Origin of the sequence: Embleya sp. NPDC008237, from assembly GCF_042956465.1 — a bacterium.
GTDB lineage: Bacteria > Actinomycetota > Actinomycetes > Streptomycetales > Streptomycetaceae > Embleya.
The window spans coordinates 126845-184515 of record NZ_JBIBGL010000006.1 but is presented as its reverse complement, the minus strand read 5'-3'; the positions used below and the strand labels follow the sequence as shown (position 1 = coordinate 184515).

At 72.6% G+C, this 57671-nt stretch carries 47 protein-coding genes (1 of these 47 cut by a window edge); 17 read left to right on the top strand and 30 right to left on the bottom strand.

Features of this window, described 5'->3' with window-relative positions; all coding sequences use genetic code 11:
• On the top strand, nucleotides 1-563 hold the 3' portion of the coding sequence (locus ACFZBU_RS17720; protein WP_391584511.1) for a uroporphyrinogen-III synthase. 565 nt of this gene lie to the left of the window's left edge; the window shows 563 of its 1128 coding nt (coding positions 566-1128); the start codon falls outside the window, past its left edge; the stop codon is at nucleotides 561-563.
• A gap of 645 nt (nucleotides 564-1208) precedes the next feature.
• Here ACFZBU_RS17720 and ACFZBU_RS17715 read toward each other — a convergent pair.
• Nucleotides 1209-1703 carry a peptidylprolyl isomerase gene (locus ACFZBU_RS17715; RefSeq protein ID WP_391584510.1) on the bottom strand — a complete coding sequence of 165 codons (495 nt, stop codon included), beginning with the start codon at nucleotides 1701-1703 and terminating at the stop codon, nucleotides 1209-1211.
• 452 nt (nucleotides 1704-2155) lie between these two features.
• Here ACFZBU_RS17715 and ACFZBU_RS17710 point away from each other — a divergent pair, with 452 nt between their 5' ends.
• The gene (locus ACFZBU_RS17710; protein WP_391584509.1) at nucleotides 2156-2941 is read left to right on the top strand and encodes a hypothetical protein; all 786 of its coding nucleotides are present in this window, start codon (nucleotides 2156-2158) and stop codon (nucleotides 2939-2941) included.
• 18 nt (nucleotides 2942-2959) lie between these two features.
• On the opposite strand, the gene ACFZBU_RS17705 is transcribed toward ACFZBU_RS17710, so the two are convergent.
• From ACFZBU_RS17705 to ACFZBU_RS17695, 3 genes are all read right to left on the bottom strand, one after another.
• On the bottom strand, nucleotides 2960-3472 hold the full coding sequence (locus ACFZBU_RS17705; protein WP_391584508.1) for a hypothetical protein: 513 nt from the start codon (nucleotides 3470-3472) through the stop codon (nucleotides 2960-2962).
• Between the two features lie 202 nt (nucleotides 3473-3674).
• A complete protein-coding gene (locus ACFZBU_RS17700; RefSeq protein ID WP_391584507.1) occupies nucleotides 3675-4316 on the bottom strand; it encodes an NAD(P)-dependent oxidoreductase in 642 nt (213 codons plus the stop codon).
• Nucleotides 4313-5128: an SDR family NAD(P)-dependent oxidoreductase gene (locus ACFZBU_RS17695; protein WP_391584506.1), complete on the bottom strand. Its 816-nt coding sequence runs from the start codon at nucleotides 5126-5128 to the stop codon at nucleotides 4313-4315. The genes ACFZBU_RS17700 and ACFZBU_RS17695 overlap by 4 nt, the downstream gene beginning before the upstream one ends.
• A 179-nt stretch (nucleotides 5129-5307) precedes the next feature.
• Between ACFZBU_RS17695 and ACFZBU_RS17690 the strand changes: the two genes are divergently transcribed.
• Nucleotides 5308-5907: a TetR/AcrR family transcriptional regulator gene (locus ACFZBU_RS17690; RefSeq protein WP_391584505.1), complete on the top strand. Its 600-nt coding sequence runs from the start codon at nucleotides 5308-5310 to the stop codon at nucleotides 5905-5907.
• Nucleotides 5908-6259: 352 nt separating this feature from the next.
• Here the strand turns inward: ACFZBU_RS17690 and ACFZBU_RS17685 are convergent, their stop codons facing one another.
• From ACFZBU_RS17685 to ACFZBU_RS17670, 4 genes are all read right to left on the bottom strand, one after another.
• A complete protein-coding gene (locus ACFZBU_RS17685) occupies nucleotides 6260-7342 on the bottom strand; it encodes an L-tyrosine/L-tryptophan isonitrile synthase family protein (RefSeq protein WP_391584504.1) in 1083 nt (360 codons plus the stop codon).
• A gap of 100 nt (nucleotides 7343-7442) precedes the next feature.
• Entirely contained in the window at nucleotides 7443-8699 is a 1257-nt protein-coding gene (locus ACFZBU_RS17680) for a cytochrome P450 (protein ID WP_391584745.1), read from the bottom strand.
• Between the two features lie 355 nt (nucleotides 8700-9054).
• Nucleotides 9055-9810 (bottom strand): SDR family NAD(P)-dependent oxidoreductase, encoded by a 756-nt coding sequence (locus ACFZBU_RS17675; RefSeq protein WP_391584503.1) that lies wholly within the window; start codon nucleotides 9808-9810, stop codon nucleotides 9055-9057.
• Nucleotides 9807-11135, bottom strand: coding sequence for an alkyl sulfatase dimerization domain-containing protein (locus tag ACFZBU_RS17670; protein WP_391584502.1), 1329 nt, complete (start codon nucleotides 11133-11135; stop codon nucleotides 9807-9809). Before ACFZBU_RS17670 ends, ACFZBU_RS17675 begins: the two co-directional genes overlap by 4 nt.
• 61 nt (nucleotides 11136-11196) lie before the next feature.
• Between ACFZBU_RS17670 and ACFZBU_RS17665 the strand changes: the two genes are divergently transcribed.
• A complete protein-coding gene (locus ACFZBU_RS17665) occupies nucleotides 11197-11886 on the top strand; it encodes a TetR/AcrR family transcriptional regulator (RefSeq protein ID WP_391584501.1) in 690 nt (229 codons plus the stop codon).
• Nucleotides 11887-12086: 200 nt separating this feature from the next.
• Here the strand turns inward: ACFZBU_RS17665 and ACFZBU_RS17660 are convergent, their stop codons facing one another.
• From ACFZBU_RS17660 to ACFZBU_RS17645, 4 genes are all read right to left on the bottom strand, one after another.
• On the bottom strand, nucleotides 12087-12725 hold the full coding sequence (locus ACFZBU_RS17660) for a tyrosine-protein phosphatase (RefSeq protein ID WP_391584500.1): 639 nt from the start codon (nucleotides 12723-12725) through the stop codon (nucleotides 12087-12089).
• A gap of 278 nt (nucleotides 12726-13003) precedes the next feature.
• Nucleotides 13004-13915: a hypothetical protein gene (locus ACFZBU_RS17655; protein ID WP_391584499.1), complete on the bottom strand. Its 912-nt coding sequence runs from the start codon at nucleotides 13913-13915 to the stop codon at nucleotides 13004-13006.
• Nucleotides 13912-16107 (bottom strand): PEP/pyruvate-binding domain-containing protein, encoded by a 2196-nt coding sequence (locus tag ACFZBU_RS17650; protein ID WP_391584498.1) that lies wholly within the window; start codon nucleotides 16105-16107, stop codon nucleotides 13912-13914. The genes ACFZBU_RS17655 and ACFZBU_RS17650 overlap by 4 nt, the downstream gene beginning before the upstream one ends.
• 268 nt (nucleotides 16108-16375) lie before the next feature.
• Entirely contained in the window at nucleotides 16376-17314 is a 939-nt protein-coding gene (locus tag ACFZBU_RS17645; protein ID WP_391584497.1) for a class I SAM-dependent methyltransferase, read from the bottom strand.
• A 48-nt stretch (nucleotides 17315-17362) separates the two neighbouring features.
• Here ACFZBU_RS17645 and ACFZBU_RS17640 point away from each other — a divergent pair, with 48 nt between their 5' ends.
• The 3 genes from ACFZBU_RS17640 to ACFZBU_RS17630 all read left to right on the top strand — a co-directional run bounded on the left by ACFZBU_RS17640 (nucleotide 17363) and on the right by ACFZBU_RS17630 (nucleotide 20383).
• Complete coding sequence (locus ACFZBU_RS17640) at nucleotides 17363-17950, top strand: helix-turn-helix domain-containing protein (RefSeq protein WP_391584496.1); 588 nt, start codon at nucleotides 17363-17365, stop codon at nucleotides 17948-17950.
• A 106-nt stretch (nucleotides 17951-18056) separates the two neighbouring features.
• The gene (locus tag ACFZBU_RS17635) at nucleotides 18057-18560 is read left to right on the top strand and encodes a hypothetical protein (RefSeq protein WP_391584495.1); all 504 of its coding nucleotides are present in this window, start codon (nucleotides 18057-18059) and stop codon (nucleotides 18558-18560) included.
• On the top strand, nucleotides 18557-20383 hold the full coding sequence (locus tag ACFZBU_RS17630) for a hypothetical protein (protein WP_391584494.1): 1827 nt from the start codon (nucleotides 18557-18559) through the stop codon (nucleotides 20381-20383). The genes ACFZBU_RS17635 and ACFZBU_RS17630 overlap by 4 nt, the downstream gene beginning before the upstream one ends.
• An 82-nt stretch (nucleotides 20384-20465) precedes the next feature.
• Here the strand turns inward: ACFZBU_RS17630 and ACFZBU_RS17625 are convergent, their stop codons facing one another.
• Genes ACFZBU_RS17625 through ACFZBU_RS17605 form a run of 5 tightly spaced genes read right to left on the bottom strand, consistent with a single transcriptional unit; the run spans nucleotide 20466 to nucleotide 27833 of the window.
• Nucleotides 20466-23282 carry a DUF5682 family protein gene (locus ACFZBU_RS17625; RefSeq protein ID WP_391584493.1) on the bottom strand — a complete coding sequence of 939 codons (2817 nt, stop codon included), beginning with the start codon at nucleotides 23280-23282 and terminating at the stop codon, nucleotides 20466-20468.
• Nucleotides 23279-24391: an AAA family ATPase gene (locus ACFZBU_RS17620; RefSeq protein WP_391584492.1), complete on the bottom strand. Its 1113-nt coding sequence runs from the start codon at nucleotides 24389-24391 to the stop codon at nucleotides 23279-23281. Before ACFZBU_RS17620 ends, ACFZBU_RS17625 begins: the two co-directional genes overlap by 4 nt.
• A 12-nt stretch (nucleotides 24392-24403) precedes the next feature.
• Nucleotides 24404-25951, bottom strand: coding sequence for a VWA domain-containing protein (locus tag ACFZBU_RS17615; RefSeq protein WP_391584491.1), 1548 nt, complete (start codon nucleotides 25949-25951; stop codon nucleotides 24404-24406).
• Nucleotides 25948-27366 carry a hypothetical protein gene (locus ACFZBU_RS17610; RefSeq protein ID WP_391584490.1) on the bottom strand — a complete coding sequence of 473 codons (1419 nt, stop codon included), beginning with the start codon at nucleotides 27364-27366 and terminating at the stop codon, nucleotides 25948-25950. The genes ACFZBU_RS17615 and ACFZBU_RS17610 overlap by 4 nt, the downstream gene beginning before the upstream one ends.
• Nucleotides 27336-27833: a hypothetical protein gene (locus ACFZBU_RS17605; protein WP_391584744.1), complete on the bottom strand. Its 498-nt coding sequence runs from the start codon at nucleotides 27831-27833 to the stop codon at nucleotides 27336-27338. The genes ACFZBU_RS17610 and ACFZBU_RS17605 overlap by 31 nt, the downstream gene beginning before the upstream one ends.
• A 322-nt stretch (nucleotides 27834-28155) precedes the next feature.
• Between ACFZBU_RS17605 and ACFZBU_RS17600 the strand changes: the two genes are divergently transcribed.
• A complete protein-coding gene (locus ACFZBU_RS17600) occupies nucleotides 28156-29052 on the top strand; it encodes a D-hexose-6-phosphate mutarotase (RefSeq protein ID WP_391584489.1) in 897 nt (298 codons plus the stop codon).
• A 322-nt stretch (nucleotides 29053-29374) separates the two neighbouring features.
• Here ACFZBU_RS17600 and ACFZBU_RS17595 read toward each other — a convergent pair whose 3' ends face one another.
• The 7 genes from ACFZBU_RS17595 to ACFZBU_RS17565 all read right to left on the bottom strand — a co-directional run bounded on the left by ACFZBU_RS17595 (nucleotide 29375) and on the right by ACFZBU_RS17565 (nucleotide 37982).
• Entirely contained in the window at nucleotides 29375-29959 is a 585-nt protein-coding gene (locus ACFZBU_RS17595; protein WP_391584488.1) for a YdeI family protein, read from the bottom strand.
• A 649-nt stretch (nucleotides 29960-30608) separates the two neighbouring features.
• Nucleotides 30609-30944: an Lsr2 family protein gene (locus tag ACFZBU_RS17590; RefSeq protein WP_391584487.1), complete on the bottom strand. Its 336-nt coding sequence runs from the start codon at nucleotides 30942-30944 to the stop codon at nucleotides 30609-30611.
• Between the two features lie 547 nt (nucleotides 30945-31491).
• Nucleotides 31492-33675: an MMPL family transporter gene (locus ACFZBU_RS17585; RefSeq protein WP_391584486.1), complete on the bottom strand. Its 2184-nt coding sequence runs from the start codon at nucleotides 33673-33675 to the stop codon at nucleotides 31492-31494.
• A gap of 297 nt (nucleotides 33676-33972) precedes the next feature.
• On the bottom strand, nucleotides 33973-34638 hold the full coding sequence (locus tag ACFZBU_RS17580; protein ID WP_391584485.1) for a response regulator: 666 nt from the start codon (nucleotides 34636-34638) through the stop codon (nucleotides 33973-33975).
• Entirely contained in the window at nucleotides 34635-35840 is a 1206-nt protein-coding gene (locus tag ACFZBU_RS17575; RefSeq protein WP_391584484.1) for a sensor histidine kinase, read from the bottom strand. Before ACFZBU_RS17575 ends, ACFZBU_RS17580 begins: the two co-directional genes overlap by 4 nt.
• Nucleotides 35841-35970: 130 nt before the next feature.
• A complete protein-coding gene (locus ACFZBU_RS17570) occupies nucleotides 35971-36660 on the bottom strand; it encodes a response regulator (protein ID WP_391584483.1) in 690 nt (229 codons plus the stop codon).
• Nucleotides 36645-37982 (bottom strand): sensor histidine kinase, encoded by a 1338-nt coding sequence (locus ACFZBU_RS17565; protein WP_391584482.1) that lies wholly within the window; start codon nucleotides 37980-37982, stop codon nucleotides 36645-36647. Before ACFZBU_RS17565 ends, ACFZBU_RS17570 begins: the two co-directional genes overlap by 16 nt.
• A gap of 184 nt (nucleotides 37983-38166) precedes the next feature.
• Here ACFZBU_RS17565 and ACFZBU_RS17560 point away from each other — a divergent pair, with 184 nt between their 5' ends.
• Nucleotides 38167-38859, top strand: a complete 693-nt coding sequence (locus ACFZBU_RS17560; protein ID WP_391584481.1) for an ABC transporter ATP-binding protein — start codon at nucleotides 38167-38169, stop codon at nucleotides 38857-38859.
• Nucleotides 38856-41240, top strand: coding sequence for an FtsX-like permease family protein (locus tag ACFZBU_RS17555; protein ID WP_391584480.1), 2385 nt, complete (start codon nucleotides 38856-38858; stop codon nucleotides 41238-41240). Before ACFZBU_RS17560 ends, ACFZBU_RS17555 begins: the two co-directional genes overlap by 4 nt.
• A 49-nt stretch (nucleotides 41241-41289) precedes the next feature.
• On the opposite strand, the gene ACFZBU_RS17550 is transcribed toward ACFZBU_RS17555, so the two are convergent.
• The gene (locus ACFZBU_RS17550) at nucleotides 41290-42126 is read right to left on the bottom strand and encodes a tryptophan 2,3-dioxygenase (protein ID WP_391584479.1); all 837 of its coding nucleotides are present in this window, start codon (nucleotides 42124-42126) and stop codon (nucleotides 41290-41292) included.
• Between the two features lie 221 nt (nucleotides 42127-42347).
• A complete protein-coding gene (locus ACFZBU_RS17545) occupies nucleotides 42348-42977 on the bottom strand; it encodes a potassium channel family protein (RefSeq protein ID WP_391584478.1) in 630 nt (209 codons plus the stop codon).
• Between the two features lie 425 nt (nucleotides 42978-43402).
• Between ACFZBU_RS17545 and ACFZBU_RS17540 the strand changes: the two genes are divergently transcribed.
• The gene (locus ACFZBU_RS17540; protein WP_391584477.1) at nucleotides 43403-43825 is read left to right on the top strand and encodes a VOC family protein; all 423 of its coding nucleotides are present in this window, start codon (nucleotides 43403-43405) and stop codon (nucleotides 43823-43825) included.
• Nucleotides 43826-44002: 177 nt separating this feature from the next.
• On the opposite strand, the gene ACFZBU_RS17535 is transcribed toward ACFZBU_RS17540, so the two are convergent.
• On the bottom strand, nucleotides 44003-45058 hold the full coding sequence (locus ACFZBU_RS17535) for an SRPBCC family protein (RefSeq protein ID WP_391584476.1): 1056 nt from the start codon (nucleotides 45056-45058) through the stop codon (nucleotides 44003-44005).
• A gap of 187 nt (nucleotides 45059-45245) precedes the next feature.
• On the opposite strand from ACFZBU_RS17535, the gene ACFZBU_RS17530 reads away from it, so the two are divergent.
• Both ACFZBU_RS17530 and ACFZBU_RS17525 read left to right on the top strand, forming a co-directional pair.
• Entirely contained in the window at nucleotides 45246-45887 is a 642-nt protein-coding gene (locus ACFZBU_RS17530) for a TetR/AcrR family transcriptional regulator (protein WP_391584475.1), read from the top strand.
• Nucleotides 45888-46066: 179 nt separating this feature from the next.
• Nucleotides 46067-46909 carry a hypothetical protein gene (locus ACFZBU_RS17525; RefSeq protein ID WP_391584474.1) on the top strand — a complete coding sequence of 281 codons (843 nt, stop codon included), beginning with the start codon at nucleotides 46067-46069 and terminating at the stop codon, nucleotides 46907-46909.
• A gap of 178 nt (nucleotides 46910-47087) precedes the next feature.
• Here the strand turns inward: ACFZBU_RS17525 and ACFZBU_RS17520 are convergent, their stop codons facing one another.
• Both ACFZBU_RS17520 and ACFZBU_RS17515 read right to left on the bottom strand, forming a co-directional pair.
• On the bottom strand, nucleotides 47088-47441 hold the full coding sequence (locus ACFZBU_RS17520) for an ArsR/SmtB family transcription factor (RefSeq protein WP_391584473.1): 354 nt from the start codon (nucleotides 47439-47441) through the stop codon (nucleotides 47088-47090).
• Nucleotides 47438-47899, bottom strand: coding sequence for an SRPBCC domain-containing protein (locus ACFZBU_RS17515; RefSeq protein WP_391584472.1), 462 nt, complete (start codon nucleotides 47897-47899; stop codon nucleotides 47438-47440). The genes ACFZBU_RS17520 and ACFZBU_RS17515 overlap by 4 nt, the downstream gene beginning before the upstream one ends.
• A gap of 210 nt (nucleotides 47900-48109) precedes the next feature.
• Between ACFZBU_RS17515 and ACFZBU_RS17510 the strand changes: the two genes are divergently transcribed.
• The 4 genes from ACFZBU_RS17510 (at nucleotide 48110) to ACFZBU_RS17495 (ending at nucleotide 55567) form a co-directional block, all read left to right on the top strand.
• The gene (locus tag ACFZBU_RS17510) at nucleotides 48110-51004 is read left to right on the top strand and encodes an AAA family ATPase (protein WP_391584471.1); all 2895 of its coding nucleotides are present in this window, start codon (nucleotides 48110-48112) and stop codon (nucleotides 51002-51004) included.
• A gap of 629 nt (nucleotides 51005-51633) precedes the next feature.
• Nucleotides 51634-52341 carry a papain-like cysteine protease family protein gene (locus tag ACFZBU_RS17505; RefSeq protein ID WP_391584470.1) on the top strand — a complete coding sequence of 236 codons (708 nt, stop codon included), beginning with the start codon at nucleotides 51634-51636 and terminating at the stop codon, nucleotides 52339-52341.
• A gap of 5 nt (nucleotides 52342-52346) precedes the next feature.
• On the top strand, nucleotides 52347-53282 hold the full coding sequence (locus ACFZBU_RS17500) for a hypothetical protein (RefSeq protein ID WP_391584743.1): 936 nt from the start codon (nucleotides 52347-52349) through the stop codon (nucleotides 53280-53282).
• Between the two features lie 563 nt (nucleotides 53283-53845).
• Complete coding sequence (locus tag ACFZBU_RS17495) at nucleotides 53846-55567, top strand: SpoIIE family protein phosphatase (RefSeq protein WP_391584469.1); 1722 nt, start codon at nucleotides 53846-53848, stop codon at nucleotides 55565-55567.
• 187 nt (nucleotides 55568-55754) lie between these two features.
• On the opposite strand, the gene ACFZBU_RS17490 is transcribed toward ACFZBU_RS17495, so the two are convergent.
• On the bottom strand, nucleotides 55755-57305 hold the full coding sequence (locus ACFZBU_RS17490; RefSeq protein ID WP_391584468.1) for a M4 family metallopeptidase: 1551 nt from the start codon (nucleotides 57303-57305) through the stop codon (nucleotides 55755-55757).
• Nucleotides 57306-57671 lie beyond the last annotated feature (366 nt).

Below are 57671 nucleotides of genomic sequence, written 5' to 3'. Positions count from 1 at the left end.
GCCTGGTCGAGCAGGTGACCCGACGCGAGCTGCACGCGCTCACCTTCACCAGCGCACCCGCGATCGGCGCATTCCTCCAGACGGCCGACGAACTCGGGCGGCGCGAGGAGGTGTTGGCCGCGCTGCGGACGAGCGTGCTGCCCGTGTGCATAGGCGGGATCTGTGCCAAGCCGCTGACCGACGAGGGCGTGGATGCGGTGTGGCCGGAGCGGGGACGGCTGGGCTCGCTTGTGCGTACGGTCACCGAGACGCTGCCCGGGCGGGTTCGGCGCGAGTTGGACACCGGTACGGATCGCCTGATCCTGCAGGGCAGCGCGGTCCTGGTCCAGGGTGGCGTGATCTCGTTGTCGCCGGTGTCGGCAGCGGTCCTGCGCGCGCTGGCCGAACGACCGGGCTGGGTGCTCAGTCGCGCCGAACTCCTGCGCCGGGTCTGGCGTGACGCCTCCGCCGACGAACATGCGGTCGAGGCCGCCGTGGCCCGACTGCGCACCTCGCTCGGCCCGCACAAGGGGCTGATCAAGACGGTCACGAAACGCGGCTACCGCCTGGCCGTGGCAATCTGACACATCCGAAGCCGTAGCCGAGGGCACCCGACGTCACGAACTCCCCTCGCCCGCACCGCCGACAGGGCCCACCCGGCGGGCATATCACCCGCCTCGCCCTGTCGCCCATCGCGCCACGCCGCACGCCGCGCCGCCCTCGGCGTTGCGCGCCGTATCGGGAGCAGGCATTGTCCCGAGAGCGGTGAAACGACCGAGGCCGGTCCGCTGTCCCCCCGTCGAGGGGAGTTCCGCGCGTGAACCTCGAATGCCCGCGGTGCAAGCGGGAGTTGGCGTCCGTGGAGGTACTGCTCGATCAGTACGGCACGGCCGGCTCGCCCGGCCTGGCAACTCGCGGCACGGCCACGGCCCGCACCAGGCACGCCACGAGCAGCAGCACCTCGGGCCCCCGCACATCGCAGACGAGAACGAGGCCCCGGCCGGGCGCGCCACGATCGTGCATCGGTATCGAACCCCGCTACACCCGAGGTCCAGTGGAGGAAGGCACCCTCCCCGAGGAGGGTACGGGCCGCCCGAGGGCGCCGGCGCACCGGCCGAAGCCCCCCGGGCGCAGCGCAACGGCAGGTCGCGCATCGCGCGGCGCCCGGGGAAGGTACGGACGAGCCCGACGTGGTCGGGGCTGCGTACCGCTGGTGTGGCGTGGGTCGGTCAGTCCTTGACGATGCCCGAGGCGGCGACCACGATCTTGCCGTTGGTGGCGCCGGAGCGCGAACCCAGCGCCTCGATCCGGTCGACCAGTTCCTTGCCCTCGACGACCTCGCCGAAGACGACGTGCTTGCCGTCGAGCCACGAGGTGACGGCGGTGGTGATGAAGAACTGCGAGCCGTTGGTGTTCGCACCGGCGTTCGCCATCGACAGCAGGTACGGGCGGTCGTGCTTGAGCTTGAAGTTCTCGTCGGCGAACTTCTCGCCGAAGATGCTCTTGCCACCGGTGCCGTCGCCGCGGGTGAAGTCGCCACCCTGGAGCATGAACTCCGGGATCACCCGGTGGAACGGCGAACCGGCGTAGCCGAAGCCGTGCTCGCCCGTCGCGAGTTCGCGGAAGTTCCGGGCGGTCTGCGGGACGACCTCGTCGAAGAGGGAGAAGACGATGCGACCCTGGGGGACGTCGTTGATGCTGATGTCGAAGTAGACGTTGCTCATGGCGCCCATCCTGCCCTATTCGCGCGGGCCCACCCGTCCCGGGCTTCCCCACCCCGCCCCACCGGCACCCTCGACGCCCCGAACGGCGCCTCCCTCACCACCACGATCCGCCGCGCCCCCACCCGCACGCACCCCGGCGTGTCGCGCGCATCGAACGGATCGGCTCCCGCCTCGAACACCGTCGCAACGGCTGCCACCGGCCCGCGCCACCCGACGACCAAGCGTGCCCAACGACACACCCCGCGCCCCGCCCTTCGCGCCCCGCCTCTGCACCCCTCCACCCCTCCGCTCCGCACCCTCCGCCCGCTTCCCACCTTCCACACGCGCCTCGTCCACCCCTCCGTCTCTTCGCCTCCTCTGCCCCTTCGCCTCCTCCACCCCACGCATCACACGCATAACGGCTTCCCCCGCAGTCCTGTCGGGATGTCACCCCGGTCCGTACGATGCGAGTCATGACGGGGGTCACGGAAGACCGGAATCGGCACGGAAACCTGGTACTGCTGCTGGCCGCGCTGCTCTTCGCGGTCCTGGTGTTGCCGCACGTATTGGAGGACGACGACGGGCGCTCCCCGGCCGGGCTGACGGCGGCCACTCGGGGTCTGCCGTCGGGAGGGTTGCCCACGGGAGAGGCGTCGGTGCGCGGACTGCCGTCGGATCCGCGCCGGACGCCGGGACGAGCCACGCCGGACTCCCGCCCGGGGATCGATACGCCGCCGGCGCCGGTACGCGATCCGCAGGCGGACGCGTTCGCCGCCGTGGCCCGGAAGGGGGTCTGCCTCAACGCGTGGCAGACCGGCACCGAGCGCGGCAGCGGATGGAACAGCGACACCCCGCGCGCGGTGGACTGCGACGCGGATTCCGCATTCGTGCGGGTGGTCGGGGTCAATGCCACGAACTGTCCGACCGCCGATCCCGGGATCGCCGGTTGGCGGTACGGGAACGTCGAACTGTGCCTGGAACGGCAGTTCCGTCAGGGCCAGTGCTTCCTCGTCTCGCGCGAGGGCGGCACCCAGGACACGCCGCGCTATTCCGCCAACCTGTTCACCTGGGTCGATTGCGGCGCGCAGCGGATCCCGTCGGGCTTCGACTCGCTCCTGGCCGTCACCGGCGTGTATCGCGCGCCGAGCAACGTGCAGGCCGGAGCGTGTGCACGGGCGGCCAACGACCGTACGTACTACTGGTATTGGGTCGCGCGCTCGAACAGCACCCTGGTCTGCGCCACCTACCCGCGCCGATGAAATGCCGTGCCTTCGGGTTCAGTTGCGTGTCGCCGTGTGCATGACACCGAATCCGATCCCGAGGGCGGCGACCACGATCGGGCCCGACGCGAAGTAGTAGGCCGCGGTGACGGAAGCCAGTGCGCAGTACGCGGCGGAAACGTAGGACAGGGCCACCTGTAGTTCCGCCGAGCCGTGCCTGTTGAGGCGCACGACCAGGGCGCAGCAGACCGCCGCCCACAGCGCCGCACGCTCCTGCCCGAACGACGCCGACTCGTACAGTTCGACCGCGTCGCGATGCCAACCGTCGTCGGCCAGCGACGCGGCGAAGTCGAGCACCGAGCGGAGACCGTCCGGTGGCCGGCGGGTCCCGGAGCTCAGGCCCTCCATCGTCGATCTCCAGTATTCGGACAGGAGCAGAATCGCCAGCCCGACGCTGTGGCACACCTTGGCGAACCCGTCACCGGAGCCCAGGCGCGACGCACTCCCGCCGTCCTCCCCGGCCTCGGATCCCGCCGTACCGCCGTCCCCCGTACCCCCGTCAACCGCCATACCGGCAGCGTAGCGAGGAGCGCGCCACCGCGCGGGCTCATGGCACACCGAACGACCATGGCACGTCGCCGAGTTCGAAAAGCAGTCCGCTCCACGCACCGGCCGTCGGGGCGGAGCGGGTGGCGGGATGCCCGCCCGGATCGTCGACCTGGTCCTTCCTCGTGGGTCGGCCGGGTGTGGCGGGACCGGGCGGGCGGCGCGATCAGTACGAGAGCGAGACGCGGCGCCGGAAGAGGGCGCGATCGTCGAGGTGGCTGAGGACGAAGTCGGCGAGGTCGGCGCGGGAGATCTGCGTCGGCCGATCGAGCGGGCGGTCCTCGTCGTGGGTGAATCGATACGTGCCGGTGCGTGGTCCGTTGGTGAGCATGGGGGCCCGCACCACGGTCCAGTCGACCCGGTCGTCGGTGGCGAGGTCGTCCTCCATGCGCCGCATGTCGGCGTAGGCGTGGCGGTGCAGCGGCCGGATGATCAGGCGGGTGACCAGGCGTTGGGCCGCCGGCGTACCGGCTCCGGAGTCCAGGGCGCCGGAGGAGAGGCAGAACAGGCGCCGGACGCCCGCGGCGGTCATCGATCGGCGCAGGTTGGCCGTGCCCTGCGAGTAGATCGTGGTGCGCGCCCGGGTGGTGGCGCCCAGCGCGCTGAGCACGACGGTGTGGCCGGGCAGTACGACGTCGAGGTCGGCTCGATCCAGTGCGTCGCCGGCCACGACGCGCAGGCGCTCGTGGCGTGTGGTGATGCGTTCGGGGTGTCGGGCGAGGGCGGTGACGTGGTGGCCGGCGACCAGGGCCTGCCCCACCAGGCGGGCTCCCGTACCGCCGGCCGCGCCTACGACGAGCAGGTTCACGTCGCGGTCGGGTTCGGTCGCAGGCCACCGGCGGGGCGGCGGAAGGGCGGCGAGCCGGCGAGCTTGCCGCCGTCGATCGGCAGTGTGGCGCCGGTGATGAAGGACGATGCGTCCGAGCAAAGCCACACCACCGCCGCCGCGACCTCCTCCGGGAGGCCGATCCGGCGCATCGGCATCGCCTGGGCGGCGGCCTGCCGGGCCTGTTCGCCGGCGGCTTCGAGTTGTTCGGTGTGAATGGGTCCGGGTGCGAGTGCGTTGACCCGGATGCCCGCGTCGGCGTAGTCGAGTGCGGCGGTCCGGGTGAGCCCGATCAGCCCGAACTTGGCCGAGACGTAGCCCGTCAGTCCGCCGACTGCCTGGAGTCCGGCGGTGGAGGACATGTTGACGATGGCGCCCGCACCCCGATCGAGCATGGCGGGGATCTCGTACTTCATGGCCAGGAAGACCCCGCGCAGGTTGACGGCCAGGGCGCTGTCGAAGTCGGCGATCTGCACGTCGGCGAGCGGAGTGGGCGGATGGCCGCCGCCGGCTGCGTTGTTGACCGCCGCGTCCAGGCGTCCGAACCGGTCCAGGGTCGCGTCGACCAGGTGTTCGACGGCGGCGGGATCGGTGACGTCGGTGGGTACGGCGAGCGCGCGACCGCCGGCCGCTTCGATCTCGGCGGCCGACGCGTGCAGCGCGTCGGCGTCCCGGGCGGCCAGCACGACCGCCGCTCCGGCGCGGTGCAGGGCACGGGCGGTGGCGGCGCCGATGCCACGGCTCGCGCCGGTCACGATCGCGACCCGGCCGTCGAGCGGTTGTTCGGTGAACATGGTGCACTCCTGTATCGAGGCTGAGCGAATGTGTCGGGGGTTCGGGTGCAGAGCGAAGGAAAGTCGGGCTCGGCCGGGCCGGAAGCGCTTCCGGGCAGGCCGGGGTAGGCGCGACCCGGTGGGTCGCGTAGGATTCAATGGACAGACAGTAAATCCAAATGATGGAAGGGGCAAGCCGCGTGAGTCCGCGCGTGTACAAGTCCGACAAGCGCCAAACCGCTGCCGAGGACACCCGGCAGCGGATTCTGGCGGCCGCCCGCGCGCTGCTGGCGGGCCCGAAACCCACCCAGATCTCGGTGGACGCGATCGCCAAGGCCGCGGACGTGTCACGGCAGACGATCTACAACGCCTTCGGCTCCAAGTCCGGCCTCCTGGAAGCCCTGTTCGACTCGCTGGCCGGCCGGGCGGACATCGACCTGCCCCGGGCCTTCGCCGCCGTCGACGCGGACGCGGCGCTGCGCCGGTTCACCGAGGGCTTCTGCCGCTTCTGGGCCTCGGATCCGGTCGTGATCCGCCGACTGCGCGGCATGGCCGTGCTGGACTCGGACCTCGACCGGTTGCTGCGCGAGCGCGACGACATGCGCCGCACCGCGCTGACCACGCTGCTGGGCGCACATGCGGAGGCGACCGCCGACGACACGATCGACCTCATCTGGCAGCTCACCGGCTTCGAGACCTACGACGGCCTGGCCCGCCGCGAACCCACTCGGGACCCGGCGGCGGTGACCGACCTGGTGGCGACCGCCGTCACGGCCGTGTACGCGGCGGCGGGCGACTGAGGCCCGGTCGGCGGCCCGGTGGGTCGGTGTCGGTGCGGACGGATACATTCGCCGGTGCCGCCGGAGACTTGCCCCCCAACCAGGTCCGGCGGCGCCGAACGGTCCGCCGCCCTCGGGGCGGCGGACCGTTCACACCGAACGCCGAACCCGGCCCGGCGGCGGCTTGACGTGCGTGTGGGATCACCGTCGGGGTGCGGTGAGCGGAGGGCGGCGGTGCGCCCGGCACGAGGGCGAGTACGGTGAGGTCTCGGCGCACCGGCTCCGCAACTCCCGCGCCGCGCCCGGCACATCGCGGGTGACTGCGGACGGGCGTGCGGAGCGGGGCCGTTGTGGCCGCGCCGCCCGCTCGGCGTCATCCGGCGGACGCGCCGGCCTCTCGGGGGTGCCCGGACGAGCCCGGCCCGGCGCCGAGGGACCCGGCGGTACGTCCCGACGGGCGCTCCCCCGGCTCCTGGCGGAAGTGACTGGGACGCCCGTCGCGATGGACCAGCACACCCAGGCGGGCAGCGTCGGCGCGGCGGAGCAGGTGCGGTCGGCCGTCCGGGCCATGCAGGACGGCGGCGTGCCAGGGAGTGGCCCACACGTCGGGCGTGTCCAGAAGTCGGATGCCGAACTTCTCGGCGCCGCGTCGTTGCGGGTGGATGGACAGGCGCAGCGCGTCCGGGTGGCGTTCGGCGATCAGGCCGCTCCACGCGCGGCTGCGCTGGATGACCCCGTACGCGCGGGTGCGGCAGTCGCGTTGCAGCGCGGAGCGGGTGCCGGGGAAGTCCACCGCGTCCTCGAAGAGGAACCGGGTGATCCCGCGATACAGGCGCAGCGCGTCCTCGTCGGCGCGCACCTGGGCCCGCAACTGTGCGACGCCGGGTGCGTGCCGCGCGTGCAGCCAGGCGCGTCTGCGCTCGTGGGTGTCCGCGCCGTGGACGTCGCGCGGTCCGTCCCGGACGTCGCGCAGGTCGAGGACACCCAGGTGGCGCAGGTCGTCCCGGGCGATGATCGCGCGCAGTTCGTCGGCGTAGGCGTCGACGTGCGGGTCCGGGACGTTGACGAGGTCGGCGAAGACGTGGCCGTCGGAGCAGATCAACATGCGCGCGCCGGGCGGGTGGACGCGGGCGATCGAGGCGCACAGTCGGTCGAGGAAGGCCAGGCTCAGGCGTTCGCCCTCGTCGGGGAGCCGGCCGAGGACCTTGTCCGGATTCGGCGACTTGCAGGGGAAGGCCGGGAGGGTGAACACGACGGGTTCGTCGCGGTCGACGAAGTGGGCGAGGCGGTCGAGTTGGCGGGGGAAGTCGGTGACCGCATCGGGCTCGGCGTAGGCGTCGCCGCCGGGCCGGCGCCCCTGCTCCGCCGCACGGCGGTGCGGCAGCAGGAGGGCCAGGATCGCGGCGCAGGTCGCGGATGTGCGCGCGGGGTCGCGGGGGCGGGTGGCGGCGTGCATGGGTCGGTGTCTCCACGGGGGCAGGCGGCAGGGGGCGCCTCGGCGCGGGCGGTGTGGGAATGCGGTGGCTCGGGTGCGGGCGTGCCGCGATGGGGGCTGCTCAGGTGCGTTCGCGATAGGTGACCGGCAGCGAGTCGACGCCGCGGGCGAGTACTGCGGGGATCCAGCCGATCTCCTCGACCGGTACCGCCGGGGCCAGGTCGGGCAGGCGCGCGAGCAGGGTGCCGAGGGCGACCTGGAGTTCGACCCGGGCCAGGGCGGCGGCGGGGCAGAAGTGCGGGCCGTGTCCGAACGCGAGATGCGGGTTGGGGCTGCGGTCGAAGTCGAGGGTGTCGGCGTCGGGGAAACGTTTCGGGTCGCGGTTGGCCGCGCACAGCGAGACGATGATTGAATCGCCGGCGGGCACGGTGGTCCCGTGCAGGTCGTCGTCCGCGCCGAGGAAGCGCCACGTGGTGAGTTCGAACGCGCTGTCGTAGCGCAGCAGTTCCTCGACCGCTGCGGGCAACAGGGCGGGCTCGGCGCGCAGTCGGGCCAGGTGCCCGGGGTGGCGCAGCAGGGTCATCAGGGCGGTGCTGATCTGGTTGGTGACCGGTTCCTGTCCGGCGACCAGGAGTTGGAAGACCATCGAGTCCAGTTCCTGGTCGGTGAGATCGCCGGCGGTGTGTGCGGCCACCAGTCGGCAGAGCAGGCCGTCGTCCGGGTGGGCACGCCGGTCGGCGACCACGTCGGCGATGTAGGTCTGGAGTGCGCGCAACCGTCCCTCGTAGTCGGCGCGTCCGGGATCCCCGGGCCCGACCGGCTGGACGACCTTGCACCATTCGCGGCGGAATCCGGCGGCCGACTCGGCCGGGAGGCCGATGACTTCGGCCAGGACCAGGAACGGGAAGCGGGCGGCGAAGCACGCGACCAGGTCGGTCCCGCCGGTGGCGGGCATGGCGTCGAGCAGGGTGTCGGCGATGTGTTGGATCCGCGGGCGCAGCGCCTCGATCCGGCGCGGTGCGAACGCGTCGGTGACCAGGCGTCGCATGGCGGTGTGCTTGGGCGGGTCCTGGTGCAGCAGATGAACCTGGAGTTGCGCGTGTTGCGGTTCGGGCATGATCGAGGCGAGGGCTCGCCAGCGGTCGTTGCCCAGGTCGTGATTCTTGCCCAGGCGCGGGTCGTTGAGCGTGGCGTGGGCGGCCTCGTAGCCGGTGACCAGCCAGGCCCCGACGCCGCTGGGAAAGCGCACCCGATGAATGGGGCCGGCGTCGCGAAGCTTGGTGTACAGCGGGTAGGGATCGCGCTTGTACTCGCGCCCGTACAGGTCGACGGGTTCGCGGGGGTTGCCGGCCGACGCGTCGGCATCCGCGGCCCGCACACCGGCGTTCCGGCCGAGCGCGTCGGTATTCGGCCCCTGCGTACGGGCGTTCGGGCCCGGTTCGGGCGTGCTTGTACCGGGTTCGGCCTGGGTCACGGGGGCGCCTTCCTGGTGCGGATTCCCAACGGTGGCGTCGCGAAGGGGTGCGGCGGGCTCGGTTCTCGGGGTGTGGACCCCGCCGGCGCGTGCGTAGGTACCCGAGTAGTCGGGCGCGAGGCGACTCCGGTTCCGGCGAAGCGGAGATGGTTTCCCGAGCCCGCCGCCTCTTCCGCTCCCGTGTCACCATGGGCGCGCGGACGCCGCCACCCTCGCCGAAGGAAACGGCGAGGGCGGCGGGTGGCGGGCGGCGGGTGGGTCAGCCGGGCATGGCGGTGCCGCCGTTGACCCGCAGGATTTGGCCGGTGACGAAACCCGAGGCCGGGGAGGCGAGGTAGCGGATGGCCCAGGCGACGTCGTCCGGTCGGCCGATGCGTCGCAGGGCCGCCGCCTCGATGTTGGCGGCATGCGGGACGCCGGCGGTCATCGGCGTATCGATGACACCCGGTGCGACGGCGTTGACCCGTACACCCCGGGAACCCACCTCGATGGCGAGGGTCTTCGTGAGTTGGGCGACCGCGGCCTTCGACATCGCGTAGCACGCGACGTTGGGGCGCAGCGTGTCGATGGCGCTGGAGGCGACGTTGACGATGCTGCCGTGGCCCTGGGCGGTCATCACCCGGGCCGCGGCGCGGCAGCCGAAGAAGACGCCCTTGAGGTTGACCGCGAGGACCCGGTCCAGATCGGCCTCGTCGGTGTCGACCACCGGCCGGGAGTACGGGATTCCGGCGACGTTCACCATGATGTCGAGCCGGCCGTGCTGCTCGGCCGTGCCGGTGACCAGGCGCTCGACCGCGTCGGCGTCCGTGACGTCGAGGGTGTGCGGGTGGGCGCAGCCACGACCGTAGGCCGCGTCGATCGCCTCGGCGGTGTCGGCCGCGCCGGGCCCGTTGTGGTCCGTACACACCACGTGGGCCCCCGATTCGGCCAGCCGGACCGCGGTCGCCCGGCCGATGCCGCTCGCCGCGCCGGTGACCACGGCGACCCACCCGGTCAGGTCGTCGGCGGCGGTCATCGAACGCCCCCGTCCGCCGCGTCGAGAGCCGCGAGCGCCACTCGGGCCGCGTCGGCCGCGGTGCGATAGATGCCCCGGCCCATGAAGGAGGGTTCCGCGTCGAGGCGCACGCCGAACGCGTCGGCGGCGGCCTGCTGGGCGCACCTGCTCCCCGGTTCGGCGAGCGCCGCCAACTCGGCCAGATGGCAGGCCAGTTGCGGGTCGTCGGCGAGCACCGCCCGGGCCCGCTCGGCCAGGACGTCGGCGCCGCCGGCGAGTTCCGCGAGGGCGGCGGCGAGTCGTTCGCGCGGTGCGGGCAGCAGGTCGGCGGCGTAGCCGTTCCACCAGCCGCCGTACAACCGGATCACGTTGGCCGCGATGAATTCGGGCCGGTCGTGCAACGGCCGCAGGTACGGCAGGTGTTCGAGGTGCGCGGGCACGCGCAGGGTGTCCAGGATGGCGTCCGGGCGCAGTCCGGCGTTCAGGCCGGCCAGCGTGTGTTCGACGATGTGGCGCAGCAACTCTGCGGCATGACCGAGGCGTTCGCGGACGACCTGCGCGCCGACGATCGGCATCGAGTGGCCGGGGATCAGGACCTGTGCGTCCAGGGCGGCGATCCACTCGAACGCGTCGGCCCATTCCTCGGCGTAGCGCTGGACCTTCTGCGGGTTGCCGGCGTTGGGACACACGCCGTTCCACAGGTCGCCGACGCAGACCAGGCGCCGGCCGGGCATCCACACCCACGTGGCGTCGTCGGTCTCCGCACGCGCGTGGTGCAGTCGGAGCTCCTCGCCGCCGATGCGCAGGGTCAGCGCGTCGTCGTAGAGCGTGTCCGGCCAGATCACGTCGGAGTCCTGGCTCGGCCACCAGGTGCGTGATCCGCCGGATTGCCGGGCGTTCAGCGTCGTGTTGAACGCGGCGGTGCGGATGTAGCGGCGGAACCGGTCCATGGTCGCGCGGTGCGCGACGATCCTGGGGCGCGGGTCACCGCGTCGGGCGGCCTCGGCCAGCAGCGGGCCGTGGCCGAACGCGTGGTCGATGTGCGCGTGGGTGTACACCACGGTGTGCAGCGGCGCCCGGGTGACCGTGCGGATCAGCCGGAGCAGTTCCGGTCCGTCGTGGCGCATCCCGGTGTCGACCAGGACCAGGCCCTCGTCGGTCTCGATCACCGCGCAATTGACCACACCCGCGGTGATCTGCCACGTACGCGGCGCCACCTCGATGGCCCGGCCCTTGGATTCCGACCACACCTCGAACAGCTGCCCCATGGTGCTCACGGGCGTGCGGTGCGGCGGCACGCCGGCGCTCTCCGGCGCGTCGGCGGCGTCGGGTATCCGATCGTTCATGTGCGTCTCCCTGGCTGGGCGGACCTGTCCATCACCTGATTGAATCAGGTGATGGACTATCATGATCCGGCAACGGCGACAAGGCCGGGCGACGGTGCTGGAAGGCGGCTACACCATGCGGGACAACGTGGAGGTGCGAACGGGGGCGAGCGGCGACACGACCGTGCGACGCCTGATCGAGGCCGCCGAACGCCGGATCGCGGAGGTGGGCGTCGATGCCGCGTCGATGCGTGCGATCAACGCGGACGCGGGGGTCAACGTGGCCGCGGCGCACTACCACTTCGGTTCCAAGCAGGCCCTGGTACGGGCTGTGCTCGCGCACCGCATGAGCGAACTGGCCGCGCGGCGCGACCGCCACCTCGCCGCCCTGGCATCGGCCGCGGAGCCCGCGCTCGACGCGGTCGCCGGGGCGTTCGTGCGTCCGCTCCAGGAGATCGCCCGCGAGAAGCCCTGGGGGCGCACGTACCTCAACTTCCTGGCCGCGCTTGCCCGGGCGGCCCCGCCGTGGCGCGAACTGCTGGCCGAACAGGCCGCCCTGCACCGCGCGGCCTTCGACGCCGAACTCGCCCGGTCCCTCCCGGGCCTCCCCCGCGACGTCCTGCGGACCCGCTTCGGCTGGGCGGCGCTCACCGTGGTCACGGCCCTCGCCGACGCGGCGGATCCGGGCGACACCCCCACGGTCGCCGACGACCTGGTCGACTACATCTGCGGCGCCCTGGGCGCACCGGTGCACCGGGAACCCCGCGGGTGAGCGACCTGCCGGGTCGAGGCCCATGTGTTGCCCGGTACGAGTGCACGGGGAACCGGGAACCCGGCGGGTGAGCCACCCGCCGTCGCACAAGCGGACGCGGCCGCGCACCGGAACGAATCGTCCGGTGCGCGGCCGCGTCGGCGGATCTCCCCGAAGACGGCCGGTACTTCGGTCGCCGTCGGGGCGGGGTCGGTCGTGGACTACACCGATGCCATGATGCGGCGCGGCGCGTCGAGGACGCGGCTGACGACCTGGATCAGGATCGGGGGTTGGTCGCTGTCGTGGCGACCGTTGGCGAGGATGTAGTAGACCTGCTCGACCGAGGGCGGCCCGACGGCCAGTGCCTGTCGCACGGCCTCGCCGGACGTGGCCTCGCCGGTCCGCACCGAGTAGGCGGCCGACATGGCGCCGGTCCGGCCGACACCGGCGCCGCAGTGCACGAACACCGGCCCGTCGGACGTCTGCACGACCCGCAGGAAGTCGTCGACCTGCGCCTGGGTGGGGGTCTGACCGTCGCGGATCGGCAGCCGGACGAGCTCGAGCCCGGCCTGCGCCGGACGATCGAGTTCGGCCGGGGTCATCTTCTCCGCGCGCAGGTCCACGACGGTGCGCACGCCCCGGTCGGCGAGGGCCCGGTATCCGGGATCACCCGGCGCGGAACCACGCCACACCTTCTCGTCCACCTGCTTGAAGTGCTTGATCCCGGCGACCGAGCCGCCCGACGACTCGCCGTGTTGGGCCACCGCGTGGGCGCCGAGCATGCCCAGGACGGAGACCAGCCAGATCACGCCGTAGCCGAGCGCCCCGACGATCACATACTTGATGACGCGCCTGCGCACACTCCGCCGACGAGCGGCGGGGGCGGGAGGGCCGGCAGCGGGAGAGGCTGCGGGAGCAACGGGCAGGGGGACCATGGGTCCGGACAACTTGAATCACCGTCGATACAGGCGGGCGGGGGGGCAACGTCCCGGGCCCTGGGGAACCGACGGGTCGTATTCACAAGTTTAACAAATCGACCTCAAGATATTTACCCTAAATCATATCTTTCTCGACAAATCCGACCCGAGGGCCCACCACCTGCGGATACCTTCGCAGAAATCCTCGGATGCCGCCCCGCTCACGGCTTCGGTGGCACCTGCCCCTCGCCCACGATCTCGGCACGTGCGTGGAAGGCGCCTGCATCCAGTAGGCACCCGCGCAGGCGCATCATGTCGTGGGCGCCGAGGGCCGGTCGCACGACACCCACCCACACGTCGGCGTCCAACCGAGCGAGCGCCGCGTACTCGGGGCGGGCTCCGGTGGAACTTCGGCAGCCCTCCCACAACTCGTGCGCGGCCACCTCCCGGGCGATGGCGCGATCCTCGCGCGAGATCACCCGGAAGACGACCGTGCTGGCGACCGATTCCGGCAGACGCTCGGATCGGCTCTCGGTGGCGTCGGCCAGACGGTCGACGACCAGGGCGATCAGGAACACCGCGAGCAGGGCGGCGACGACCATCGTGACCGCGCGTACGCGACGGACCGGCGCGACGGCCGGCCGATCCTCCAGTTGTGTCTCGACGCCGGGAGCGTCCTCGTCGGGTGCGTTCAGGGCTGCCAGCCGCCGGGCCAGCATCCCCGTCGATACCGGGTTCGAGGTCAGCCGGGCGATGCGCTGGATCACCCAGGCGACTCCGGAGAGCACGATGCCCGCCGCCAGCAGAACGGGCACGAACACGTGATGCGTGTCGTCGCGGGCCCGCGCGTCCGCCGCGTCGAGCCAACGAAACCTTGCCTTCCCGCTGTCGCCGTCCACCTGCTCCAACCGTCGCCGGGCCTCCTCGGTCCGGTTGTCCGCATCGCTCAACCGCTGCTCCAGCCGAGAGATCCGGCCCAGCAGCACCGTCGTGGCGATCAGGATCTCGACGATCAGGAAGAGCAACAGGCAGAAAACGGCGCGATTCCACTCCCAGCGATAGAGATAGACCACCGCGTAACACGCCGACGCGGCTCCGGCCACACCGCCGAGCAGGTACCCCACGTACCTCACGCGCCCGCTCCCTCCTGGAATCCCGCGCGGACCCCCGTGCCCGTCCCGGTGCCGCCGGGCACCGCGGGGCCGACCCCGGCCCCCGACTCGGTGCCGTCGGGTGCCGCCGAGCCGGCCCCCGGGGCCGGCGGCTCCGTGTCGTCGGGCAGCGTCGGCTCGGCCGGGCGCGTCACCTGTCCGGTGCCGCCGTCCACCGTGACCGTGGTCCCGGGGACGAAGCGGTCCACGGCGTCGGCCACGCCGACGGCGGTCGGCACCCCGCGTTCCCGAGCCAGCACGGCCAGGTGGGACAGCGGGCTCCCGGTCTCGGACACCAGTCCGGCCAGGCCCGGCAGCAGCGCCGCGAGCGCCGGGTCGAGTACCCGTACCACCAGCACGGCGCGAGGGGGTCGCACGCCCACGCCGTCCCACACGGTGCCGGTGCCCGTACCGCCACCCGCGCCCTGCCCACCGCCGGCGGCACCGGCGCCGGACCGGGCGGGCACCGCGACCGGTCGGCCCGCGACCAGATGGAACGCGGCGGGCAGCGGCGGGCGGTCCGGCCTGGGTGCCCGGGCGGCCAGGTCGACCGGGAGGTCGATGCCGTCGGCCGCCGCGACGAGTTCGCTCCAACGCAGTTGTGCCACGACCGCCGGGTCGTCGACGAGGCCGGCCGTCGCGAGCCGGGCGGCGAACTCGCGCACCATGCCCGCCTGCATCTCCTGCACCCACCGGATCCGCAGCCGCAGCCCCTCCCGGATCGGCAGCGTGCCCACCCCTCTCGGCGCTCCCGTCCAGCCGATCCGATCGGGCAGCCGATGTACCCGATGCAGCGACGGCGGCAGCAGTGCCAGCAGGACCGGGTGCTCGACCGTCAGATCCGCGTCGGATCTGCCCGCCGCGCGCCCTTCGGAGAGCACGGCCAGGGCCTCGCCGGCGATCGTGACCCCCGAGCCGCCGCCCGTCAGGGCCCCGGCCAAAGCCTCCTGGGCATGGAGCGCGGACAGGGCCCGGCGGCCCCACGACGCGGCGGCCACGAGTCGCCCGCCGAGCATCTCTCCGGGCGCCGGGAAACCGGCGAGCCGGCGATCGACGTCGGCCATCAGGTCCAGTGCGAGCAGGGGCAGCGCCGACCGCAACCGGCCCACCCGCCATGCGGCCCCGGCCGCCCGCGCACCGGGCGCGGGGTTCAGTACGTCCAGGATCCGGTGGGCGGACGGAACGACGCCCAACAACCGCAGGTCGGCCACCGCCCGGCCGTCGACGGTGCGCACCGTCGGGACGGTCCGCAACCTGCGTCGCGGCGCGGTGCCGGTGATGTCGAGCGCGACCGCCAGCCCGTGGGCCATCGGCAGCACCCACAGATCCTCCTCCAGCGGTTGCAGCACCTCCGGCAGGGTCTCGCCCACCGGTCCCGGGCCCAACAGGCGCGCGCCTCGGGGCGGTCGGGGGGTCATCGCGGTGATCGGCCGGGACTGGAAGAGCCACAGGCGGTCGTCGTCGTCGAAGCCGAACTCGATGTCCTGCGGGGCCCCGAAGAGCTCGCGGGTCCGCCGGGCGAGGGTCACGAGCCGACGCAGCCGGCGCCTGCCCAGGACGGGCCGGCGGAGCGGTTGGGCGGGGTGCGTGCGCAACCGTCGGCCGCGGCGGGTGAGCCGATAGTGGGTTCCGTCGACGCGGCCGTCCATGAGTGGGGCCGGGCTCCCGGGCACGGCACTGATCAGGATGCGGTCGTCGCGGCCCTCGACGGGATCCGCCCCGAACATCACCCCGCCCGCGACCGGATGCGCCATCGGCTGGACCAGGACCGCCATGCCTTCGGCGCCGCCGTCGGGGGCGTCGAGGACGCGGGCGGAGTCGAGGACCGTGCCCACGGCCGCGGTGAACGCGGCCCAGCCCCGCACGTCCGGAACGGTCGTGAAGCGGCCTGCCATCGAGGAGTTCGCGGTGTCCTCGTGGACGGAGGAGGAACGCACGATGAGCGGCCGGGCGCCGCCGGCGGCCAGGTCGCGCCAGGCTCGACGCAACGATTCCACGCCGTGCGGGGCATCGGGTGCGCGGTCGGCCGGGACCACCACGAACCCCGGCAGCACCGGCAGTCCGGCGGCGGCGGCGCGGGCCAGCGGCGCGGCCTTCCCACCGGTCAGGCGCGGATCGTCGGCCCGTTCTGCGTGCAATGGCACGATGGCCAGCCGGTTCGCATCGATCGCCATGGCGGACTCCCTTCCGCCGCCGGTGCTCGTGCCGACGAGGCCCGGGTGCCCGTGCACGGGGCGGGGGCTCTCCCGGGCCCGCGATCGCCGAGCGGTGCCGGCGTCCCGACGTTCCAGCATCTCTCCCGAGCCCGCACACAGGCAATCCGACCGAGCGGAACCGGCCGGCCCGGCACCGCTGCGGGCACACCCCCAACGCGCGCCGGCGGGCATGGGCCCTCGTCGGTCGACCACCGACGGGGCCCGCAAGCCGGCGGGGCGGTGGCGATCACGGTCGACGGGCCGCCCAGGCCGTCCGGCCGCTGCGCATCGTCAGGTCGCGGCGGTCGACCAGTGCGTCGGGTCCGTCGTTTGCCAACAGGCGGTCGAGCGTGTCCAGGTCGTCGGCGGCCAATCGCTCGCCGAACGCCGCGCGGAAACGGCTCAGCAGGGCGTACGCGTAGCGCACCGCGACCGGCGGCGCCGGACTCGCCTCGATCGTGAAGGTGTGCTGCCCGACCATCGCGAAACCGGCCCGTTCCAGATACGGCCGCCAATCGGGGTACGCGTTCCCGCCCGCCCGCGCCGCGGCCTCGTGGCAGCGCGCCTCCAGACCGGGCCGGCCGATGCCGAGGTCGTCGGGCAGGAAGCGCGGCAACGCGTCCATCTCGACCACGACCAGCAGACCGTCCGGATTCAGCGCCGCGTGGATGTCGCGGAGCACGTGGTCCGGATCGGCGAAGTGGTGCAGCGACGAGGCGGCCCACGCGACGTCCACCGCGTCGATCGACGGCCAGGCGACCTCCAGGTCGGCCTGCACGACGTGCAGCCGATCCGCGGTGAGGCCGGCCGATGCGGCGGCCGCCCGCAGTCGGTCGAGCAGCACCGTCGAGTTGTCGATCGCGACGATCTCGGCCGCCTCGAAGCGGCGGGCCAGCGCCAGGCTCCCGGTCCCGGTGCCCGCGCCCACGTCGGCGATCCGACGCGGCGCTTGGGGACCGTGCCGGCGGACCCAGTCGGTCAGCTCGTCCAGGAGCGACCCGAACACCTCGGCGTCCAGGTCCAACATGTCGGCCCACCCGGATTCGTCGTGGGGCCGGTGCACATCGCCGTGCGGTGCGCCCACGCCGCTGCCGTGCCGATCGTGCTGCTGGTGGTGGTGTGGTTGCCGGTGCTGCTCCCGGGTCTGCTCCCGGTCCGGTCCATGAGGATGAGAATGCGTGGTCATGCCTGCACGGTAGGCGCATTCATGCCTCGGACACATACACTCTTGCCTATGACGCAAGAACTGGGGCTCGATCACGTCGTCCGCCACCGTATCCGCGGGTTGCGCCTCGCCCGTGGCTGGTCCCTGGACGCCCTCGCCGCCCGTTGCCATCTGAGTCCGTCCAATCTGAGCCGGATCGAGACCGGACACCGGCGGATCGCCCTGGACCAGCTGGTCGCCATCGCCCGGGCCCTGGACACCACGCTCGACCATCTCGTCGAGTCCGTCGACGACGAGGACGTGGTGATCCGGCCGCAGGCGTGTCACACCGAAGGCATGACCAGTTGGCTCCTGTCCGGCGAGCGCGCGCTGAACGGGGTCACCGTGGCCAAGCTGCGGATCACCCCCGACCGGCCGACCGGGACCGAACACCTGAAGGTGCACCCCGGCCGCGAGTGGTTCACCGTGCTGTCCGGCACGGCCCGTCTGCAACTGGGTGAGCGGGTCCTCCTGATCCAGGCCGGCGACGCGGCCGAGTTCTCCACGATGACCCCGCACAGCGTCGGGGCCCAGGGCGGGCCCGTGGAGATCCTGATCATCCTCGACCACAACGGGGAGCGCTCCCACCTCCCGTCCGGAGCGGTTCCGCGCCCGTGAGCCCGGCCGGTCGCCGCAGCACCCACCCCATCGCCCGGGCCGCCGGCCGGCACGACAGCGACCCGCACGACAGCGACCTGTGGAGGTGGTCGCTCGTTCACCGGGCATGAGCAACCACGTCCCGCCGAAGGACGAGTCCCCCACCGTCGCCGACACCCGCATCTCGCCCGAACAGCGCGCCGCCCTGGAGCGGCTGACCTCGGCCGGCGACCGCGCCGGCGCCTGGTTGTGCGCGCACGGCCGGCCGGGTGGCCCGGCCTGGGCGCTCGCCGGCGCGATCGAGCACGTCCTGCGCAGCCTGCACGTCGCCGACCCCGCCGGGGCCGCCGACCGCACCACGCGTCCCGGCGTCGACGCCGATCTGCTCCGCTACCTGGACCCGTACGCGAGCCCGGCCGGCCCGGTGCTCGGCGCCGTCCCGCTGACCGCCGCCGAGACCGTCGCGGTGCTCACCGCGGCCGGCTGCGCCCGGATCGCCCCGCAGGCGATGTCCCGCGCCGACTGGGCCGAGTACCTGCGGGTCCTGGCCGACGCCATCGACGACGCCCTGGACCACGCCGCCCACCCGCCGACTGCCCACCGGCCGCACCGGAACACGGGGACGAGATGACCCGCGCCACCGTGCCCACCCGCCGGTCCGGCCCCGCGCCGGGCGCCACCGCGCCGACCCTCCCGGCCCCCGGGAGGCCGACCGCCGTCCCCGCCGACCGGGCCCGGCGGATCCCGGACCGTCTCGCCATCGCCCTGCCGATCCTCGTTCTCGCCGTCATGGGTTGGCATCGGCGCTGGATCACCGACGACGGACTGATCTACGTCCGCGCGGCCCGGGAGATCCTGGCCGGCAACGGGCCCGTGTACAGCCCGGGCGAGCGCGTGGAGACCTCGACGGGCACGCTGTGGCAGTGGCTGCTGGTGCTGCTGGACGCACTCACTCCGGGTGACCCGGCCCGCGTCGCCGTGTACGCCGGGCTCGTGTTGTCGATCACCGGCACCTGGGCGGCCCTGGCCGGCACCCGCAGGTTCCTGCGGGCCGAAACCGGTCGGCCGCTGCTTCCGGCCGGCGCGCTGGTGTTCGTGGCGCTGCCCCCGGTCTGGGACTTCGCCACGTCCGGGTTGGAAACCGGGCTGCTGGTGGGCTGGATCGGCCTGTCCTGGCGACTGCTCGTCACCTGCGGGCCGGACGATACGACCATCGCCCGGCGGCTGGGCATCGCCGTGGTGTTCGGGCTCGGTCCGCTGATTCGCCCGGAACTGACCGCGACCTCGCTCGTTTTCCTGATCGCCATGGTGCTCGCGGCCCGCCTGCCGTGGCGGCCGGCGCTCGTGGTGTTCCTGTGCGCCGGCACGCTGCCCGCGGCGTACCAGATCTTCCGGATGGGCTACTACGGCCTGCCGTACCCGATGCCCGCCGTCACCAAGAGCGCGACGCGGCAACTCTGGGGGCGCGGCATCGACTACCTCGTCGACTTCGCCGATCCCTATCGGTTGTGGATTCCGGCCGTGGCGGTCCTGCTGATCGTCGCGACGCTACCGGTCGGCCGCAGCCCGCGGGATCGGCGTACGTGGGTCCTGGGCGCGGCGCCGGTGGTCGCGGCGCTCGCGCAGGGCGCGTATGTGCTCCGGGTCGGCGGCGACTTCATGCACGGGCGGATGTGGTTGCCGGTCCTGCTGCTCGCGCTGCTTCCGGTCCTGCTCGTGCCCGTCGATCGGCGTGTGGTGGCGCTGGTCGTGCTGGTGCCGCTCTGGGCGGCCTGGTGCGGTGTCTCGCTGCGCTCCGGCCTGGTCACCACGCCGGGGCCCCGGGCGGGCACGTACCAGACCTGGAACGAGCGTATGGTGTACGTGAATTGGACCCGCACCGCGAACCCCACCACGTCCGGCGCGCACACTTCGACGCTGCCCGGGCTGCGCGCGGAACTGTTCCGGATGGATGCCGACGGCAGGCGGATGCTGGTGATGGACGGGAACCACCTTTCCGACGCCGCCGCCCTGCCACCTCTGCCGCTGCGTCGCGATCTCCCGGCGAGGGAGGGGCTGATCATGGGTCGGCTCGGGGTCGGCGGCGCGGTCATCCCGCTGAACGGGATCGTGGTGGACGTGTGGGGCCTGGGCAACACGGTGGGCGCGCACATCGAACCGACCGCGCACGTGGCCGCCGGGCACGAGAAACTCCTTCCGCTCGCCTGGAACGTCGCGCTCTACGTGGACCCCGCCTCGTGGTCATCGATCCCGGCGCGGGTGGTCGCGTTCGAGGACGTCCGCGCGGCCCGCGCGGCGCTGGAGTGCGGCGACCTGAAGGAACTCCTGCGCTCGACCACCGACGCGCTGACCCCCGGCCGCTTCCTGCGCAACCTCACCGGGTCCTTCTCTCGCGCCGCGCTGACCATCCCGCCCGACCCCAGGGCGGCCGAACGCAAGTTCTGCGTGCGCTGAGCACACCGGGCGGCGGCACGATCCGGGTCCGGGTGCGGATGCGGTCCGGGCGGCGGTTCGAGGCGCCGCCGCCCGGTACCGGTCACGCGTGCGCGAGCAGCGCCGCCAGCGCGGTGGCCGTGGCCGGATGGCGCTCGATCAGGGCGGCGCCCGGCGAGCCGACTTCCGCCGGCGTCCACGGGTCGTCGCAGCCCAGCAGGACCGCCATCGCGTCGCACGTGGCCGGGTGGGTCGCGAGCAGCGCCAGGCCGGGACCGCCGCCGCGGGAACGGCCGCCGGCCGGCGGGGCTTCCGGGCCGGGTTGGGCCTGCCACGGCGGCACCCAGGTGTCCAAGGCCGCCAATCGACCCGGAAAGATCCGCCCCGCCTCGCGGATCAGCAGAGGTGCGAGCTCGGCGCCGCCGGAGCGCAACGTGCCGATCAGGGTCGGCAACCAGGGCAGCAGCACCGGGTCCGGCAGCCGGGCGAACGCGTTGGACACCGCCTCCACGACGAAGTCGGTCAACCCGGGCACCGGCTCCAGCGCGTGCACGAATCCGCTGAGGTACTGCGGATAGGCGGGCAGCACCAGCGGGTTGCCCAGCAACTCGTCGCAGCGCAGCCGCAGGTCCGCCCGGGACAGCCGGCCCAACTGCACCTGGGCCGCCCACAGCAGCGCGACCTTGGCCGGCTCCTCCGGATGCGACTGCGCGACCGCCAACTCCAGCTGGGTCCGGTCGCAGCCCAGCGACAGCGCCAGGCTCTCCATGCCGAACAGAAAGCCCAGCATCGCCGCGACCTGGCGTACACCGGCGTCCTCGTCGGTGAACGCGGTCGGCAAAAGCGTGCAGTAGTGCGCGTATCCGGTCCTGACGAACGACTCGATCCAGGTCGGGAGCACCGGCTCCTTGGTGCGGTAGTACGCCAACAACCGCCGTACCCTGCGCAGCACTTCCGGCGCACCGTCGACGCTGCGCTCGGTCGCCAGCACCTCCAGCGCCCGCAGGCCCAGTTCCTCGGCGAGGCGACCGCCGCGCAGGTACAGCGTCGCGTCCTCGACGGCCTCCAGGACGCTCGCCGCGGTCGCGTGCGGGCCGTAGGCGACGCGGCGCAACCGCTGCTCCAGCACCTGTTCGATGCTTACACCCTCGTAGCCGAGTTCGATCAGCGCGCGCTGCTGGGTGCCCAGGGCCAGGTCCCACGATTCCTGGATCGGTCGCTCGCCGAGTCGCCGCTCGCCCATGATCGGCCGGGCCGTACCCGGCGGCATCAGATAGCGCAGTATCCACAACACGTCGGAGCAGCGCTCCAGTTCCGGCCGGGCCGCGATGTCCAGCAACGCCCGCCGCACGCCGCGCTGTTCCAGGTTCAGTCCGAGCGGTGCGAGCCGGTCGTGCACGTCGCGGGCCAGCGGCGGCAGGGCGTCGTAGCCGACCTTGCCGATCCGGTCGCCGCCCATCATGATCTCGACCAGCCGGCGCACGTCGCGCCGGCCCGGCACGACGTCCTTCTCGATGCAGGTGACCGCCGCGTCCTGGAAGTCGTACGGCGTGGGTTTGGCCCGGTCACGCATCCCGGCCAGCAGGATCGACGTCTCGAACACCGCGATGGCGTCGGCGGTGGAGGCGAGATAGCCGTTGCGGCGCGCGGCCCGCACCACCTCGACCGACCAGCCGAGCAGTTCGTCCTCGTCCAACCGGTCGAGCACCGGCGGCCGGCCCAGGAACCCGGACAGCCTGTCGCCGGCCGGCAGGTTCGGCACGACCGCCGCCGCTGCCGGCGGAGTGGTCGTGCCCTTCCTCGGTTTCGCGGCCTTCTTGGCGCCCGCCTGACCGGCCAGCCGGAACGGCTGCACTCCGGTGCGCTTGAGGTTCTTCGCCCACACCGTCGCGGCGATGGACACCGAGCCGGCCGCGAGAGCGAACTGCGCCTCGATCGCGGCGTGGCTGGAGGGGATCAGCCCGTGCTGCCAGGTGGTCGCGGTGCGCGGGCCGATCTCGAAGGTGTCCGTGCCGTCCACGCCGAACTCCGCGACCCGGGCCGCGGCGTGGAAGGCGCCGCAGACGTACAGGCAGTCCGCGGGGTCGGTGCCGGTGGCGGTCAGGTGTTCGCGCATCCGGGTCCACATGTAGCGTTCGCGGTCCTCGTCCACGCGCACCCGCTGCGGGTCGCCGGGCGCCAGCCGACGGAACAGGCTGCCGATCAGCACCATGACCTGTCGGTAGGTGTCGTGGTCGCAGTCGCCGAGCGGCAGTTCGACGTACTGGTGCCACCATTCCGACCAGTGCCGCACGCGGCCGTGCCGCAGCAGGTGCTCCTCCAGTTCGGCGAAGCGCGGGCGCAGGTCGCCGATCTCCAGGCCGATCGCGTCGCCGTGCAGCGCGCTTTCCTCCTCGGCCGGCGCGTCCGCGTCGGCCGGCTCGGCGGCGCCGGCGCCGCGCGGCTCCCACTGGTAGACGTGGTCGGAGGAGCGGTCCACCAGGACCAGTTCGACACCGGGGGTGTCCAACGCGTAGGCGATCGCCTGGTATTCGGCGGACGCCTCGGTGATCGGCGCGACCACCGACAGCGGCGCCCACTCGATCGGGAAGCCGTCGATCTCGGACGCGAACGCCTGTACGGCCACCGGGAGCGTGCAGTTGCGCAGCTCGGACAGCAGCGGAGCCATGTCCTCGCACAGTTCGAGGTAGACCACCTTGGGCTGCTTGACGCGCAGCCGCCGAGCCATGGCGATCGCCGAGGCGGGCGAGTGGTGGCAGACCGGGAAGATCTCCAGGGGTTCGCGGGCCGCCCGGTCGACGTCGTCGACGATGCCGAGCAGGATGTCCTGGAGCGCGTCCGGGCCGTCGGCGAACGTCGCCGCCGCATCCCGGAGTTGGCCGCGGAGCGCGTCGAACGCGCCCTCGTTCGGGCCGGTCACGACAGGGCGGCGATCGCCGTACGACCGCCCTCCAGGAACTCCGGCCAGTGCCCGCCCTCTTCCTTGCCGCGCGGCTCGATCACGCCGTGCAGGTACTTGTTGATGATGGCCAGGTCCTCCGGTTCGCGCCGGGCCAGCGATCCGACCAGCGAGGAGGCCAGGGTGTGTGCGGTCAGCGCGCGGTCGCCGAAGAAGTTGCCGTGCAGGATGGCGTCCTCCAGCACACCGATCTGTTCGGCGGTGGACAACGACGATTCGAGCTTCTCGTCGTCGCTGCCGGCCGCCGCTGCCGCTGCGCGCAGGTCGGCGAAGCTCTGGAGCAGCACGTCCAGCAGGGTGGGCGGCACCTCCAGCTCGATCCGGTGCCGGCGCAGCAGTTCCTCGGTGCGGAAGCGGACGATCTCCGCCTCGCTCTTGCGGTTGGTCACCACCGGGATGCGGACGAAGTTGAAGCGGCGCTTGAGCGCGGAGGACAGGTCGTTGACACCGCGGTCGCGGCTGTTGGCGGTGGCGATGATCGAGAAGCCCGGCTTGGCGAACACGATGGCGTCGTCGTCCAGTTCCGGCACCGAGACGTACTTCTCGGACAGGATGGAGATCAGCGCGTCCTGTACGTCGCTGGTGGAGCGGGTGAGTTCCTCGAACCGGCCGATCGCGCCGGACTCCATCGCGGTCATGATCGGCGAGGGAATCATCGATTCGCGCGACTGGCCCTTGGCGATCACCATGGACACGTTCCACGAATACTTGATGTGGTCCTCGGTAGTGCCGGCCGTACCCTGCACGACCAGGGTGGAGTTGCGGCAGATCGCGGCGGCCAGCAGCTCGGCCAGCCAGCTCTTGCCGGTGCCGGGGTCGCCGATGAGCAGCAGGCCGCGGTCGGAGGCGAGCGTGACGATGGCGCGCTCGACGATGCTGCGATCGCCGAACCACTTCTGTGCGATCTCCCGGTCGAGGCCGTCCGCGCGCTCGGAGCCCAGCACGAACAGGCGGATCATCTTCGGGGACAACCGCCAGGTGAAGGGCTTGGGGCCGTCGTCGACCGACTCCAGCCAGTCCAGTTCCTCGGCGTACTTGAGCTCGGCGGGCGCGCGCAACAGGTCGGACATGTCAGGGCCTTTCTAGGCGAGGAACGTCTTGAGTTCGTGGACGAGCTTGCGGATGTGGCCGGAGATCACCGGTGTGCCCAGGTCCTTGAAGCGTTCGCGGAACCAGGGGTTGACGCTGCCGCGGCCGGAGCTGGTCACCGAGCCGACCGGGATGAACTTGGCCCCGGAGCGGTGCACGGCGGCCATGCTGTCGAACAGCCGATCGGTGTGCCATTCGTAGAAGTCGGAGATCCACACCACGACGGTGTTGCGCGGTTCGGCGATCTTGGGTCGGGCCAGTGCCATGGCGACCGTGCCGTCGGTGCCGCCGCCGAGTTGGGTGCGCAGCAGGGTTTCGAACGGGTCGTGCACCCAGGGGGTGAGGTCGATGGCCTGCGTGTCGTAGGCGATCAGGTGTACGTCCACCTTCGGCAGCCCGGCGAAGATCGAGGCCAGGATGGTGCAGTTGACCATCGAGTCGACCATCGAACCCGACTGGTCCACGACCACGATCAGCCGCGAGGGTGTGGTCTTGCGGACGGTGTGCCGGTAGAAGAGGCGGTCGACGTACAACCGCTCCTCCTCGGGACTCCAGTTGGTGAGGTTCTTCCAGATCGTGCGGTCGATGTCCAGGTTGCGGAACACCCGCTTGGGCGGGATCGAGCGGTCCAGCGTGCCGACGCCGGCCTTGGCCAGTTGGGTGCGCAGCACCTCGGCGACCTCGTCGACGAACCGCCGGATCAGGTCCTTGGCATTGGCCAGGGCAACGCCGGACAGGTTGTTCTTGTCCCGCAGGAGTTGCTCGATCAGCGACATGCTCGGGGTCAGCTGTGCGGCGAGCCCGGAATCGGCCAGCACTTCGCGCAGGTGCATGCGTTTGACCAGGTCCGCCTCGATGGCGGCGAGTTCCGGGCCGATCGCCGGGATCAGTGTGCCGAGATCGGGTGTTCCGGTACCGCCGCCGGAGCCGGTCCGGGCGGCGCCCCGGCCTGCGGCTCCCGGGCGACCGCCGCGCAGTTCGCCGGGCTTGCAGCCGAAGGCGCGCTCCAGCCACCCGGCGTCCGACTGCCACCGGGACAACTGCCCGGCGCTGACCGTGCCGGATCCGGTGCTCAGCACGTTGAGCAGCACCTTGGACACCAGCGCGGCACGGCGCACCTCGGCGGCCCGGTCGCGTCCGTCCGGCTCCGGCTCCGGCACCATCAGGCCGTCGAACTCGGCGGCCAGTTCCGGGTGTCGCTGCACGATCGCGTCGACGGATGCCTGCGGGTCCAGCAGCGCGGGCGGCAGGTCGAGGTCCTCGACGACGGCCATGCTCGCCGATTCGAGGCTCGCCTGCTCCTCGGGGTCGAACAGGCGGGCCAGGAGGCGCCAGTACAGGACCTGGCGACGGTTCTCGTCGGCCACCGACTCGGGGGCGGGTCCGCCGGCGGATGTGAGGGCGGGGTCCGCGGCGGGTTCGGAGGCCGGCTCGGCGCCGGCTCCCGCGGTGGTGGGTGCGGACGTCGGGTCGGCGACGGATTCCGCGGTGGTGGGTACGGCGGTCGGCTCTGCGGTGGGTTCCGCGGTCGGCCCGGTCATGTGCGGAGCAACTTTCCGGCACGCTCGCGCAACACCCGCACGGCTTCGGTGGCGGCCTGCTCGGCCTTGGCGCCCATCTTGTCGGCCGTGCCGCCGGCCCAGGCGCCGGCGTGGATCGTGGCGGTCTTCTTCTTCACGACGGTCTCGACGGCGAGCGGCTGGATCCGGAAGGCGCCGGCGTCCCAGCGCAGCAGGCCGATGCACGCGCTCGACGTGGCGACGGCTTCGGGAGTGAGCGGGCCGGCCGTGGGGATGCGATCCGTGTCCACGGCGAGTCGGTGTCCGGCGAGCGTGAACGCGAGCCGGCCGTCCTCCCGGTGCACGGCGTAGTCCTCCAGAAACACCGGTATCGCAATGCCTGCCGGATGCCGGTCGAACGGTGCGATCGCCCCGGCGCCGGCGCCGGGCAGCGCGACCCGGGCGGTGGCGAACGCGTCGACGGGCTCGCCGAGTCGCGCGTGCGCCTCGTTCCAGATCAGGTCGCCCTCCGCGGTGATCGGCATGTCCGTCAGCTGCATCGAACGGCCGTCGCCGGCGGCGGCCGGCAACGACATGTGTGGACGCAGTAGTTGCCACACGCCGACCCCGACGACCGTGTCCGGCTTGGGTACCGAGACGCTCGCCCGCACCAGCCGGGGCGTGCTGCCGTCGGCGGGCTCGAACACCGCGTGGACCTGGGCCTGTACGGCGGTCGCGTGCTCGTGCAGGTCGACGCCGAGCGGCAGCAGCCGGCCGGTCACGGTATCGGTGGCGGGCGACCCGGCGGCACCGGGACGGGTCAGCAGCATCGCCCGCGACCACAGGTCGGCCCAGCGGCGCACCGGGATGCGTTCCAGGGCGGCGCCGGGGCAGGACGCCGCGAGTTCGGCGGCGAAGCCGTCCAACAGCGTGGCCGGGCGACGCAGCGCCGGGTCCGGGAGCATCGCGAAGACGACCTGCCCCGCGCCGGAGACCAGGTCGTGGTCGATGCCCTGCCATCCGGCGCGGGCCAGGTCGGCGAGCCAGGCGCGGGCCGCGGCGAGCAGGTTGACGGCCTCGGACGTGCCCGGTTCGACAGCCGGTTGCTCGGCGCGGCCTCGACCGGTGGCCTCGTCGGCCCGGGTGACGAGGGCGTCGTGGACGGCGCCGAGCAGCGCGGTGCGGGCGGCGGCGAGGGCCAGCAGGTGGTCCTCGCTCGCGGCGCCGACCGCCGCCTTCTCGACCGCTTCGGCGACCGGGGACGCGAGCGGTGTACCGGCGACGGCGGCGGCCAGTTCGGTCAGCGCGGCGGCCTGGGCGGGCTGGGGTCGGAGCACGCCGCCGATCAGGGTCCGGTCGAACGCCTCGACCACCGCGAGGGCCTCGTCGAGTCCGGCAATGGGTTCGGCGAGCAGGTCGGCGCGCATCAGGCCACCGCCCTGGTCGGCGGGAACCACTGCATCTCCGGCAACGGCTCGGTGGTGGCGGGCAGTTCGAGGTATCCGAGGTGGCGCAGGAACCGACTGAAGACGGGCGCGGCGGCGGTGGCGTCGGCCTGCGCCGGGCGGGTGGCGGTCATGGCCGAGGTGATGGCCGGTGCGCCGTCCGCCGCGTCGACCGGCTCGATCCGCAGGTAACGCGCGACCCGTTCGGCGCCGTACTGGAGCACCGCCTCGGTGATCAACGCTCCGATGTGCTTGCAGAACGAGCCGCGGGCACCGCCGCAGGGACGGTTGTTGTTGGTGCTGCACGCGAACGCGTAGCTGCGCGCCGCGACCGACGATACGTAGACCCGTCCGATGTCGGAGCCGCTGGACACCACGCCCTGGAGGCGCCCGTCGGCCAGTTCGACGAACGGAACCTTGGCGAGCTTGCGCGGCCGGGCGGGTGGGATCACCCGCGCCGTGCTCGACGCCTCCCACATTTCCCCATCCGGGAACACACCATCTCCTTTACACCCAGGGGTTCGCCCCACCGGATCGGCGGGACGGGCTGAAACGTACTGGCGATCACCGACAGCACGGGAACCGGCCCCGGGCCGGGAGACGGCGCAGGCGCGGGCCACCGATACGAGCCCGGCTTCCGTTCCGAGGCGCGGGAGTTGCCGACTCGGCGAAGGCCGGCGCCGGAGTCGCCCGACTCGCCGGCGGGGTGGTCACGGTCCGCCGGTGCGGTTGTGGCATCGTGGCGGGTTCAGTGCGAGTTCAGTGCGCGGCGGCGCCCCGACGAACGCGAGAGGCCTTGACGTGCCCGAAGACGTATTCGCCCTTCCCGTCGTCCGGCGCCTCGACGCCGACCTCACGCTGCGCCGGCTCGGCGCGCTGGATGTGGTCGTACTGGACCACCCGCACGTTCGTGCCGCAGTCGCCCTCCAGGGTGCGCACCTCCTCGCCTGGCAGCCGCAGGGCGCGGAGCCGGTGTTGTGGCTGAGCGAGACCGGCACCTTCGAGGAGGGTCGGGCGGTGCGCGGCGGCGTGCCGATCTGCTGGCCGTGGTTCGGCCCGGCGGGCCGCCCGAACCACGGGTTCGCCCGCATCCTGCCGTGGACGCTGCTCGATTGCGGCGAGGACGACGACGGGGTGCACGTCAGTCTGGTCCTGCGGGACGGCGAGGAGTCGCGGGCGTACTGGCCGTTCGCCTTCGAGGTGGTCGCCCGCTTCGCCCTGGGGCGGCGGGAGTGCCGGATCGAGCTGACCGCCCGCGGCGACTTCGAGAGCACCGCCGCATTGCACACCTACCTGCGCGTCGGCGACCTCGACGGCGTCCGGGTCACCGGTCTGGACGGGCACTACATCGACAAGGTCCTCGCCGTCGAGGCGGACGCCGATCGGGACCCGGCCACGGGCCGGGACGGGCTGTCCTTCCCGGACCGGATCGACCGCATCTACACCCGCCCGGACGAGGTCAGCCGGCTGCACGACCCCGCCGGGAAGCGCGTCGTCGAGGTGCACCATGCCGGGCACAGCGACGTGGTCGTGTGGAACCCGGGCGCGGAACTCACCCGCACGATGGCCGATGTGCCCGACGACGGCTATCGGGAGTTCGTCTGCGTGGAGACCGCCCGCATCTCCCGGCCGCTGGTGAGCGACCCGCAGGCACCCACGCACCTGACCGCGACCCTTCGGATCGCCGCCGACGCCTGACCCCCGTCCGACGGAGCCCAATGGGACGGGACGGGCCCGGCCACAAAAAACGGCGCCGCCCCACGAGGGGTATGCGGCGCCGTCGATGTCGAGGTCGGTGAGGGTGGCCGCCTCACGGCGGAAGGCACACCGTGGCTCCAGCCGAGCGGTATTCCACGGCGGCAATGGTTGGGCCCGGGGGCACACCCTCACCGACACCTGCACAACCTACCTGCTCGCCGAATCATTCCCGGCCGGCGAAACCCCGCGCGGTGCCCGCGTTCCGGCCGCCTCGCCGGACCGCTCCACCACGCGGTACCGTGCGGCCCGGCGCCGGGTCGGTTCAGGATTCGTCGCGTGCTTCGAGCGTGGCCATCGCCCGCGCGAGCCGAGCCGCGCGGGTCGCGGGCGTGCGTGCGGTGAGCAGGGTCAGGATCACCGCGTACCGCTGCGTCCTGCCGAACGCTTCGAATGCCTGCGCCGCCTGCGGGCTCGCCGCCAGGGCCGCAGCGAGGTCGGGCGGCACGGTGGCGTCGCGCTGCGACTCGTAGGCGGCGGCCCATCTCCCGTCGGCCTTCGCGGCCTCGACCTCGGCCAGGCCGGACGGCCGCATCCGCCCCGCCGCGGTCAACTCCTCGACCTTGGCCACGTTGACCCGCGACCAGCGGCTGCGCGGCCGGCGGGGGACGTACTTCTGCAGGTAGTAGACCTCGTCGTAGGACTCGCGCCGGCCCGAGATCCAGCCGTGGCACAGGCCGACATCGACCGCCTCGTCACTGGTCAACGATGGGATGCCGGATCCCTTCTTCGCCATCTTCAGCCACACTCCGACACTGCGGTCGCCGTGTGTCTCCAACCAGTCCCCGAACTCCACGGCGTCCCTGAAGGCGATCACCTCGGCTTCGGTCGAGGCAGGATCCGTCGACACGTGCAACTCCTTCGGTCGGAAAGGTCCGCCCACCGCGTCCCCCGCGCCCGCCCAAGATAGCGAGCCGGCGGCGCATCCACATGCCGTCCGCGACCGGATTCAGTGGAGCGTTTCGACCGCCGATGCGTTCACCGCGACAGCGGGGGCGAGTTCGAGCCGGGTCGGATCCCGAGTCGGGGTCGTCGGCCGTCGGTCGGTCGCGCAACGATGCGATCGGGCGCCGCCGACCGAACGGCAACCGATCGGTATCCGACCGACCGGACAACTTTCATCCGGGTCGCCGCCCGCCCGCTTTATGGATCACAAACAAGCGCCGGGAGGCAACCAATGTCGTCGAATTACCGGAAAGGCAGCGGCGCAGCGGCTTCGAATAGCCTTCGGAGAAGCCGAGTTCGCCATGCCCAATGCCCGGCCGAACTTCCCTTCCCCGATGGCCGGCGCGTTTCCTGCGCCGATGCCGGTCCGCACACACGCGGTGCGCGGGATCACCGGATCGACGACGACCCCGCCGGCGGGAGCGCCTGCGGGGTCGTGGTCGTATCCGGGTCGTTGTCGTATCCGGGCGATGCCGGGCATCGTCCGCGCGGGAAAGTCCCGCCGCGGTGCGGCCGACGCGAACACCGTGTGGCCCGCGAACGATTGACGGCCGTCAGTGCGCGGCCTGGTACCTCTCGATGAGATCCGCGGGAACCCGACCGCGCGCATTGACGTCGATGCCCTGCGACCTCGCCCATTCACGGACCTTCACGGGGTCCGGGCCCTGACCGGTGGTACGGGCTCCCTTGCGACCGCGACGGGCGGCGGTACCGGTCTTGCGAGCGGCACCGAAGTAGGGCGCCAGCTTGTCCAGCAACTGCTGATAGGTGTCCTCACCGAGGTCGATCTCGTAGGTGACGCCATCCAACGCAAAAGTGTGGGTCGCGATGTCTTCACCGGTCTCGCCGGTGACGTCATCGGTGTAGAGCGTGACTACGCGCTGAGCCATTGTTGAGAATCCCCTTCCTGGGAGCGGGGAGATCGTACACCCATACCCCGAAGTCCGGCCCCCTCGAAAATGGACGACGGGATAACGACTCGGGATCTCACCCGTACTCGAGGCCGACTCCGGCGTTGCGCTCAATGCCGGGGGCGAGTTCCTGTGGTAGACCGAGACGCTTATGTCTTCGCCGTCGACCGGCGAAAGATCGGCCGCCGGGAAGATCCCGAAGCTTGGCATTTGCCGGCAGGCATCCTGTAGACCCATTGGCCAATGAGTCGTGATTCTCCGCCCGAGCCGCCGGCCGATCCACACGGGGTGTGCCGTACTCCCGGTACGGGCACCACATCGGAACCGGCGGGCGACGGACTCACGATCCCAGGACCCGGAGTCGGCGTTGTGGGTCGCACGGTTCGTCATGGGGCCGGGTCCGGCGGTGTCGCGGCTCGACTGCGCCGAATCCGCGCATGCGGCGGCGGTGCCGGCGGAGGAGGGGGCTCCTTCGCCGGCACCGCCGGGGGTGACGGGGTTGCCGTCGGGGTCGGCGCGGTGGCAGTCAGCCGTGTTCCAGGGCGATCGTCGGCAGGGCGCGCTCCAGCGACTTGGGGAGCCACCAGGCCTTGCGGCCGAGCAGACGCATCACCGCGGGCACGATCAGGCAGCGGATCACCAGGGCGTCGAGCAGGATCGCCACCGCCAGGCCCAAGCCGAACTGTTGCAGCATGCGGTCCTCGCTCAGGACGAAGGCGCCGAAAACCACGATCATGATGGCCGCCGCGGCGGTGATCACCCGGCCCGTGGTCGCCAGCCCCTCGCGGACCGCGTGCCCGGCGTCCTGCGTGCGCTGCCACTCCTCGTGGATGCGGGCGACCAGGAAGACCTCGTAGTCCATCGAGAGTCCGAAGACGATTGCGAAGATCATCACCGGGATGAACGCCTCGATCGGTCCCTCCTGCACGCCGAACATGCCGTGTTGGAAGACCAGCGTGATCACACCCATCGCGGCGCCGATGCTGAGCAGATTGAGCAGTGCCGCCTTGAGCGGCACCAGAATCGACCGGAAGACCAGCAGGAGCAGCACGAACGACAGGCCCACCACGATCGCCACGAACAGCGGCAGTCGGTCGGCCACCTTGGCCGCGAAGTCCTCGACCGCGGCCGTGCCGCCGCCGACCAGGACGGTCGCGCCGGTGCCCCGCTCCACCGTCGGCATCACGTCCCGGCGCAGATGCTCGACCAGTTCGGTGGTCGCCTCGTCCTGGGGTGCGGACTTCGGGTAGGCGATCACCGTGGACACGCTCGGGTCGCCGGACGGCAGGACCGGGCTGACCGCGACGATGCCCGGCGTGCCTTCGAGGGTCGCCCGGGTACGCTCCGCGGCGCCGCCGTCGCCCTCGACGACCACGAACAGCGGCCCGTTGAAGCCGGGCCCGAACCCCTTCGCCAGCAGGTCGTACGCCTGCCGACTGGTCTTGGCCGCCGCGTCGTTGCCCGCGTCCGCGAAGCCGAGCCGCATGTCGACCGCCGGTGCGCTCAACCCGACCAGTGCGACGACCGGGACGATCAGCGCGATCCACGGGCGCCGCTGCACCCCTGCCGCCCAGGCACGCCACCTGGTGCCCTCGGCCACCTTCGCCTTCGCCGCGCGCCGCTCGACGTTGCGCTTGATGCGCTTGCCGAACAGGCCGAGCAGTGCGGGCAGCAGGGTCAACGACGCGAGCATGGTCATCAGTACGGTCAGGGCCACCGCGAGCGCCACGCCCCGCAGCGAGCCCAGGCCCAGCGTGACCAGGCCGAGCAGGGCGATGATCACCGTGCAGGCCGCGAAGAACACGGTCCGACCGGCGGTGTCCAGGGCGCGCCGGGTCGCCTGCTCGGCGTCCGCGCCGCGCAGCAGTTCGGCCCGGTAGCGGGAGAAGATGAGCAGCGCGTAGTCCACCCCGACGCCCAGGCCCACCAGCAGCATCACCGGCGGTGTGAAGTCGGCGATGGCGGCCAGGTGCGACGCGAGCACGACCACGCCGAGGGTGCTGCCGACGGCGAAGATCGCGGTCAACAACGGTACGGCCGCGGCCACCAGCGAACCGAACAGGAACACGAGCACGATCAGTGCGCCGAGCATGCCCACACCCTCGGCCGCACCGCCGCCGCCCTCCTGGGCGCCCCGGATCTGGTCGCCGCCCAGTTCCACCCGCAACGTCGCGTCGCGCGTCTCGGCGTCCTGGGCGGTGTCGATGATCTTGCGGACCGCGTCCTTGGGTACGTCGGTGCCCACTCCGTCCAGGGTCACCGTCGCGTATGCGGTCAGTCCGTCCCGGGAGACCGCGCCCGCGTCGGCGTACGGGCTGCGTACCTCCGCGACGTGCGGCAGGTCGCGCACCGCGCCGAGCATGCGCTCGACCCGATCGCGGGTCGCCGGCGCGGACACCGGCGTCCTGTCGTGCAGGACGATCTGCACGCTGTCGCCGGCCTGCGTGGCGCCGTGCCGCTTCAACGTGTCGGCGGCGTGCTGCGACTCGGTGCCCGGGAGCGAGAAGTCGTTGTGGTAGTCGCTGCCCACCGCCATCGCGATGCCGCTCACCGCGATCAGCACCGCGACCCACACCAGCAGGGCCGCCTTGCGACGCCGGTGGGCCCAGGTCGCGATGCGCTCGAACACGCTCGGGCGGCGGGCGCGTCGCGAAGGCGGTGGATCGGCGTCGACGCCGGGCGAAGGATATGAAACCGGGGACTCGGACATGATGTGCTCCCGCCGGAGGGCTTGGGGACGTGGTGTTGCGCTGTCCACAAGCCTCTCGGCGGAACCGCCGTCGAACGTCCTGCCCAGGCACGGTACGCACGGACGCCCCCGGTGAGCCCGCCGGATCGGCGCATACCCCCACGGTTGCGACCGGTGTACACCCCCGGTTGTGGGTCGCCTCCCGAACGCCGCCGAAACCCCGCCGAATCACCCGTGATCGACCTCCGACCGGGCCCCGACCGACCCGGGTCGAGGCGGGGCCCCGCGTCGAGCGCCGGGCCGGGATCCGAGTCGGGGTCAGCCCAGCCAGCCGGGCGTCACCATTCCCGACTCGTAGGCCAGCACCACCAGTTGGGCCCGGTCCCGGACCTCGGTCTTGGACATGATGCGACTCACGTGCGTCTTGGCCGTCGCCGGGCTCAGCCCGAGCCGCGCCGCGATCTCGTCGTTGGACAGTCCGGCCGCGACCAGCGCCATCACCTCGCGTTCGCGATCGGTCAACGCCCCCACCCGCGGGTCGGGTTCCGGCGGCGCGACCCGGCCCGCGAACTCGGCGATCAGCCGGCGGGTGATCGTGGGCGAGATCAGCGCATCGCCGCGCGCGACCACCCGTACGCCGTGGATCAGTTCGACCGGTTCGGTGTCCTTGACCAGGAAGCCGCTCGCGCCCGCACGCAGCGCACCGTACACGTACTCGTCCAGGTCGAACGTGGTCAGGATGACCACCCGGACCTCGGCCAGCCGCGCGTCGGCGATGATTCGTCGGGCCGCCTCCAGGCCGTCCACGCGCGGCATCCGGATGTCCATCAGCACCACGTCCGGGCGCAGTTCGCCGGCGAGCCGGACCGCGTCCGCGCCGTCGCCGGCCTCGCCGACCACGGTGAGGTCGTCCTCGTTGTCCAGGATCCAGCGCAGGCCGGCCCGGACCAGCGCCTGATCGTCGGCGAGCAGGACCCGGATCACGCCACGCCCTCCCGACGCAGCGGCAGCGAGGCGCTGACCCGGTACCCGCCGCCGGGCCGCGCCCCGGCGTCGAACTCCCCACCCAGCGCCCGAGCCCGCTCGCCCATCCCCGCGACCCCACTGCCGGAACCGCGGCCGCTCCCGGCGGGTTCCCCCGAACCGGTAGCGAATCCCGTCCCGCCGCCGCGTCCCTCGTCGTCGATTCGCACCCGCACTCGTCTCTCCTCGAATTCGATCCGCACCACGGCCGATGCCGCTCCCGAGTGTCGGGTCACATTGGTCAGCGCCTCCTGCACGATCCGATACGCGGCCAGGTCCACCGCCGGCGGCAACGGTCGCATTCCGTGCGGGAGTTCCAGGCGCACCTGGACTCCCGCCCGACCCAGGTGGGCGACCAGCTCGTCCAGGGCGGCCAGGCTCGGCGCGGGTGCCGTCGGCGCCTCCTCGTCCACCTGGCGCAACACGCCGAGGGTCTCACGCAGTTCGCGCAGCGCGTCGCGGCTGGTTCGCTTGATCGCGTCGAGTGCCTGTTCGGCCCGGTCCGGAGCGCGCGCGAAGCCGTGCAGGGCGGCGCCGGACTGCACGTTGATCAGCGACAGGTGATGGCCGAGCACGTCGTGCAACTCCCGCGCGATCCGCAGACGTTCCTCCACCGCCCGGCGTCGGGCCTCCTCCTCCAGGGTGTGCTCGGCCTCGGCGGCGCGGCGCTGCGCCTCGGCCAGGAAGGCGTTGCGGTTGTGCAGCATGCCGCCGAGTGCGATCACCGCGACGATCCAGCCGTACAGCAGGAACAGCGCGGCATCCGCGAGGTGGTTCTCGCCGCTCGAGTATTCCGAGATGCCGATCGCGGTGGCGAACCCGACGCCCACGATCGTGCCGATCACCAGGTGCCCCTCGGCCGCCGCGCTGTACAGCGCCACGGCGAAGGTCACGAAGATCGGGCCGTCGGTCACCACGAACGGGTAGTACACCGCGTTCGCCAGCAGCGTCAGCAGCAGCACCGCGATCGGGTGGTCCCGGCGCACGAACAACGCGGCGCACGCAGCGACGACGGGCACCAGGCCCACCAGGTCGGTGTTGTCCATCGGCACCATGTCCACGAGCGTGAACGCCACCACGAGCACGCCCACGGCGGCCGCGAGCGCCACGTCCGAGGTCCGACCGCGCGGCACCCACGCGGGTATTCGCAAAACGCTGCCCATGATCGGCAGCATAGGGGGCGCACGGGCCGGCGCAGCCGGGATCGGTCGGGCGGCCGGCCACCCGACCCACCCCCGAATCGCCCGACCGCGCGACCGCCAAACCGCCGGACCGCCGGACCGCCCGGCGAGGCTAGGCGCCGCCGCCCGGCGCGATCAGTCCCGTCTCGTAGGCCAGGACCACCGCCTGCACCCGGTCGCGCAGGTTCAGTTTCGACAGGATGCGGCCGATGTGCGTCTTGACCGTGGTCGGGCTCAGCGACAGGCGCTCCGCGAGTTCGGCGTTGCTCAGGCCGGTCGCGAGCAGCCGCAGCACCTCCAGTTCGCGCGGGGTCAATTCGGACAGGTCGCGCGGCGGTGTCGCGCGCGGCTCGTCGCGGTGCGCGAAGCGCTCGATCAGCCGGCGGGTGATGGTCGGCGCGAGCAGGGCGTCGCCGGCCTGCACCAGGCACACGGCGGCGACCAGTTGCTCGGGCGTGACGTCCTTGAGCAGGAAGCCGCTGGCCCCGGCGGTGAGCGCGGCGTAGACGTAGTGGTCCAGATCGTACGTGGTCAGGATGATCACCCGGGTGCCGGCCGAGCCGCCGTCGGCCAGGATGCGCCGGGTGGCCTCGATGCCGTCCATCTGCGGCATGCGGATGTCCATGAGCACCACGTCGGGCCGGGTGCGCCGCACCGCGGCGATCGCCTCGGTGCCGTTCGCCGCCTCGGCCGCCACCTCGATTCCGTCCGAGGCCAGGATCATCCCGAATCCGGTCCGCACCAGTGCCTGGTCGTCGGCGATCACCACGCGCAGCGCGGGCCGGTTCACGCGGTCCGCCACGGGACTCGGGCCCGGATCCGATACCCGCCCGTGAGCGTCGGGCCGGCGGTCAACTCGCCACCGTAGAGGGCCAACCGCTCGCGCAGGCCGATCAGCCCGCGGCCGTTGCCGTCCATCGTCGGGCCACCGGCTGCACCACCGGTGTCGGTGACCTCGATCTCCAGGCAGTCGTCGGCGTAGCCGAGGACGACACTCGCGGACGAGCCGGGCGCATGCTTGATCGTATTGGTCAGCGCCTCCTGCACCACGCGATACGCGGCCAGGTCCACCCCGGGCAGCAGCGGGTCCGGCGGCAACGACATCGCGACGCGCACCGGCGTCCCGGCCGCGCGTACCCGCTCGATCAGCTCGTGCAACCGGTCGAGTCCGGGCTGGGGTTCGAGGTCGTCGGGGCGCTCGTGCTCGTCGGCGGCGAGCAGCCCCATCACATGGCGCAGTTCGGCCATCGCCGCCCGCCCGCCGGCCTCGACCGCGAGCAGCGCCTCCTTCGAGCGTTCCGGCGCCGCGTCCATCACCTTGCGCGCCGCGCCCGCCTGGATCACCATCACGCTGACATTGTGCGTCACGACGTCGTGCAATTCGGCGGCGATCCGGGAGCGCTCCTCCTCGACGGCCCGGCGCATGGCCTCGTGCTGGGCCTGCTGAAGCCGGCTGTACCGATCCCGGCCGGCCGCCAACTCCCGTTGCCAGAACAGCACCAGCCCGGCCATCGCCCCCGCGACCAGCAGCACGAAGCCCGGACTCGACCAGCCCGGCAGGATCGGGGCCGAGTCCCGGAACGCGACGCCCGCCAGCACGGCTGCGCCCACCAACACGCATATCGCACGCATCCGGTAGCGGCTGTAGACGACGGCGCTGTAGGCGCCGATCACGCAGGTCAGCACGTTGATCCAGGACGCGTCGTCCTCACCGATGGCCACCGCCCCACACAACACCGCGGCGAACGCGGTCAGCGGGTATCGACGTCGCATCACCAGCGGCAGCGCGGAGAGCAGCACCAACGGCCAGGGCACCGGCGAGCGTTCATCCGGCATCCAGATCTCACGCGGCAGCGGAGGCGGCGGCGGAGGTTCGAAGGGATCGACCTGCCGCGCGTCCTGGATCGGCCCGCTGTCGGGGTACCGGGCCGCCACGATCAGGGCGAGCACGGTCAGCCCGACCGCCAACACCGCGTCGACGCGCACCGCCCGGCGCGGGAGCGGGCCCTGCCCCGGCTCCTGGCGCAGCGCGATCGCCAGTCGCGCCCGCCATCCGCGCCGGACCGCCGGCTCCTCTTGCGTATCCACCGGTTCATTGTGCGACCGGCCCACATCGGGCCGCATCCGTCTGCGCGACCAAGGTCCGGTCTTCGCGGAGTACTTCGCAGGGATGACCCCGCGCCCGGGTCCTCCGCGGGAAGGGCCGAATGTCGGTTGGCCGGCCGACGCGCCGGCCCGGCTGCCGCCCCTACGTTCGCTGGGCCGGCAAGGACACGGCGCCTCCCGACGGTAAGGACGGACGAATCCCATGACCCACGTGATCGAACTGGCGGGCGTGGCCAAGCGCTACGACAGCGCCGGCGCGCCCGCGCTCGGACCGCTCGACCTCGGCGTCGCGCGGGGCGAGGCGCTCGCGATCACCGGCCCCTCCGGCAGCGGCAAGTCCACGCTGCTCAACCTGGTCGCCGGCCTGGACCGGCCGAGCGCGGGCACGGTGACCGTGGCCGGGCGCCGCATCGACGAACTGAGCGAGCACGCGCTGGCCCACTTCCGCCGCGAACACATCGGCATGGTCTTCCAGTTCTTCAATCTGCTGGACGACCTCACGGTCGAGGACAACATCCGCCTCCCCGCCCAGTTGACCGGTACCTCCCGACGCAAGGCGGCGGCCCGCGCCGGCGAGCTGATGGAGGTACTGGGCATCGCACGGCACGCCGGCGCCTACCCGGGCCGGTTGTCCGGCGGCGAACGCCAGCGGGTCGCGGTGGCCCGGGCCCTGGTGAATCGGCCCGCGCTGCTGCTCGCGGACGAACCGACCGGTGCGCTGGACACCGCATCGGGGCACGACGTACGGGAGTTGCTGGTGGATCTGCACCGGGACGGCCAGACCATCGTGCTGGTCACCCACGACCTGGCGCTGGCCCGGGCGTGTGCGAGCCGCACGATCCATCTGGTCGACGGACACCTCGCGCTCGACACGAATGCGGAGGCCCTGCGATGAGCGGCTTCGGCACCGGCGCGCTGGGCCGGGTGGTACGCGCCGGCGTGGGCCGGCGGCGGGTGCAGGCCCTGGTGGTCGCGTTGGCCACGATGATGGCCGTCGCCTCGGCCGTGGTCGCCGGATCGCTCATGGTCGCCGCGAGCGCACCCTTCGACCACGCCTTCGCGCACCAGCACGGCGCGCACCTGAGCGTGCAGTTCGACCCGGCCGCGGTGGGTGCCGCGCAACTGCGCGCCACCGGGCGGTCGAGCGGGGTCACCGCTTCCGCGGGCCCGTTCCCGGCGACGACGATCCATCCGGTGGTCCGCGACGGCGGGCATCTGCCGGCGCTGACCGTGGTCGGGCGGTCCGGGCCGGCGGCCGAGGTGGACGACCTGGACCTGAGGTCCGGCCGATGGGCGACCGGCCCGGGCGAGATCGTCCTGTCCGCCGCCTTCACCGGCCCCGACATCGACCTCGGTGCCACGCTGCGCGGATCGGACGCCGCGGACGCACCGACCCTGACCGTCGTGGGGATCGCCATGTCCGCGAGCCGGACCGCCGACGCGTGGGCCACGCCCGAGCAGGCCACCGCGTTGGCTTCGGCGGCCGGCCCGCTCACCACGCAGATGCTCTACCGCTTCGCCGCGGCGGGCACCGGCGGCGACATCGCCGCCGCCAGGGCTCGCCTGACCGCCGCGGTCCCCGCCGGCGCACTGCTGGGCAGCCAGTCGTACCTGGACACCAAGCGCTCCGCCGATCGCAACGCCGCGCCGACCATCCCGTTCCTGATGGCGTTCGGCGCGCTCGGCATCGCGATGTCGGTGATCATCGTCGGCAGCGTGGTCAGCGGCGCGGTCGGTACCGGGCTGCGCCGGATCGGCATCCTCAAGGCGATCGGGTTCACCCCGCGCGAGGTCGTCCGCGCCTATGTGGCCCAGGCGTTGATCCCGGCCGGCGTCGGCATCGCGCTGGGCGTGGCGCTGGGCAACCTGATGGCGCTGCCGCTGCTGGCGGACACCGAGCAGGTGTACGGGGACACCTCGCTGTCGGTGGCCTGGTGGGTGGATGTCGTGGTGCCCGCCGCCGCGTTGCTCGTCGTCGCGGTCGCGGCGCTGGTGCCGGCGCTGCGGGCCGGTCGGCTGCGTACGGTCGAGGCCATCGCGATCGGCCGGGCGCCGCGTACCGGGCGGGGCCGGTGGGCGCACCGCGCGGCGGGCAGGCTGCCGTTGCCGCGGGCGGTGACGTACGGGCTCGCGAGTCCGTTCGCGCATCCGGTGCGGATGATCGCGATGTTGCTCGCGGTGGCCTTCGGCACGGTCGCGGCGACCTTCGCGGTGGGGCTGACGTCGTCCCTGAACGCGGTCGCGAAGGCGCAGGATCCGGAGGACCGCGCCGCGATCACCGTCATCGGCAATGCCGCACACGGTGGGCCCGGTGAACCGGGCGGGGGGCCGCCTCCCGGGGAGGGCGGCGCCGCCGGACCCGCCGTCGATCCGGCCCGGGTCCGCGCCGCGATCGAGGCGCAGCCGGGCACCGCCTCGTACTACGGCCTGGCCCAGACGGAGGTCACCGTGGCCGGCATCGCCGGTTCGGTCCGGGCGAACCTGTATCAGGGCGATGCGCGATCCGGCCGCTACGAGATGATCTCCGGGCGCTGGCTCGGCGGTCCCGGCGAGGCCGTGGTGCCCACCCGTTTCCTGGACCGCACCGGCACCCGGATCGGCGACACGGTTCGGGTGACGTATCGGGGCGACACGCAGACGCTTCGGATCGTCGGCGAGGCGTTCGACACCTCGGACGACGGCAAGCGCATCCATGCCGACCTCGCCGGCTTCGCCGCGGCCCGTCCCGACGTGTACCTGGTCGAGCCGAAGTCGGGCGTGCGGCCCGCCGAATACGCCGAACAACTGGGCGCGGTGTTGCGTCCGGCGGGCGGCGAGGTGCTGGTCAACTCCCCGTCCGAGGCCGAGGGCCTGATCCTGATCCTGGATGCGATGGCCGCCCTGCTCACCCTGATGCTGGTCGCCGTGGCGGCGCTCGGGGTGCTCAATTCGGTGGTCCTGGACACCCGCGAGCGGGTCCACGACATCGGTGTGTGCAAGGCCGTGGGCATGACGCCGAGGCAGACCCTGGGCCTGGTCCTCGCCTCGGTGGCCGGCATCGGTCTGCTCGGCGGGCTGATCGGCGTGCCCGCCGGATTCGCGCTGCACGCCTACGTGCTCCCGGTGATGGGACATGCCGCCGGCACCAACCTGCCGCCGAGCATCCTCGACGTGTACAGCCCGCCGGAACTGATCCTGCTGGGACTCGCGGGCGTGGTGATCGCGGTCCTGGGCGCGGCCGTTCCGGCGGGCTGGGCGGCTCGGGCACGCACCGCGACCGCACTGCGCACGGAGTAGCCCGGCGTCGGCGGCGCGCGGCGGCTGCGGCCCGGTCGTCGCGTGCGGCTCAGGCCTGGGACCTGACCTCCCACAGGTCCGGGAAGACCGGGGAGAACAGCGTGGAGCGCAGATAGGCGGCGCCGGCCGAGCCGCCGGTGCCGATCTTGGCACCGATGGTGCGCTCGACCATCTTCATGTGCCGGTAGCGCCACTCCTGGAGGCCCTCGTCGATGTCGACGAGGGCCTCGCAGACCTGTGCCCCGTGTCCGGTCTCGTCGATGTACACGGCCTTGAGGGTTTCCTGTACGTCCGGGTCGGGTCGCCACGCGATGCTCGTGTCGCGCGCCAGGACGTGCTCGGGGACCGCGTATCCCAGCCCCGCGAGGTGCCGCAGCAGCGAGTCGAACACCGACGGGCGGTGGGCGGCGGCCTTGAGCCCCTCGTCCTCGCCGGTCTCGTATCCGCCGAACTCGCGTCGCCCGAGCACGGCTTCCAACTCGCGGAACTGCGCCGACTGGAACCCGCTGGAGGTGCCGAGCGCGTCGCGGAAGGAGGCGAACTGCCGGGGCGTCATGGTCTCCAGGACGTCCAACTGGCCGACGACCGTCTTCAGGATCTTGGCGACCCGCCGTGCCGTGTGCAGGGAGCCCGCGCCGTTGCCGCCCTCCAGTTGCCGCTGGAGCAGTGCGACTTCGTGCAGGATCTGCTTGAACCACAGTTCGTAGACCTGGTGGATGACGACGAACAACATCTCGTCGTGCGCTTCGGTCCTCGGCTCCTGGCAGGACAGCAGCGTGTCCAGGCGCAGATAGCTTCCGTACGTGACCTGGGCGTCGTTCATCGTCGCTTCCTCTCCTTGCGGGCTTGTCCACCGTTCCGACGAGCCGGAAACGACGGGCACCATCTTGTGCCGGTCGAGATCTTTCCGGAATGGCCGACACACGGAAGGAAGCCGGTCGGAAGTAACGAACGCAACGCGTTCGAGCGGTTCGATTTACATTCGTAAACCACCCAAGCGGCGCCTGGACACCCGGGCGCCGCCCCGGTGATCCGTCGTGTGTCGGCCCCGCTCGCCGGCCGCGCGATGCGCCCACTCGGGAACCGCCCGGCCGTCGCCGGGACGGTCTAGCCGTCGGGCCGGGTCGGATCCGAGAACGTGCCCGGCGGATCGGAGTCGGGGGCGTCGGCAGTGTCGGTGGTGCCGTCGATGTCGGGCCTCGGTGTGCTCGACCGTCTGCGCAGGCCGATCTGCACGGCACCCAGGACGACCCGCCCGATCACGCCCAGCACGACCAGGTTCACCAGCATCTGGATCATCGCCACCACGCGCGCGACCTCGGACGACGGCGCGATGTCGCCGAAGCCGACGGTCGAGAAGACGGTGATCGTGAAGTAGAGCGCATCGGTACGGCTCAACGTTTCGGTGAAGGCGTCCGCGCGGTCCGACCCGATCAGGTAGTACGTCGCGGCGAAGAGCACCAGAAGGAACGGCAGCGAGACGGACAGTGCCTCGACGGCCCGCAGTCGCGGCCGGTCGGCGCGCATGATCGCGTCGATCTGCCAGGCCACGATGCCGCCGAACACCAACAGCCCGGCGGCGAGCCCGAGGCCGGCGACGAGGTCGAGTCGACGGTCCAACGGAAGCACGTAGTACAGGACCAGCAACAGGGCTGCGGTGAACGCGCCGCGGAGCAGCCCGAGCACCATCAGCCGTCGGCCGACCGGATCCTTGGTGGCGAACAGCAGTCTGGGCAACGTCGACGTCGGATCTCCGGGCGCCTGGTCCGCTGCGGAGATCCGCCTCCTCCGGGCCAATGTAGCCTGCTCGCGCGACAAATCGGGCGAATCAGCCGGCGTGGCGTGCGTTCCGCCCCGGTTCCCACCCGGACTGCGCCGGCCGCCGGTCCCGGGATTCGCCGGCGCCTTGGTGCTGCGCCGCGGCCATCCGGCCGCACGGGACGCGACCGAGGACCCGATGGTTGCCTCCGGACGGTCCCGGCACTAACGTCGGTCGGGTGACTGCCGGGTCGGCCATGGGCCATTCACGAGTGAGGCGCCCGGCCTCGGCGTGAGTCCGAGGCGGGCCAGAGCCCCGCCCTTCCCTCTCCGTTTCCTCGCTTCCGGCGCCCCTGTGCGGCGCCCGTCCGCACGGATTTCGACACCTGGAGAGGCTCCCGACGATGACGCACGCCCAGCAGCAGCAACCGCAACTTTCGATAACCACGGTGCAGTTGAACCACACCGCCATCTACGCCAAGGAGCGGCACGCGGCGGCCGAGTTCTTCGCCACGATCCTGGGCCTGAAGGTCGGCGCCCCGTTCGGACCGTTCGTGCCCGTCGAACTCGGCAACGGCGTGACACTCGACTACTACGAGAAGAACGACGAACCGATCCAGTCCCAGCACTACGCATTCCTGGTGCCGGACGAGCAGTTCGACGGCATGATCGCGCGACTGGAGGCGCTCGGGGTCACCTACTACGCCGATCCGCACCACACTCGGCCCGGCGGGACCAACGACCTCTTCGGCGGCCGCGGTGCGTACTTCGAGGACCCGAACGGCCACAACATGGAGATCATGACCCGGCCGTACGTGCGTCCGTAGTCGGTGCCGTCGGGGGCGGGCGACGGAGCCCGCCCCCGACCGGCCGCGCCCGGCGCGGTTCGCGGCCCGGGGTTCGCGGCCCGGCGGACCGTACCGTCTCGGCCGGGCCCGGCCCCCGGTTCAGGCCCGTTCGGCGCGGCCGGCCCCGGCTCCGACTCGGGTTCGCCGGCCCGGGGTTCACGCCGGGGCGGCCTGTTCCGCACGACGGGCCACGGCGCGGAGCATCTCCAGGCGGATGAAGCCGGCGCCGCCCATCCGGATGAACAGCCAGTACCACGCGAAGATTCGGCGCGCCGCGGCATCCGTGGCCCTGACCCGGGTCTCCGCGGACAGCACGGTGGCGTCGCCGTCCGGGTCGACGCGGATGCTCATCGCCGCCTTGACCCAGCCGGGATCGGCGAACGCGGCGAACGCGTCCGGGTCGCGGACCGGGATCGGCGCGGTGACCGGGTGCAGATGCCAGGGTTGGCCGACCTTGCCGCAGACCACCTCGCGGCCTTCCTCGCGAACCAGGGTGGGAATCGGGCCGTCGCCGGCGAACGGGGCGGCCATGCTGCGGGGACGGCCGGCCGAGCGCAGGCGCAGCAGCGCGCGGGTGATCGGGAGTTCGTCCGGGGTGAGGGACTCCAGGGCCGCCCAGACCCGTTCCGGATCGGCGTGGATGCGGCGCCGCTGATCGCTGCGGAAGTCGTAGACGGGGAGCAGCCGTTGCAGCGCCGAGTCGGGTGCGCCGCCGACCTTCGCCGCCCGCTTCCGGCTGCGCCCCGCGACCTTGCGCAACAGGTGGGCGTAGCGGTGCCGGTGGTGACCGGTCCGGACGAGCGTGCCGTCGCCGGCGGTGCGTTCGAGGTTGTCCAGGACGGCCTCGATCACCGCGTTGTGTATCGACCCGACGGCCAGGTGCCAGAGCACGCGGTCGATGCCGCGCGGGCGGGTGTGCAGCGTGTGGGTGACCGTGGTTCCGCCGCCGGGCGCTCGGGTGAGGGTGAAGCCGTGCTCGCCGCCGTGCTCCGGGGGAAAGGCGATCCACAACCGGCGTTCGGGCTCGACGGCCTCGATCCGACAGTGCATGCCCCGATGGTGGAAGGGCGCGCCGGGCCGAAGTCCCTCGGGCGCCTCGACGCTGCCCCACTCCCGGGGGAAGAGCCGGTCGCCCGGGCTGCCGACCCCGGCGAGGACTTCCCACACCCGCTCGGGGGACGCGGCGACGGTGCGCCGATGAGTGTTGATCATCACGACTCTCCCGTTCTGTACGGTGCCGTACAGACCTAGACTATACGGCACCGTCCAGAACCGACGGGGCGCGGACTCGCACACGAGACGAACGGCGGCGTCGAACCCGCCGAACACCCACCGAACACCCGCCGAACACCCGCCGACCACGCACCGAACGCAGCGCCGATCACAGCAAGGGGTTCCCATGCCGCGTACCGCCCGACTGACCCGCGACGACTGGGCCGACGCGGCGCTGACCGCACTCACCGAGGGCGGATCGGCCGCGGTCGCGGTCGAGCCCGTCGCCGCCCGGCTCCAGGCGTCCAAGTCGAGCTTCTACTGGCTCTTCGACAACCGGGACGCACTCCTCGCCGCCGCCCTCGAACGGTGGGAGCGGGTGCAGACCGAGGAGGTTCTGCCCAGGCTCGCCGCGGTCCCCGACCCGGCGGACCGACTGCGCGTGCTCATCCACCACGCGTTCGCATCCACGCAGGGCAGCTCGCTCGCCCTGCTGCTGCTCGTCGAATCCGACCAACCCGCCGTGCGCGAGGTGGCCGAGCGGGTCACCCGTCGACGCCTGGCCGCGATCCGCGACACCCTCGTCGAATGCGGCCAGACCCCCGAGCACGCCCGGCACATCGCCACTGCGGCCTACGCCGTCTACCTGGGCACGGCCGCGCTGCGCCGGGTCGACGCGGCCCCCGACGACGACGCGTCCGCCTACATCGACACCGTCCTGACCGCCTTCGGCGTGCCCCCGCGCACCGGCGACGCACCACACCGACAGGCGACACCACCCGCGCAGCCGGCCGATCCCGCTGCCGCGCGAAGGGGAATCGGGCGGTGACACTTCCGGGCGTGGTCCCGAGTCTGTCCGGAACAGGTAACAGCGGAAGTCGGGGCCCGCTCCGGCGGCTAGCTTCCTGGGACGACGGGCCGCCGCAGGGCGTTTCGCACGTGGAGTGGTCCGGGGGGACCAGGTCCGCGGCCCGTCTTCGTCCGAACACCGAATCCGGGGGGAACACGGTGCGAAACTCCGTCAAGTCCACACGCACGGTCCGTCGATCCGTACGGCGCGCCGCGCTGCCGCTCACCGCACTCGTCCTCGTCGCGGGGCTCAGCGCCTGCGAATCCGACGGCGGCGAAGCCGACAAGGCGAATCCGAAGGCCTCCTCGACCCTGCCGGGCACATCCGGCGACGCCACACCGAGTGCCCCCGGGACGGCCGGCACCAGGCCGCCCGCCGACCGGCCCACCGACACGTCCGCGGATCCCAAGGCGCCGCAGGCCAAGGCACCGGCGACGAAGGCACAATTGACCACCGCGCTGCTGAACGCCCAGGAACTCCCGGCCGGATTGACGATCAAGAAGACCGCCGCGCCCGAGGAGATCGAGACGCCGAGCGCCTCCGAGCCCCGGTGCCAGCCGCTGATCGGCCAACGTCGAACCAGCGTCGCCGCAATCGAACGCGAGCTCGTGGGCGGCACCGACCCGCAGGGGATCGCCCGACCCGACACCGATCTCGTCCTGAGCAGTTACCCGCTCGACCTGCTCGAAAGCCAGTGGACCACCTACATCGCGGCGGCCAAGACCTGCAAACGGTTCACCTTCGACGTCGACCGCGGCACGGTCGAGTACCAGGTGCTCGGCGTCCGGATCGACGCGTACGGCCCGGGCAGCGTCGAGATCTCCTCGATGTTGCGGGTCCAGGGCGCCACCGCGCCGTTCACCCAGGCCGTCGCCCGAGTCGGCACGACCGTGGTGCAGTTGCGGGCGACCGGCGAGGACGGCACCACGACCCCGCCCACCTTCCCGGACCACCTGGTCCAGGGCCAGATCGACAAGGTCAGGTCCCAACTCGGCGGCTGACCCGCTCCGTACGGCCGGAGTCGGGCCGGGGGCGGGAGCCGGCCCCGTGCCCGGCTCCCGCCTCCGCCCCGGCTCCGGCCCTCCGCCCGGCCTCGATCACCGCCCCGGTCTCGACTCCCGTTGGCGCAGGTGCCGCGCACCCGCGCCGTGGCGTAGGGCCCGCTCTCGCCCCGCGCGGCTAGCGCGAGTCGTCCTCCCCCGCCTCGGCGACCCGCTTGATGGTCGCCAACCGCCGGTCCCAGTCGGCCGCGAGCGAGGCCAGCCGGCGTGCCGTCGTGTCCAGCGCCGCGGGCCGCACCGTGTACCGCACCTCGCGGCCGACCCGGCCGCCGGAGACCAGCCCGGCCGCGTCCAGGACGGAGAGGTGTTTGACCACCGCCTGCCGCGAGACGGGCAACCGCTCCGCGAGCGTGGTCGCGGTGGCCTCGCCCTGTGCGGCGAGCAGATCGAGCAGTCGGCGGCGCGTCGGGTCGGCCAATGCGACCAGGACGTCGTCGACCTCCCGGTCGACGCCGCCGGGTTCGTCCGTCACGCGGCCGCCTGTTCGGCACGGGTCTTGAGGGCGTCGAGCTCCTGCGGCCAGCCGTCGGAGTTGTCGCGCAGCGCGTTGCCGCGCAGCTCCTGGGACCCGGCCAGGGCCGCGAACCCGCTCTCGACCACCCGAAGCCGGGTCTTGTCGCCCTCCGCGATCAGGGTGAACTCCACGAGGGTGCTGTTGTCGTCGCGCAGTTCCCGGCCGGGGAACGCACTGGCCCAGCGGTAGGCCAGATACGTCGGCGGCTCGACCTTCTCCACCCGCACCGGGAAGTCGCCGTGCTCCGGGTGCCTCGCCACCATCGACTCCCCCTCCCTGGCCACCGTGCCGGGCAGGCTCGCCTTGTCCGCCACCCAGAACCCGGGCTCGGCCACCAGCGACCAGACCCGCTCCACGGATGCCTCGATCAGGGTTTCGCGTTCGATCCGGTCCTCGCTCACGAGGGACTCCTTCATCGTCGTCGCCATCCTTGAATGCAACCCCAGAGTTGCACATCAATCCTTCGGGTGCAACCCGAGGATTGCACCTCGATCGGGTGCCGTCGCCGGAACGAGCCGATCCGAGCCGGCCCATTGACGTCGCCCCGTCGTGGCGTGACGATGAGTCGCGGCCCGCTCCACGCTCTCGATTCGAGAGAACCGCATTCGGCACGGTGAGGACCGCTCGTGGCGCACACCGATCCCACGCGGCACGACCTGATGCTCCTGGTCCGGCGCCGACTCGCCGGCGGCGGCGTCGTGCTGCACGGTCCGACCGGGATCGGCAAGACCTTCCTGCTGCGCTCGCTCGTCGACACGGGCGATCCCAAGGCGGTCGTCCTGGTCACCGAACCCGCGGCCGCCGATCGCGAGGTGTCCTTCTCCTCGCTGGCCGACCTGCTCGGCCCGGTCGACGACGAGGTGCTCCGGACACTGCCCGCACCACAGCGCTCCGCGCTCCGCGTCGTGCTGTGTCGCGAACCGCCCCCGCCGGGCGGCCCGGACCCGCTCGCCCTGCGCCTGGGCGTGCTCGCGGTGCTGCGCACGCTGTCCGCGCGCGGCCCGATACTCGTCGGGATCGACGGCGCGCAGTGGGTGGACGCGGCCGGCGCCGAGGTGCTGGCCTTCGCCGCCCGGCGGCTGGACCCGACCCGGGTGCGCGTCGTCGTCGCCGAGACCGCGGATCCGCCCGCCGGCCCCGTCCACGGCACCCGGTTCTGCCCGGGCACCCCCTTCGAACTCGAACTGCCGCCGCTGGGACTGCCGGAGACCCGCGATCTCCTCGACCGTCACCGCGTCGCGCACGCGCACGGCCACGACCCGGAGGACGGCGAGCACCGGCCGCTGCCGCACTGGCTGAGCAGGCAGGTGTACGAGGCGAGCGCGGGCAACCCGATGTACGCGCTCGAACTCGACCGTGCGCTGCGCCGGTTGCCGCATCTCCCGGCCCGGGACCAGCCGTTGCCGGTACCCGACCGGCTGCGCCGACTGCTCACCGCGCGCCTGGAGGGGCTGCCTCCCGAGGCCCGTTGGCTGCTCCTGCTGGTCGGCTCCACCGCGAGACCCACCATCGCACTGCTGCGCGCCGCAGCCGGCCTGGCCTACCGCGCGCTCGACGCCCCTACCGCCACGACCGAGCGGGCGGGCGCCGAACTCGTCCGGCGTACCGTGGCCGGCGCCGCCGCAGCCGGCATCCTCGACGTGTGCGAGGAGGGCGAGCAACTCCGGTTCACCCACCCGCTGTTCGCCGCCGCGCTGTACGCCGACGGCGCACCGCAGGAGCGCCGGGCCGCGCACGCCGCGCTCGCCGAGTTGTCGGGCGAGCCGATCGACCGGGCCCGACACCTGGCGTTGGCCTCTCCATGGCCCGACGAGCGGGTCGCCGCGACGCTGATGGCCGCCGCCGCGCAGGCTCGCCGCAGGGGCATGCCCGAGGAGGCCGCAGCGCTGGCCCGTCTCGCCGTGGCCCGAACCCCCGACGAGCACGCGGACCGCCGTTGCGAACGTTGCCTCGACGGCGCCGGTCACGCGTATGCGGCGGCCGACTACGAGCTCTCGCGGGAACTGGCGCAGCGGGTGTTCACGTTCGGCTCGACCCCGGGGCAACGGGTCCGGGCCTGCATCCAGATCATCAACGCGGCCAACCAGGCCCTGCACGACCTGGACGAGGTGTTCGCCGAGGCCTTCGCGCAGGTCGGCGACGATCTGTGCGGTCGGGCCCGACTGCACTACCTACGGGCCTGCAAGGCCCATATCAGCGACGGCAATTCCGCCGTCGCCTGGGCCGAGGCGGCGCGTGCCGCGGCGCTCGCGCGGCAGGCCGACGACCTGACCACCGAGCAGGTGGCGCTCGCCCTCCAGGCGTTCGTGGGCACCCTCCAGGGTCGCCCGGACGCGCGCGACCCGCTCACCCGCGCATTGGCCCGCCCGCAGGACGCGGGGCCCACCGGACGCCACGCCGGGCCCCGGGCGGTCAAGGCCCGGCTCGACTTCTTCGCCGACCGCCTCGTCGACGCCGGCGCCGAACTCGATCGCATGTTGCGCCGGGCCGAGGAGTCCGACGACGCGGAGGAACGGGTCTTCGTGCTCTGCGGAAGGATCGACGTCGACGTACGGGCCGGGCGCTGCGATCGGGCGATGGCCGGCGCCCACGAGGTGTTGGGCCTGGCCCGGGACATGGGCGCCTATCTCGGCCAGGTGTACTACGCGGCGGCGGTCGCGGAGGCCGCGGGCGGGGACCTCGAACGTGGCGCGGAGTTGGCCCGCGAGGGGGTGCGCGCGGCGCGGGCCGACCAGGAGCAGGTATACCTGCCGCTCGCGTTGTGCGTACTGGGCCAGATCCAGCGGCGCCTGCGCGATCCGGTCGGCGCCGTGGGCTGCCTGAGCCGGGCCCGCGCCATCGCCGCGCGCCGCGGCATTGTCGATCCGGCGGCCATCCCGTGGTCGGTGGACCTGGCCGAGTCGTTGGTGGCGCTGGGCGACCATGCGCAGGCCCGTGCGGTCGTGGACGAAGTGCGCGACACCGCAATGCGGTTGGGTCGGGACGGGGTGGCGGCGTCGCTGGCCCGGGCGGACGCGATGGTGCGCGGCGAGTCCGGCGACCTGGTGGGCGCGGCCACGTGTCTGCGCGAGACCGCCGCGCGGCACCACGAACTCGGTCTGCCCGTCGAACACGGCCGCGACCTGTTGGCGCTGGGTGCGGTGGAGTTGCGGCGGCGGCATCCGGCCGCTGCGCTGGCCTCGTGGCGGGCCGCGGAGGCGGCGTTCGCGGAGGCGGCCGCACGTCCCTGGCTCGACCAGGCCCGGGCCGAACTCGCCCGCCTCACCCGGGTGGACGATCCCGAGCCGGGGGACCTGTCCGACGAGGCGCGATCGCGCGCGTTGACGCCCGCGGAGCACCGCGTGGCGGAACTGGTCGGCGACGGCGCGACCAATCGCGAGATCGCCACGCGCCTGTTCCTGTCCGCCAAAACGGTCGAGTCCACCCTGACCCGGGTATACCGCAAACTCGGCATCCGTTCCCGCGCCGACCTGATCAGGCTTTCCCTCGGCGCATCCGGCGAACCGGATCCGACGGCCTGAACGGGCCACCCGGGCACGCCCCCACAGGCCCGACGGACTGAACGCACCACCCGGGCAGACCGAAGGCCCGACGAACCGAACGCCCCACCGGCTACGACGCACCGGCCCAACGGCCACCCGGGTACGACGCGGGCCCGACGGACTGTACGCAGCGCCCGGGCACACCGAACGCCCCGACGGACCGATGGGCCCGAGCACCTCGCCGACCCGACGACGGATGCACCTTCCGAACACCCGGCGACTCACGCACTTTCCGAACTGCCCCGCGCCGGCCCGGCAGACGTACGCACCACCCGACCAATCGACCACCCCACCACCGGGCCGCCCCACCGCCCCGGCACCCCGCCGCCCGCCGCCTCGACCGCGCGGGGGGCCACCGGGAAACCCCCTGCTTTGTGGTCGGGGGGTTCCCGGTCGCCGTCGGGTGGATCAACGTTGCACGTGTTCCCTCCGCCGGCCGGCGAGGGGCTTCCTCCGCAACCCGGACGTCGTGCCGTGCCTGCCATGTCGCCCATGTCGTCCGGGTTGTCCGACACCGCGTGCTCCGTCCCGTCCGCGGTGTGCCCTCGCCGGTCGCGTCCCCTCGATCTCCGTCCGGCGTCCCAGGTGCCGGACGAGAAGGAGACACGATGATTCTGCGGAATCGCGGTACGTCCCGGCCCGCCGCAGCCGAATCACCCGCCCCGCCTCGGCGTTGGCGGAGCGTGTGTGCCGGTGTGACCGCCGCGCTGTGCCTCGCCGCGCCCATGGCCGGCACCGCGTCGGCGACCGGTACCCCGACGGCTGCCACGAAGCCGTCCGTCGCCGCGCCGCTCAAGGTGACCCCGGACGCCCCGGCCGCGTCGCACGCCGGCTACGGCTCGGCGCAACTGGCCTTCACCGAACTGACGCAGGTCCAGAATCAGTGGTGCTGGGCCGGTACCGGCCTGTCCGTGGCCCGCTATCTCGGTCGCGGGCTGAGCACCTCCCAGAACACCTTCTGCGACTACGCCCGAGGTCTGCCCGCCGGATACCCCTGCCCCAACCAGCCCGGCGAACTCAGCGATGTGCAACGGGCCTGGACCCGCCTGGGCCTGACCCCCGGCCGGATCACCGGCACGTTGGACTTCGGCACGGTCGCCTCCTCGATCGACGCCAACTCGCCGATCGAGGTCGGCATCTACTGGACCTCGGGCGGCGGCCACGCGAACGTCCTGTACGGCTACGACTCGGACTACGGCACGTTGATGTACGCGGACCCGTGGCCCGCCAGCCCGCGCTACGGCGAGATGGATTACGACTCGTACGTCAGCAACTACGAGTTCCAGTGGGCCGAGTCCCTGTACGGAGAGGCGTGAGCGTGATGACCGACAACCACCCTTCCCCCCGGAGCGTTTCGCACCCCCTCCGGCCCCGGACCGTACGCTCGCACACCCTGCGCCGCCGCGGCGGCGCGCTCGCGGCCGTCGGTATCGGCGCGTTGTTGTTCCTGGCCCCGACGGCGTCGGCCGCCCCGACCGGCTCCGCATCCGACAATGCCGCCCTCGTCGGCGGCGACGCGCCCACCGCCGCCGACCGCAGCGCGGCCCAGCAGACGCTGGCCGCCCCCGCGACCACGAGCCGACTGGCCGCGTTCTTCGTCCACCTCGACCAGCGCACCGCGGGCCGATCCGGTGCCGTCGTACAGTCGAAGGTCGCCCCCGAGGCCGCCGCGGCACAGGCCCCGCAACTCGTGGGCGCCCCGGTCCCGGTCTACTCGCTCAACGCGGACTTCGTCCGCGGAAGGACGTCCGCGCCGGTCGCCGACTTCGCGTATCTGGCCACCGAGGCCCGTTCGGCGGCCGGAGTCGAGGCGACGGTGTGGACGGTCCGCGACCGGAACACGCAGGCGTGGCGCGTCACCAACGTGCTCTCCGGAGCCGACGAGGTCGGCTACGCCCGGCAGGCGGCCGGCGACCAGGTGTTCACCGAACCGCAGATCGCCGCCTGGTATCACGTGCGGGACGGCCGGGTACTGCCGCTGAACCCCGCCGCCCGGGAGTCGGTCGGCGCGAACGGCACCACCGTGGCCGCATATCGGCAACTCGTGCACGGCCGATACGGCGACAAGCTCCCCGGCTCGGACTACCGACGATCCGGCAAGGTGGGCGGCTTCACGTCGAACGGAACTCCCGCCGCCGACACCCACGACGATGGGTTCGCCGGGTCCGATCTGGTCCTGCCGGGGAGTGCGGCCGGTGCCGTGGTTCTCGGGGTCGGCACGTGGGTGATCCGCCGCCGACGCCCGGCAACGGCCTGAGACCGCCCGCCTGTTCCCTCCGCCGCCGCCCCGCGACCCGAGGTCGCGGGGCGGCGGCGTTCGGATGCCGGTTCTGGTCCAGCCGACGACGGTCGCTTCGCCACCCGGGTCGACGTCCTCGACACCCGCACCGGGGAGCTGGTCGCGCCGCCGGAGTCCTGGGCGGTGACCGTCGTCGTCGGCCGCGGGTTCGGCGCTTGGCCCACCATCCGCCCAGGACACGCGCTGCCGTGCCCATCGCGGAACGACACGGTCCGGTTCGCCCGCACCGCCCCCGGCGCTCCCGTCCCGCGTCGGCCGGTGCGTGCTCGGGGCCGGTTCGGGAATGGCCGGCAATCGTCGTCGACGTCGCGGGGGCCCTCGATCCAGCCCTCGACCTCGATCGATTCCATGCAATCGCAACACGGCGCGGGTACAGTCGCATCCCACACGTCATCCGACCGAACCGCTCATAGAGTGGGTCGCGACGGTCTACGGACGGCAGCGTCGCGTGCGACGATCCGGTGCCGAGGGAAGAGGTGCGGGTGAGCGGGAGAGTGGATGGCGGTCACGGTCGGAGACATGTGCGTCGACGCAGTGCGGCGACGTCGCAGGGACCGATCCCCCGAAACCGCGCCACCCGTGCCACCCGCGATCAGCTCAACTGGCTCAACGAGGCGAGCCTGCGGATCGGCACCACCCTCGACCTCAAGACCACCGCACAGGAGCTGGCCGACTTCACCGTTCCCCGCCTGGCCGACGCCGCCGCCGTCGATCTCCTGGAGTCGGTGCTTCAGGGCGAGGAGGGGCAACGGCCACGCGGCCGGGGGAGACCGGTCCGTCGGGCGATGGCCGTGGCGGCGATCGAACGACTCGCCGACCTGGAACCCGACGAGGTGGGCGAGCTGTCCACGTCCGCCCCGGACCGGGACTCGCGCTTCACCCGTGCCCTGGCCGACGGCCGACCGCTGCTCATCGGCAGGTTCGGACCGGACGACTACGAGGAGTTGGCGCCCACCCCCAGTGCCGCCGCCAAGCTGCGCCAGGCCGGCGTGCACACGTACCTGATGGTGCCGCTGATCGCCCGTGGAGTGCTCCTGGGCCATGCCGACTTCATCCGCGCGGGCGGCCGGCCCGGCTTCACCGAGGCGGACCTGGCCCTGGCCGTGCAGTTGGCCTCCAAGGCCGCGGTGGACATGGACAACGCCCGGTTGTACGGGCGCGAGCGCGAGCACGTGGCCCGACTCCAACGCAATCTGCTCCCCCGGGTCACGCCGCGCACTCCGGGCCTGGAGGTGGCCTCCCGGTACATCCCGACCGCCGATCCGCTCGGGGTGGGCGGCGACTGGTTCGACGTGGCACCACTGCCGGGCGGGCGGACCGCCCTCGTGGTGGGGGACGTGATGAGCCACGGCATGTCGGCCGCGGCCACCACCGGCGTACTGCGCGCCGTCGCGCGCACCCTGATGGCCCTGGACATGACACCCGAACGCATGCTCGCCCGCCTGGACTTGGCCGCCCGCGACCTGGAGGACGACCAGGTCGCCACCTGTCTGTGCGCCGTCTACGACCCGGCCGAGGCCAGTTACACGCTGGTCAGCGCCGGCCACCCACCGCCGCTGCTGGTCACCCCGGACGGGAAGGCGTCGTTCGTGGACGTGCCGGTCGGTGCGCCGATCGGTGCCGGCGTCATCCCCTACGATCCGCTGCGGTTGACCGTCCCGCCGGGCAGCCGACTGGTGCTCTACACCGACGGCCTGGTCAAGTCGCGCACCGAGGACATCGACGTACAACTGGCCCGACTGCGCGCCCTGGCCGCCGGGATGGGTCCGGTCGGGCTGGACTCCGGTGCCCTCGGCGACCTCGCACCCGGCGGCGGGACCCGCTTCGACGAGGCCGTCGTGCTCGTCGCCGCCACCGAAGAACCCCTGCTGGGAACCGACTTGCACACCTGGGACCTGCCCGCGAGCGGCTCCGCGGCGGGGGTGGCCCGCAAGCTGGTCCGGGAGCAGCTCGACGTGTGGGAGCTGAGCGATCTCTCGGACGTCACCGAACTCGTGGTCAGCGAACTGGTCGGGAACGCGCTGCGCTACGGCATCGCGCCGGGCCAACTGCGCCTGCTGCGGCACGATCGCCTGGTCGTCGAGGTCTCCGACACCGGCCCGGACCTCCCCCAGATCCAGCACTCCTCGTTGAGCGACGAGGGCGGCCGGGGCCTGCAATTGATCAACATGCTGTGCCGGGGCTGGGGTTCCTGCCGGACCCCCAACGGCAAGATCGTCTGGGCGGAACAGGACATCCCGTAGGGAGCACTCCGACGGGCCGAAATGCGAGGTCCGCCGAGGCGTCGTCGTGACCCGGCCTCGGGATGGGCCGGCCGCGCGAGTGTCGGTCCGGCCGGGCCCGGTTGCCCGCCCGCCGCCTCCGACGAGACGGCGGCGGGCGGGTGTTCCGGCGCGGCCGACGGGTGGCGGTCGGCGGCGCGGAATCGGTTCAGGTGCAGGTCGGTTCGCCGGCCACGGCCGGGACGGCGACCGCGTCCCAGGCGGCTCTGGTCTTGCGGAAGACGTCGCAGGTGGGGTCCAGGGCCTTGGCCGCGTACAGGGTCTGCCGGCGCTCCTGGCGGTGGTTCGTACCGCCGGCTCGGAACATCAGGCCCTGGTAGACGACCTTGGCGGCCATCCGGATCCCCACGCCGGTGACCGAGGTGGGGATGCAGGTCGGGCTGACGGGCTTGCCCCCGCCGGGGTTGGAGCCCTCCGCGAGCAGGTAGAACCAGTGGTTCAACACGCCCGCGGCCCGGTATTCGTCCATGGTCGGGATCGCCGAGCTGTAGCAGTTCGCGTCGCCGCGCAGCGACGGGTCGTACATGAAGCGCAGCGGTCCGCTCCCGAGGAGGTCGATCGTCTCGCCGATCGTGTAGTCCGGGGTGTCGAACGGCGCCGGCTCGTCGGCATATGCCTCGGTCAGGGTGCCCATGATGTCCGCGAACCCCTCGGCCAGACCCGGTTCCGTGAACGGCCAGGCCGGGGACATGCGATCGATGGCGTGCCCGTACTCGTGGCCGACCAGGTCCATCGAGGTCAGCCATTGGTTGTTCGGGTTGTGGCCGATCACGATCCTGGTGCCGTCCCAGTGGAGCCGGACGTCGTTCAGGCCGACCTGGAGCGGCCAGGCGCCGCCGTTGCCGTTCTGTCCGTTGCGGCCGAGCCAGGTGCGGAGCATGTCGAACTGCTTCTGCGCGGCCCACATGGCGTCCACACAGCCGGTCTCGATGTTGGTGGGGTTTCCGTTGCCCCAGTCGTCGACGGGCTTGTTGAACACCGCGCCACCGCCGTATTTCGCACAGCTCAGGTTCACCCGGAGCGGGTCGCGCAGCGAGTACGTGGAGCCGGAGTGCAGCGTGTCGATGGTGATCGGATCGGGACCGTTCCACGCACCGTGGCCGGCCCCGGCACGCACTTCGTCGACGGAGTCGAGTACGGCACCGGTCGACGCGTCGATGTAGACGTGCAGCCTGCTCGGCGCGGAATCGGTGCGCCCGACCAGGACGCTCTCCCAGGCCAGTCGCGCCGCGTTCGCGTCGACCCGCACCACCAGGCGGCGGCTGTCGACCCGGTCGACCACGCGCAGCCGCGTCCGAGCGGTGCGCTCGGCCGCGGGCCCTTCCACGGTCGGCCGGGTCGGCACGTCGATGCGCACGACGTCGGCCGTCTGCACGGCCTGCACCCGGCCGCTGCCGTCGGCGAGCACCGCGGCGTCTCCGCCGACGACGGGCAGGCCGCGATAGGTGCGCGCGTACGAGATCGAGTAGGTGTCGCCGACCCAGGCCGACACGCTCTGCCGCACGTAGCGCTCACCGGGCGACCCGGCCGGGGCGTTCGGGCCGGTCATCGCCCGGTCGGCCGCGGCGATGGCCGTGGCCCGGGAGTCGGTCGCCAGGACCGGCCGTGGTCGGGCCGCGCCGGATTGGGTGGTCGTGCCGATCAACACGCCGACCAGGACGCCCAGGACGGTCCCGAACGTCAGCATTCTGCGATGCATCGAGGCTCCTCGGATCGAAGGCGGACCCCGACCACGAATCCGACTGCCGCCGCCCCCGCCGTCCGGGACGAACAGCCCCCACGCGAGCCGTTTTCGTCGCCCGAGCGCTCGAAACGCTCACAGCCCCCCGGCGCCACGTCAAGCACCCACCACCCACCGTCACATTCCAGCAAACCCACGCGCGCCCGACGCCCACGGCGGAGCGCGGAGCGCGGGGAGCGGCGGAGCGCGGGGCGGACGGGCGGAGGGAACGGCGGAGCGGGAGCGGACAGGCGGAGGGAACGGCGGAGCGGGAGCGGACAGGCGGAGGGAACGGCGGAGCGGGAGCGGACAGGCGGAGGGAACGGCGGAGCGGGAGCGGACAGG

Excerpts from the sequence above, each read along its gene's own strand:
- ACFZBU_RS17715 (WP_391584510.1), bottom strand. The coding sequence starts at position 1,703 with ATGAGCAACGTCTACTTCGACATCAGCATCAACGACGTCCCCCAGGGT.
- ACFZBU_RS17710 (WP_391584509.1), top strand. The coding sequence starts at position 2,156 with ATGACGGGGGTCACGGAAGACCGGAATCGGCACGGAAACCTGGTACTG.
- ACFZBU_RS17705 (WP_391584508.1), bottom strand. The coding sequence starts at position 3,472 with ATGGCGGTTGACGGGGGTACGGGGGACGGCGGTACGGCGGGATCCGAG.
- ACFZBU_RS17695 (WP_391584506.1), bottom strand. The coding sequence starts at position 5,128 with ATGTTCACCGAACAACCGCTCGACGGCCGGGTCGCGATCGTGACCGGC.
- ACFZBU_RS17685 (WP_391584504.1), bottom strand. The coding sequence starts at position 7,342 with ATGCACGCCGCCACCCGCCCCCGCGACCCCGCGCGCACATCCGCGACC.
- ACFZBU_RS17675 (WP_391584503.1), bottom strand. The coding sequence starts at position 9,810 with ATGACCGCCGCCGACGACCTGACCGGGTGGGTCGCCGTGGTCACCGGC.
- ACFZBU_RS17670 (WP_391584502.1), bottom strand. The coding sequence starts at position 11,135 with ATGAACGATCGGATACCCGACGCCGCCGACGCGCCGGAGAGCGCCGGC.
- ACFZBU_RS17665 (WP_391584501.1), top strand. The coding sequence starts at position 11,197 with ATGATCCGGCAACGGCGACAAGGCCGGGCGACGGTGCTGGAAGGCGGC.
- ACFZBU_RS17650 (WP_391584498.1), bottom strand. The coding sequence starts at position 16,107 with ATGGCGATCGATGCGAACCGGCTGGCCATCGTGCCATTGCACGCAGAA.
- ACFZBU_RS17645 (WP_391584497.1), bottom strand. The coding sequence starts at position 17,314 with ATGACCACGCATTCTCATCCTCATGGACCGGACCGGGAGCAGACCCGG.
- ACFZBU_RS17640 (WP_391584496.1), top strand. The coding sequence starts at position 17,363 with ATGACGCAAGAACTGGGGCTCGATCACGTCGTCCGCCACCGTATCCGC.
- ACFZBU_RS17635 (WP_391584495.1), top strand. The coding sequence starts at position 18,057 with ATGAGCAACCACGTCCCGCCGAAGGACGAGTCCCCCACCGTCGCCGAC.
- ACFZBU_RS17630 (WP_391584494.1), top strand. The coding sequence starts at position 18,557 with ATGACCCGCGCCACCGTGCCCACCCGCCGGTCCGGCCCCGCGCCGGGC.
- ACFZBU_RS17620 (WP_391584492.1), bottom strand. The coding sequence starts at position 24,391 with ATGTCCGACCTGTTGCGCGCGCCCGCCGAGCTCAAGTACGCCGAGGAA.
- ACFZBU_RS17615 (WP_391584491.1), bottom strand. The coding sequence starts at position 25,951 with ATGACCGGGCCGACCGCGGAACCCACCGCAGAGCCGACCGCCGTACCC.
- ACFZBU_RS17605 (WP_391584744.1), bottom strand. The coding sequence starts at position 27,833 with ATGTGGGAGGCGTCGAGCACGGCGCGGGTGATCCCACCCGCCCGGCCG.
- ACFZBU_RS17590 (WP_391584487.1), bottom strand. The coding sequence starts at position 30,944 with ATGGCTCAGCGCGTAGTCACGCTCTACACCGATGACGTCACCGGCGAG.
- ACFZBU_RS17585 (WP_391584486.1), bottom strand. The coding sequence starts at position 33,675 with ATGTCCGAGTCCCCGGTTTCATATCCTTCGCCCGGCGTCGACGCCGAT.
- ACFZBU_RS17575 (WP_391584484.1), bottom strand. The coding sequence starts at position 35,840 with ATGGGCAGCGTTTTGCGAATACCCGCGTGGGTGCCGCGCGGTCGGACC.
- ACFZBU_RS17565 (WP_391584482.1), bottom strand. The coding sequence starts at position 37,982 with ATGCGGCCCGATGTGGGCCGGTCGCACAATGAACCGGTGGATACGCAA.
- ACFZBU_RS17560 (WP_391584481.1), top strand. The coding sequence starts at position 38,167 with ATGACCCACGTGATCGAACTGGCGGGCGTGGCCAAGCGCTACGACAGC.
- ACFZBU_RS17555 (WP_391584480.1), top strand. The coding sequence starts at position 38,856 with ATGAGCGGCTTCGGCACCGGCGCGCTGGGCCGGGTGGTACGCGCCGGC.
- ACFZBU_RS17550 (WP_391584479.1), bottom strand. The coding sequence starts at position 42,126 with ATGGTGCCCGTCGTTTCCGGCTCGTCGGAACGGTGGACAAGCCCGCAA.
- ACFZBU_RS17540 (WP_391584477.1), top strand. The coding sequence starts at position 43,403 with ATGACGCACGCCCAGCAGCAGCAACCGCAACTTTCGATAACCACGGTG.
- ACFZBU_RS17535 (WP_391584476.1), bottom strand. The coding sequence starts at position 45,058 with ATGATCAACACTCATCGGCGCACCGTCGCCGCGTCCCCCGAGCGGGTG.
- ACFZBU_RS17530 (WP_391584475.1), top strand. The coding sequence starts at position 45,246 with ATGCCGCGTACCGCCCGACTGACCCGCGACGACTGGGCCGACGCGGCG.
- ACFZBU_RS17515 (WP_391584472.1), bottom strand. The coding sequence starts at position 47,899 with ATGAAGGAGTCCCTCGTGAGCGAGGACCGGATCGAACGCGAAACCCTG.
- ACFZBU_RS17505 (WP_391584470.1), top strand. The coding sequence starts at position 51,634 with ATGATTCTGCGGAATCGCGGTACGTCCCGGCCCGCCGCAGCCGAATCA.
- ACFZBU_RS17500 (WP_391584743.1), top strand. The coding sequence starts at position 52,347 with ATGACCGACAACCACCCTTCCCCCCGGAGCGTTTCGCACCCCCTCCGG.
- ACFZBU_RS17490 (WP_391584468.1), bottom strand. The coding sequence starts at position 57,305 with ATGCATCGCAGAATGCTGACGTTCGGGACCGTCCTGGGCGTCCTGGTC.